The organism is Acinetobacter sp. 12966, from assembly GCF_031196995.1.
GTDB classification, from domain to species: domain Bacteria; phylum Pseudomonadota; class Gammaproteobacteria; order Pseudomonadales; family Moraxellaceae; genus Acinetobacter; species Acinetobacter geminorum.
This window is the reverse complement of sequence record NZ_JAVIMC010000007.1, coordinates 1-40641: the sequence shown is the minus strand read 5'-3', so window position 1 is coordinate 40641 and position 40641 is coordinate 1. Positions and strand designations below refer to the sequence as shown.

Genomic DNA, 40641 nt, shown 5'->3' with positions numbered 1-40641 from the left:
CACAAAATAATTTACAGGCTCAAAGAATTGTGTGTTTCAATCAATCGTCTACCTAGCCATTCCTTTGACCAACAGGAAATATAAAAATCAAAACTTCGGGCGACATTCTTATTTTTATAACCAAGCACACCACGGCGCACATAGGTAAGCCGAACAGCTCCACTTCCAGCTTCACCCATACCACTATTATACCTGCACCTCTCTATCTAGGGTTGAGGCAATGCACCAATCGCCACACATCGCCATATTCCAATATGCATGCCTAGGCACTTATGTAGAAATATAGAAATCTATCTACACAGCTATATAAATGGATTTTTAGTTTTCTAGCTTTGTTTCCTGCTCTATCTCTATACACTGTTATGCATCTAAGTACACATAGAGTTTTACAGTCATGCCTATAAAACAAAACGAGCTAATGAGCGAGATGGTTAATGCAATCACTACACGCCTTAACGACCTCTATATTCAGTATTACAACGACTTTTTAAGCGTTGATGCATTTGCACGTTATCACGGTCTATCTATAGAGGATATGCAAAAGCTGATTGATTTGGGCAGACATGTGAATCACAACAGTCTTTGGAAAGAGGATAAGTAATCATGTTATTTATTCATCCTGAATTACGCGCTAATGATTGAAATTAGCGGTATTGGTGTTCGAAAATTTAAAGTTATTCCATTGCCAGCGTAAAGTTGGCTTTTTGACGCTGTACCACGGCATACCAAGGCATAAAATGGATAAATCAGGCATGCCTAGGGGGTTTACAATCTAGTGAGCGCTTACTATACTTCTGACAAATGGGTTTCGGGTTGAGATTTTCTCCCCGACGCGATTTGCTTGATGGGGGTCGTGGCTTATACCGTGTCAGTGGTTTGCACTGTAAAGAAAAGTTCCTTTTCTTGTGGTGGAAATTGGCTAGGTTAGGTTACGTCTCCCCAAACTCTCTCCAAGATTTATGAGGCAAAATTCTATGGGGGGGTTTGGGGGGGCGTTCCTTAACGTTAGTGGTTTCCGCTGTAAGAAAAGGGCATACCAAAATATAGAATATGGAATTTGAAAAATTAAAAACATTTCCTTAGAATTCCAAATCTATCGAATTAACATAACTTACAACAACTCTGCGTCTGAAAACCTCCTTTGCCCGACTATCCTCTAGGTCGGGCTTTTTTTATGCTGGGTATAAAAATTCGCGGGCGCGCATATTGAAAATTAAATTTCCCCTCCTAAATACATGAATTAGTGAAATGCAAACTTACATTAACTAAATTTTGTTACACCTATTTCTTCTTGCTAATATTTTCTTCAACTAAATAAACAAGGAGTAATTATGCTGGTTAAGCGGAAAATGCTTAAAATTCGTCGCCTTGCAAGTAAAGGTAAATTAGCTCAATGGGGCTTTATATCAGCGAACCAAGCGCAAAAGATTGGGCTAGACAACGGTTTTGTCGTGATTCTTTCATTATTGCAGGGCAAACAGGTAGAACCGAAATTTACCCGCTATAAACTCAGTGATGATATCGGCAGCGAATATGGGATTGAAACGGATGCCGACCTTTCATCCATAGATCAAAGCATCATTGATGCCATTGGTGTAGCGGTCGGTGATATTTATGATGCTGCGGTAAATTATGATGAGAAAACCGCCTATGAAGATGAGCGGGAAGATTTCGAGCGTACCAATCTCATGTTTATAGATATTGAGACTGGTCATGCCTATGACTCAAATCTTAATGAAGCGGTAGGATGGGCATAGGCTCATCCTAATATTCCAAAACAGCCCACCAAAAAAAATCAAAACTTTGGCCGACATCCTATTTTTATAACCAAGCGCCACGCATCTATATAACCAAAGAGCGCCTAGCAGCTCCTTGGAATGCCACCTTCTTATCTTTAACAACCAAGGCAGACCTAGGACTCTAATCACTACCGGGTGCGCGCCTGAACCTCAAGAAAAACCGCCAGCAAACAACCCAATGCATGCCTAGAGAATGTCTGTATAAAGCATATAGATGAAACGCGCACGCACGCGAATAGCGGAGTTTATTTATTAGTGCAAGTTTTTTATTAATGAAAATTTCGATTGAATTTTTATTCCACTAAAAAACAAACAATCAAATAAAAACTTGCATCAAATTTTTATTTGCACTAATATTTAATCAAGCAATAAAGCTTACTAACAAAAGGTCAAAAATCATGAATGCACAAGTTAAAAACACAGAAACTCTAAACATCTTTGCAGACGTTAATTTTTCAGCTCATGAAGCACGTAATGCAATAGTTATAGATCAAGAGACGATAAAAGCGTATGCAAGACAGCAGAAAGTAACGAGCAAAGCAGTAGCAGTACAGCTTGATATAGCAAACGCGATCATAAACCGTATGAATAACAAGCTTGAGACAGAACAAAAAATATCAAGCACGTTATTCAGTGACTTAAGAGAAGCATGCTCACGCTCTATGCTTACAAAAATAGACACGCTTCAAAAAGCTAAGTTTGATTTATCAGATCTAGCAACAATCATCGCTCACACTGATAAATCACACATTGACTTTGTACAAGTGAAAGTCATTAGAAAAATCTTTCAAGCGATTACAGCTATCGCTGAAAACGACAGACGCAAGCTAGACGGTTACACAATGTCAATCTTGCTAAACTTATTACAGTACGGTTCACTTACGGTTAATGAATGTCGTTTATGCTGCACTACTGAAATACGCGCACAGTCGCATGAAAAGAAAGTAAGACAGTATTATTTATCTGCGCACAGTACAGCATCATCACAAGCGTCTAGCTCACGTATGACACTGAGAGCGCTTAATATCTGTAACGTTGTGAAGTCTGTAAAAGACAGTGAAATAACGTTCAATGAAAATTCTCAGTTTATTGAAGCAGTATTGTCATTCTTGCAAATGAAAGAGAATACACAACAAGAATTAGAGCGCGTACAGCATGACATTAAGAAAGAGTTAAGCGAAAAACAAGCAAGCGCATAATTTAGTAATCAGTGATATTAGTAAGCACTTACTAATATCACTCTAATAGAGAGTAAGAACATGATTAGCAACGAACATAAACTATTAATCGCTGTGTTAATTATGAGACAAGATAACAAGCGTAATAAGTGAACATGCAAAGATAAAGAAATATAGTAAGTGATTACTATATTTCTTTATATATTAATATCGAAGTCCTAGAAAAAATGCGAATGTGTCGGGTGCATAGCCTGTGTCAATCGCGACCATTTTCCAAACACCCTTTCACCACCAGGCCTATATAACAAATACTTTACCCTTGCGCCGCTTAAATCCATACACTTATCCTTGTCCCAGTACGCCATGTCCATTATTCTTTTCAGGACGACTTTCTAATAATATTTAAGGATCAATATGAAAAGATTTTTTTTGGCTACTTTGATTTTAGTTTGTTCAAATGCAATGGCAGAAGGGGAGGGCCTGTTCGCCGAGTACACCGTGAAACCGAGCGAATCATTAAATGATATAGCCAAGCGTAACGGGACCACGTGGGCAAAGCTGGCAGAAGACAATGATCTCCCTGATCCACCAACTGTTTATGTTGGGCAAAAGCTGGCAATCATGAAAAAGATGAATAAGGACGAATATCTGGCTGCGATTGCAAAGACCCGACCAACGTGCTCAAGCAAAGAAGAATGTGACAAGAAAATGGAAGCTGCTCATTTGTGGGTGAGTAAATACGCTGATTACAAGATCAGAAGTTCAAATAACGTATTAATCGAAACATACGCTCCGCGCGAGTTCACTGGCGAGATCATCGTAAAGGTTTCTAAGGAGCCTTATGGGAAGGGAACCTATGCGATCGTGGCCAACATGTCATGCAATAATCCGAATATGACCAAGCCTTATGACCCGATGGCCAGTTGCAAGAGAAACGTTTATAAGGAAATTATTAAGTTCAACGATTTCGTTAGTTCTTATTAGCTTTAAGCTATTTGACCAAGTAAAGAGGGAAAAGATGGCTTCAAAGGATGATTTAAATTATGTTGCTTACCACATTATCGAAATTCTGGAAGAACAGGGTTTAGATAATTCTTATATTAACGAAAAAATAGATCGTCTTTACGAATTCGGCGAAAATAAAGCCGCTACATTGCTTTGGGCTTCAAACCAGCTCGATAGTAGAAATTTTAGATTACTTTTGGGCAAACTTAATTTAACTCCCGATCAAGTAAAGATATTTTGTCGCGTATTGAACAAGCTGAAAAAATATTTGGGCTACAATTTATTGAGCTAAGCTTTTTAATTACCTATGATATTCCGAATAAATTAATGCCCCATATATCACTTGAGGCATTTCTTACTGCACTTGGCCAGATTTAATTAACTCTAGCGCTTTTTTCTTCAATTCCTTCCTACGCTCTTTTTCAGCAATCTTTTCTTCGCGAATGGCTTCAATATGCACACCGAAAAGCTGATCAGACAGATTGCCACTTTCAAGCAAACGTGCAAAAGCGTCAACAATCTCGCCTTGAGTGAGTTTATGCTGTTTTGCCATATTTTCTAAGGTCTGGATTGTCTCTGGACGCAAAGTGATGGATGTTCGAACTAAACCTTTTTCTTTATAAAATTTGGAAGAGTTAGTAGCTGCCATTATTTGCTCCAATTAAAATTTGATGAAAATTAAAACTTGCATATTATAGTTATTATTGCATTGATCACGCTGAAATACCACAAAATAAAACGGGCTTGCCCAAAACATTGAACAAGCCCAGAACACTATGCAGCTTTTTTGAAACCGAGCTTTTCAAACTCGAAATTCGCAACGATATTCTCGCCAAAGCCGGGTGTTTCTCTGATGATCTGTAAACGCTGTCTAGCGTGAGATTTGAGCGTTGAATTGTGCTGGTCTGTGAAATCAACAATAAACGCAACGTTTGGACCGAATTTCTTAGCACGTAACCCGCGCCCAATACGCTGGCGTAAGGCAACTTCCGCTTTCCCACCACCGGCAAGAATAATCAACCCGACAGCAGGGACATCCACACCCACATCAAGAATTGTTGTTCCAATCAGTACATCAATATCCTTATTGGCAAGTTCGGTGAGCGCAGATTTACGTTCTCCCTGATCATCTTCACCGCGAATATATCTCGCTCTGATACCTATATCGTCAAACAGCTTCAATAGGGTGTCGCCATGCGAGGTATGCTGGACGAGAACCATCGCCGTCATGCCATATTCACGGGCTTTGAGAATTTCCATACAGATGGCATTGTTCCGCTCTTCGTTTTGCACGATTCCCAAGCGATAGGCAGCTTGCCAAGGGGTAATAGAGTGTAATTTGGCTGGCTTTTTCTTCAATTCGACGATTTTGAAGTAAGGCTTAGCAAGGATTCCGCGATCAATCAGCATTTTTTCCGTAACCTTGATGGCAATCGGTCCGGAACAAGCCATCAAACGCATATTTGACTCTTGGCTTTCACGCATGAACGGCGTTCCGGTCAATGCCAAGCGGTAATAGGCGTTTTTACAGTGGCGCATGATCTCGTAATACGAATTTCCACCTGCCTCATGTGCTTCTTCGAGAATTACGAACTCAAAAAGCTCCAAAAGCTTGATGGTTTGCTGTCTAACGAGTGATTTTTCCTTGAATTTTGCTTCTGCCTTGGCTTGCATCGCAGGTGCCTTGTCCTGAAGCTCCTTTTCATGTTGCAGTGCAAGGTTATGAAGCACTTTTTTGATTTCGGACTCGACTTTACCGACCTTAATTAGCTGTTTTTTAGTGTCCGAAATCTCTTTTTCGTGTTTTTTGACTACGTTGTCATAAAGGATCTGAAATTCCTTCTCTAAAGTCGTCTCTTCCAGCTTGGCGGCGAGGGTTTGAACCATTCCGACCGTCATTTTCTTGATGGAGAGCTGACCTTTTTCATTCACCTGTCCAAAACTGCCATCACCAATGACCGAACATGCAACGCCATTTGCTTCGAATGCATCTTTCATCTGATACATCAGAATCGAACGGGTTGTTAAAAACAAGGTAGGGCGGTTAATTCGGGCCTGACACAACATGGCAATGCGTGATTTACCGCCACCAGTAGCGACTTGAGCGATAATCTGGCCATGACGTACAAGACGATCCATAACTTCCGGCTGGTAATCGTAACGAGGGTCATATCCGTAACTATCTACCACTGGTCGGGCAGGTCCAAGTGGAGCGGGGAGGGGTTTTCGTGCGAGTTTTACTTCAAAACCTGCCTTCTTGAGTCGATCCGTAACATGGACTACAAATCCTGCTGGAAAAGAGCACTTGGCAAAGTCAAAAAATGACGATCTGCCATCCCAACGGTGCTGTCTAAACGCTAGAGTTTCTTCGGCGCCATCCACCAAATAACTAAGCGCCGACTGTACTTCAAGTTTCGCCTCAACAGGAGGCTTGTGTAGGATGGCATTTACGGCGTCATAAGCGATTGTTACAACTTTTCCCATTTCAATACCTTTTGCATTTGCTTAATATTTGGCTTAAATTATAAGTAAGCACTTACTAATATTTCAAAGTAGTTTCCTATGTCAGTTGAATATTTAGAAATCGACCCAGGAGAGCTTTGGCCTAATCCTTGGAATTCAAACGTCGTATCACCTGAAAACGAGCGAAAAATCGAAGAAGGTATTAAACGTCACGGTATGTTTAAGCCAATTATCGTTCGTACCCTTCTTGATGGCCGCTTACAGATCATTGGCGGTCAGCACCGAGCAATGATTGCTAAACGTCTTGGTCTACTCACTGTGCCGGTAATGAACCTTGGGCGCATTGACGAAGCCAGAGCAAAAGAGATCGGTCTAATCGACAACGGTCGTTATGGCGAAGATGACATCGTTAAGCTCAACGAAATTCTTCATGATCTTGGCGGTATCGATGAATTGATCGATGTAATGCCTTGGTCAAGTGAAGAAATCGACATCTTCTCTAGCACTAATATAGCGCTGGACGCTCTAAGCGATCTCGATTCGCCATCAGAGGAAGTTGAATTACCCAAGACAACCAAAGTTCAAACTCACCAAATCATGCGTTTCAAGGTTCCGATCGAGGACGTAGACGCAATTACCAAACTCATCGAGAAGACCATTAAGGCACAGGGCTTTACCGAATCCGACAGCTTGACGAATGCAGGGGATGCCTTGGTTTATCTCTTGGGAAGCAAGTAATGAAACCATATGAAGGATGGGATGGCTAATGACCGATTTATCTCAAAAAGGGCAGGTTCGAATGTACCGACGGGGTGGCCAATACCCTTGGATATGCAATCGAGCACCAATTCCCACTTCGTAAGATTGAAATTAAAGGCGTTTCAATTTAACCTATATTATTAGTAAGCGCTTACTAATATTTTGAAGGCGATAAGATGACAACCGAACTATCCTCATACGACCGACATGCAATAAGTTCGACCGCTTCCTCAGAAGAAGCGAATGACCCTCTTGTACGTTTAGTATCACGTCGTCATCCACTATATGAAGCCATGTCCAAACACTGGATGTTTATGGATGACACCTATAGCGGTGGCAGAGAATGGTTTAATCATCATATCTTCAAATACATCAAAGAGGGTGATGCCGAATTCAAGGATCGTATCTCACGCGCTTATCGTTTCAACCATACCCGCGAAGTTGTAGATTTAATTAATAAATATTTATTCAAGCAGGAAATCACCCGCAATAAGGTAGATGCTCCTGCCGACGTGGTGAAGTTTTGGAAAAACTGCACCAAGAGCGGCTTAACGATTAATGATTTCGTTCGCCAGATCAGTAAGAAAACCTCAATTTACGGTCGTATTGGGGTAGTTATTGATATGGATGCGGTACCAGAAGATCAAAGACCCTTAAACAAACGGGAAGAAAAGGAAGCTGGGCTATCTGCTTACGCCTACATCATCACTCCGCTTCAAATGCTGGATTATTCGTTTGATGATCACGGCAAATTAAACTGGATGCTGATTCATGAAGTGGTTCGCGACGATGAGGACCCACTAAATTCAACAGGCAAGGCGATTCACCGCTTCCGCTTATGGACGAAAACGGAATGGAAACTGTTCGAAAAGCAGAATGATGATCAGAACGGCAAGATTACGATTAAAGAGATTGATCGAGGTAGCAATACCATTGGTGAAGTCCCAATCATTCTGGCTGACAACATCATTTCAGACGAAGAATATTCTGCACCATCCCTGATCGATGACATCGCCTATCTGGACAGGGCGGTTGCCAATTATCTATCAAACCTTGACGCCATCATTCAGGACCAAACCTTCAGCCAGTTAGCCATGCCAGTACAAGGCATGCTGCCGGGCGATGAAAGCGAGAAAAAGCTCATTGAAATGGGCACCAAACGTCTCTTTACCTATGATGGGTCTGATGGCGCAAAACCTTACTACCTATCGCCTGATGTAAAGCAGGCTGACCTGATCATTCAAGTGGTCACCAAAATCATTAACGAAATCTATCACACCGTTGGATTGGCCGGCGAAAGAACCAAACAGGATAACGCCGTAGGTATCGACAATAGTTCTGGTGTAGCTAAAGCCTATGACTTTGAACGGGTAAACGCATTGTTAGCAGCGAAGGCAGATAGCCTTGAAGCGATTGAAAACAAAATCGTTGATCTGGTTTGCAAACGTCATGGGGTCAAATTGAAGGAAGACAGCACTCCTTTGGTTTCATATCCAGATAACTTCGATACACGCGGCTTATACGACGAATTTGATATTGCTGCACGCCTGATGCTGATTGATGCACCAGAAACCATTCGCAGACATCAAATGAAGTCCATTGTTGAAAAGCTCTTTCCTCAATTAAGCAAGGCGTTGAAAGACGAAATGCTACGCGACCTAAAGAACTGGCCGACAGACCCTTTGGAAGAGTTGACCAACAGAACTACCGATACGACGGGAGAGGGGAATCTAAAGCGTAACATTACACGCTCCTCTTCCGGCACACCAACCAAACCATCGTCCAATAGCTCAACAAAGGCGAACAAAAAAACTCGCCAAGGGCAAGTGACAGAATCAACAAGCTAAGAGAACAGCGAGATTTTAGCTAAGAGAACAGCGGAGACACATTATGCCTTTATGGATGCAATTACTTATTAACGGCGGCGTTTTACGAAACCCAGCAGACGGCGAGGGAAATGACCTCGGCGGTGGCGGTGAGGGCGGCGGTAACAATGACGATGTTACTGACGATGACGATCAGGGCAAAGAGGCTGATTCGGAAAAAGATAAAGATGATGCCGATGAGCAAAAAGACAAACAGCCTAATGGTGGTAAAAACAAGCTTACCGACAAAGAAGCTGAATTAATCAAGGAAGTAATGAAACGCAAGGATCGTGAAAAGAAGCTTCTTCAAGAATTTGACGAATTCAAACGCCAGTTTGCAGACATCGATCCAGAATTGGCACGTAAGGCAATTGCCGCTCAAAAAGAAAAGGAAACTCGTGAGCTGGAAGAAAAAGGGGAATACGAACGCGTTAAGCAAAGTATGGCTCAACAGCATCAGGCAGAAGTTAATCGTCTGCAACAACAAATTAAAGACTTGCAACAACAGTTGGGAAGCAAGGATAGCCAGATCAATGAATTAACTATCGGCTCTAACTTCTCACGTTCCGCATACATTGCAGAGGAATTGACCTTAACCCCAAATAAGGCGCGTGCTTTATATGGCGCACACTTTGAAATCGAAAATGGAGAAGTGATTGGCTATGACAAACCTCGCGGCGCTGCAAATCGTACTGCATTGGTTGATAGTTATGGCAATCCGTTATCTTTCGACAAAGCGATGCAAAAAATCATCGAAGCAGATCCAGAGCGAGACACCTTGATCCGCTCTAAAGTTAATCCTGGAGCTGGCTCAAAAACCAAGCAAGAAAATAAAGGTTTGCAGAAAGAGCAACCTAAGACTTCCTTGGAAAAAATCATGGCTGGCTTAAGGGGTGAAAGTTAATATTTTCACTAAAAATTATTAGTAATCGCTTATTGATAATCAAATAGGCGTTTGCTAATATTTGACCAGTAACCATCGGCGCTAGAGAGAGTTAGTTCGTCCGAAGAAAGCTAATCAGTAAATGGAGCATTATTAATGCCTTTATTGCGCGAAGAAGCGGAAAAACTCTCGAACAACCAACTTGTTCAAGGCGTTGTTGAAGAAATCATTGACCGCGATGACCTTTTTGCCATTTTGCCTTTTACACAAGTAAATGGTAAGGCATATGTTTACAACCGTGAAAAAACCCTTGGTGGTGCCAACTGGCTTGATCCTAATGAAGTGATCGAAGAAGAAGGCTCAACATTCGACGAAGTGACAGCGCATTTACGCATCTTAGCTGGTGACGTTGATGTTGATAAATTCTTAGACTCTACAATGGGTGATACGAACGCTCAAAAGGCGATTCAAATCAAGCAAAAGGCCAAAGGTGTTGCTCGCGAATTCCACCGTACTTTGGCTCGTGGTGATTCGAAAACTAACGCGAAAGAGTTTGACGGCTTTGACAAGCTTGTAACCTCTACTCAAATCGTTGACGCTGGTGCTGACGGCAATCCATTAACTCTTACCATGTTGGACGAATTGTGTGACGCTGTGCCGAATGGCGCAGACGTGATCGTAATGCGTCGTGGTACGATCCGTGCCTACCGTGCATTGCTTCGTGCAACCTATGGTACTGATGCCGTAATGCAACAGTTATCTAACTTTGGTCGCCCAATGCTTACTCACAACGGTATTCCTATCATCATGAATGATTGGATTGCCGGCGATGAAGTGAAAGGCACGAACTCAAAAACCACTTCGATTTATGCTGTACGCTTAAATGAAGTTGACGGTTTACACGGCCTTTATGGTGGTGGAAATGCAGGTATCGTTGTTGAAGACATCGGTACAGTGCAAAACAAAGATGCTACTCGTACACGTATCAAGTGGTACTGTGGTTTAGCTCTTAAATCCACTCGCTCAATTGCGGCAATTCGTGGCGTGACTAATATTTAACTATAAATATTAGTTAGCACTTATTGATAAAAAAGAGACTAGAAATAGTCTCTTTTTTATTGAAAGCATTATTTATATTGATTGTTTAAATATTAGTTATAACTTATTATTAAACTAAAATGGCAGGTTGGATTAAGCATGAAATTAAAATTAACCGGAGCTGGATTCGAAAATTATACAGGTCAAATGGGCGTGGTATTTTTTGAAAATGGCTTATCGAAATATGACGTGATGCCTAATGATGCAATTCGCATTGCAAGTACCATTGGCGCAGTATGGGAAAACGGCGATCCCGCGAATTTAGGTGCAATTCATACACAGAACCTTATGACTCCCGCACCTGATATTCGCCAACAGTCGGGACTTGAATTGCTGCACTCGATTACTGGTCATGCTCACTTAAATGCAGATCAGGTTCAGCAGCATTCCGATCAGGTTGCCAGTTTAACGACTGGGGTAGAAAAGCAGGAAAGTACAGCCAAGAAAGCGGAACCTAAATACACTCAGGAAGCTTTGGAAAAGATTGCTGATGAAAGTGGCATTGCGGGATTACGCGAGATTGCAGCCGAATTTAATGTCAAAGGCAATTCAATTGCCACATTAATCAAAGCCATCATGAATGCACAGGAATAATACCTGATGAATTACTACCTTGCCGGAACGTCAGTATCTCTTCCTATCAACTTTGTCGATGACGACGGAAATCCCCTTGAAGTGACCCAAGGAAGCTACCGTATTGTCGATCAAAACGGTGTAGAGATTAAGCCAAAGGCCGAATTCGATGTCACCCAAACCAAGGTAACTGTAGAGGCTGAATATAACCAGATTCCCGCTCTCAACCCTATGGAAATCAAGGTTGAGGACATGGACTCAATTGAGATCGATCATTTGCGTATTCTCCAATTTGATCTAATCAATCGGGATGGGAATACCTATGCGTTTGACGTCAGCTACCTCATTTCACCAAGAGAACGGTTGATTGTAGGTTTAAACAGTTTTCAGACATTAAATCAGGCAAAGCTGACAGCATTGACGATGCCGGAAACGGAAGTTTTCCTCACAGAAGGCGAAGTTCGTAAGGTAGCGGCTTTGATTGAGGCGAGACAGCGGATTTGCACGCTCAATATTCCAAGTGTCAATTTACGAGCCACGACACCATCCGCCTACCAGAAGCTATCAGAGCAATTTAAGGCTGCCTTGAGAAAGGCGCAAGTTGCGGAAGCGAATGCAATTCTTGGCGGTGGTGATCCCATCGAATTAGCTCTTGCACAGGGCCTTAAATCCAAAACCATTGGCGAAACCCATGAGAGCTATATCGGTGGGCGACAACTCAGGTTAGCGGTTAGCAAGGCAACTCTAAGATATTTGAGTGGCTTTGTATCGACAAGCAAGGTTATTGCGAGGGTTTAAAATGGACGAACAAAAGCGCTATTTGTTGGATTATTTCTCAATGAGATTCACGAGTCTCATGGATAATTATGTTATGGCAATAAATGGCGCTTTTTTCACTACAAGGCGCGCAGGCTATACGCCTTCGCAGTATCAGATTGAAAACGACAAGAATTTTGTGGCTAACGCACATTATTTATTCCTTGAAGCTGCTGGCAACACTCTTGAGCAGATTGCATCAAATTTGGACGCTCAAGAGGTGGCTTACAACATGTTCGAACTTGAACATGTCAAAAATCAACTTGTATCTATTTCCATTGATATGTTGCGCCAAGCGAACCGCGCAATTTCTACAGGAATCCAAAACAAGGCGATTGAACTGCTTGGAAAGAATAATGCTCACGGCGCAATGGGCTTGTTAGTACAAAAGAAAATGGCTGAACTGGAAATTACCGCAACAGATAGTGCAGGGCGTAAATGGAGAGAGCCATCTAGTCTTGTAAAAACCATCGTTCGGGATTTCATTTATCAATCACTTGTAGATCACCAGATTAAGGCATTGCATGAATCTGGCATTGACCTGATTGCTGTACCTGACATTGATAAGCCTGTGTCCATTCAAGGGCAGGCAGGTTATGTGGCTTTAAAAGACGTAAGACATCACTTCCATCCGAATGGATATGACTTACCTGTAGGCTACACAGATGTTCACACCTAATCAGTTCTGCTTCGTTCGGGCAAGGAATGGCTATGATCACTTCGGTTTAGCCAAATTTGGGCTAAGACGAAAGGAACGTTGCGCCATCGTCAAGATGATTCAGCAAAGCAACAAGACCTCAGTTCGTGCGGACTCGTCTGCTTCGCGCGGCAACGCAAGGGAAGTGGTTGCAGATCTGGTCATTTTGCTTGAACCCAAAACCACGGCAACCATTGACTCAATCATTGAGTTTGGTGGGGACATGTATGTGGTGAAATCAGTCCATAAACGGTTTGATATTCGCGGCAAGCATGATCACACCGAAGCGGCATGTACCTACTGGAGTGATAACGAATGAATCCACTAATTCCTATCGCTCAAATGCTCAATGATGCAGGGGTCGCCACTTTAGGGCAAAACCTGTTTATCAACATGATGCCAATTTCCGTAACAAACGGAATCCTGCTAAGGAATCCAATCAACGGAACCAAAATTGATCATGAGTTAAAGGGTCATTACAACACCGAATTCAAGGTCATTGTAAGGACCACCAATTATGAGACGGGTTATAAATTGATGAAGAAGGTATTCAAGCTTCTTACACTGGATAACCATTTTGTTGAAGGTATGCACATTAAACAATGTTATCCGGACAATGAGCCAATCGAATATCCGATCTCAGAAGGGAACACTCTCGAACTGGCATCAGACTTCAAGATTGCCTTTAGCGAGATTACCTAATGGCCCGAAAGAACCTTCAGACCACAGGACTCAATGAGCTTCGCAAGAAACTCACCAAGTTAAGTGAAATGCCAAATGTTCTGGATTCCGAGCTAGGCAGTATTGCCAAACAGATGCGCGATACTGCCAAGGCTATGGCACCCATTGAATATGGTGGATTACGCGAATCGATCAAATATCGTCGGGTCGGTTATGAACGTAACAAGCTAGGACAGTTCTTTAAGGGAGGCTTGGGTCAGCATACCGTTTACGTTAATTTGAATCAGCCGAGTCGCGGAGCAACGGTTGCAAAGTATTTCTTCTTTGTACACGAGCACATGAGCGTCGGTCGTACTGGAGGAGAGTTCCAGCCTTCCGAATATTCCGTGATGAATAGCGCACTACTTGGCGAAGTTGCGGGCGGTCGATTCATGGAACGGGCCAGAGTCAAATACGAAGTGCAAATTACCAAACTTTTGCAGCACAGAGCGGACGAGTTTATTAAAACTTTGTTCTAGTGAAAGTGTTTAAATTCCAAACATTATGGTATTCTTGGCAATGCAATTATTAGTAAGCGCTTATTAATAGTATTGGAGTAATGTATGGCTAACAACGATACCTCAAACGTTAAGCTTGGTGTATGTAAAGTCTTCTTTGGCGGTGTTGATCTTGGCTTCACCAAAGGTGGCGTTGAAGTGACGGTAGAAACTGAAACCCACGAAGTTCAAGTAGACCAATACGGTAATACCCCAATTTCTGAATATGTAATGGGTCGTACCATTACCGTAGCCGTTCCTTTGGCTGAAACCACGTTAGATAACCTTGTTGCCACTATGCCGGGTGCAAAACTGGTAACAGATTCAACAGCCGGAACTTCAAAAGCCATTGTACCTACAGGCGTTGGCGTGAACTTGCTTGATTTCGCTGACGAGTTGGTATTGGTTCCTAAAAGCGTAAACGGCTCATTGAACTACAACGATGCAGTACGCGTTCCTAAAGCGGCAACTCCGGGTGCCATGACCTTTGCTTATAAGCTTGATGAAGAACGAATCTTCAACTGTAACTTCAAAGGCTACCCAGTCATTGAAGGCAATGATGAAGTGCTTTATCAGGTCGGCACAGTTACACCACCAGCAGCTAAAGCTTAATTTTCTCACAATATATTAGTAATCACTTACTAATATATTTATGCAGCCTCATACCCGTGAGGCTGCTTTATAAGATTTTTCAGGAAGTTCGCTTATGAAATTACTCAACCTAGATCCATTAGTTAAATCAGTAGAAAAACGTGTAGTCGTCGTAAATGGAAAAAATCACGAAATCCGCACATTGAATGTGGAGCAGTTTCTCCAAATCGTCGATGAGTCCAAGTCGATTGTGGAACGCGCAGAAAAGGGCGAATTCACATTGGCAGATGAAGTTCGCTTAACGAGAAAAGTCGTCGGCTTGGCTATTCCAACCATGACGGAAGAAGAAATCAACAAGCTTGACGTAAGCCAGATTCAAGCCATTGCTGAATTTGCAAAAGGCAACGACGTCGAAGGGGTAGAGGAAGTCTCATCCGAAGAGACTCAGGAAGACCCAGAGGGAAAGTAGAAGTATTGGCAATCGATTTTGGCTTCATCTTTTGCCAAATCATGCACTTCTATTCAATGAGCTATGAATGCGTATTGAAACTACCAATACGCATTTTCTGGCTTCTTAGCAAAAACATTCAACGCATTCAGGCCAGAAACGACTTACGCCATCTAAACGTTTCTACAGCAGCCACGTTTGGTGCGGCAGCGTTCATGAGCGGTAACAGTAAATCTACCTTGACCAAAGACGTTACCGACCAATTACTCGCGGAACGGGGGGATGTCGTAAAAGTTAAATCAAATCCATTAGAAGCCAAATTGGACAGAGACGGTCTTGAAATGCTGCGAAGACTTAGCGCACCGAGGCAGTAAATATGGCTGGCGAAATTAACAATACGCTCAAACTTGATGTCAATCAATTTGACCAAGCTATTCAAAAGGCATCAGATCGCCTAGATAAGCTAGACAGCAATCTGGGGAAAACCAACGCTTCCGTCGAAAGCTTGGAGAAGATTCTTAGTGGTTTGGGCGGAGATATTCGCCAGCTCTCTTCCTCATTCAAAACGCTTGATGACAATCTGGCAGCTTCCTTGAAAATGTTAAGTGGGGTTCAGAAAAATACTGACTCACTTTCACGCTCATTGGATAGCGTAGACAAATCGGCATCAAAAACTGCCAAAACCACAGCGCAAGCAGCCAAAAGTATTGAAAATTTGGCTGACTTTACGCAAGCCTACGAGAAAAAGCTCAAAAATTTAAACCCACTTTTGAATAGAGTTTCAAAGGGTCAGCAGATTCTTGAGGCACACGCAAAAGCGACTGGTGACGAACTAGAGAAGCAATCTAAACGAACACTTGCAAATAATGCTAGAGCTTTACAGGCTGAGATTAAGAATAACGAGAAGCTGCTCGCTGAACGCCGTGAAATGGCTTATAAGGCCGCACAGATTCAGAAACGTGCGGAAGTTAATTTAGCAGTACAGCAAAAACTTTATAATGGCACATTCTTCGGCAAGAACAAGAATTCCACTTCTGAAAAAGCAGTGGAAATGCGCGCAAATATTGAATTGTGGCGTAAAGAGGCAGATGCGGCCAAGCTTGTTAAGGAGCAAATCAAGTCTGTCATTCGTGATATTGAATATCAAAATGGCGAGCTGCAAAAAGGTGTAAACCTGCTCAATCAGCAGATTGAACGCACCCGCGCACTTAAAAACCAGCAATCGGTAGAACAAGCAAAATCCCGTCAGGAACAAAAGAGCCTAGACACAGCACGTAAACGCCAAGAGCTTGAAAAGAGAACAGAAGCATGGTGGAAAGAAGCGCTTTATAACCGCGAACGCAGAGAGGAAGAGGCTGAGCGCAGACGCATTGAAAAACGCCGTCAATTAGAACAGGAATATTCAAACTGGTTTAATCGCGAACTCGACAAACGGGAACGCCGAGAAGCCGATGCACGCCTGAAACAGCGCCCTTTAATTCGAAACATCGATGAAGAACGCCAAGCTCAGACAAGAACTGCGGATGCCCGTCGCAAGCTGGAGCTGGACTATACAGGTTGGTGGACAAGAACGCTTAACAACCGAGATCAAGCTGCTCAACGTGCCGCTGAACAGGCAGAACGTGACGCACATCGGGTCAGAATGCAACAGCTTAATGAAGAGCGTAAGGCTCAAGAGCTATTGCATCGTGAGCAAATGTCTGTTGCCAAAGACCTTGCTGCAATGTACGCAAGTATCAAGATCAATCAAGGTCTAGGCGGCGCTGTACACAAAAATATGGAATTAGAGCAATCTAAATTCCGTCTATCATTGTGGAATCTTCCAAAAGAAGAACAAGAACGATTCCTTCAAAAATCCAGAGATTTAACCAAGACTGAGAAATATCTCACCAATACAGAAGCCATTGATGCCCGTCTTGACGCTATGGCTGCAATGGGTGGCAACCACGAAAAGACCATTGATGCCACATTAGCAACTGCTACCCGTGTGGCTCACATCTTACGTGCAACGGGTAATGAAACAGGTTCAAACAGCGACCTAGTGAAAAACTTGTACGGATTCGCCGAATCCCGCCAAGTCATGAACAATGTCGATGAAATTAACAAATCATTCGAGACGCTGTTAAAAATCTCCAATATTTCAAACGGCAAAATCAAAATTGCCGACGTTGAAACCATTGCGCGTAACATGGGCGGTATGCGAGCTGACGTCTCAGCCGATGGCTGGTTAAAAATCGCAGCGCTTGGTGAGCAGTTCAAGACCGCTGGTGGTGGTAACGGTGGTGGCGGGGGTATCGCAACCGTAGGTACGATGCTCAAGATGATGGGTTTATACGGTTCGGGTAAGACAATTACCAATCGTGCCGTAACCGATCTGATGGGCGCCGATATCCTCAACGAATTCAAGGACGGCGATGCTGAGAAGGCGTTCAGAGAAAACGCTAAAAATATCAAAGAATTTACCAAAATGATGAAGAACGCGGGCTTCAAGGACTTGAAGTCGATGGGCGAAGATCCGGTTAAGTTCTTCTCATCTTTACGCGGTCAGATTCTTGATTACATGATGCGTGAAGATAACTTCACCCGCTTCTTTGGTGAAGGGACCAAGCGTTGGACCTACAACCAGAAAGGTCAGATGATCAACAGCGAAGGCAAAGTTGTTGATCCGAATGAACAAAACAAAATTGAGCGCACGGGCTTTACTCGTTGGGCTTCTGGCATGGGCTGGTCAAATAAAACCGTAGACGGTTTGACCACCATGTTAGATAAACGCTTCATTGACCGCGCAAATGAAGTGGCAGAAAGCGCTAAACGTTCAGCAGAAAGTCAGCAGGCCCTAAAAGAAGCTCAAGACACATTAAAGGGTAGCACAGACAACCTAATGGCTTCATTGGGACGTTTGGCTGAATCATTTGCTCCGCTTCTACCTTTTTTAACGGGCTTCGTTAATGGTCTAACCAAAGCGGTAGACGGCATTGCAAACTTGATGAATTTGCATCCCGCAATTGCCATTGTGACAGGTCTTGGAGCTGGTTTTGGCGCCCTAACCTTAGCGACAAGTTTATTTTTTGGGAAATTAAGCCTAGTTAGTCGCCTAGTTACAACACTCCTTCCTGCATTGGGTGGCTTGGGTAAGACTGCTCAAACCTCTTCCGGTCAATTGGCTACCGCAACAAGCACTGCAAATAACTTAGGGCAGGCGGTATCAAAAATGGGCGATGGCACAAAAAATGTTGTGCCTAAAGTTTCCAATATGAGTACACGCGTCCTTGGCATTTTGGGCGGCATGTTACGCTGGGCAGGCTGGGTCGGGTTAGGACTTCTTGTAGGTCAAATGTTCATTTCTTGGCTTGATAGCGTCAACAAGAATGAAACCCCGTTAAGATCATCCTTCCAACGGTTAGTGCAAGGCTTACGGGATGACCTGATCGCAGGGTTAAAAGGTCTACATACCATCTGGAACAATGCTTTAATCCAGTTAGGCATTGATACAGAAAACGCACGCCGTAATCTCCGTGATTTGGCAAACTACAAAGGCGAAGTTTTAAAAATCCCAGTTAAAGGTGTAACGGCTGAAGAGGGCGGTGGCTTTACCTCAACACCTGCAACCCGTGAACTTGGCAAGAAAATCACCAAATTGCTTGAGAAGCGGGAGCTTGTACAAAAGGGGAAAGGCTTCTTAACGAATGCGCTTGACGGTGGCAAACAGCAATTAAAAGAAATTGACGATATGCTTGCCGGGTACAGACGCGGCATGAAATTAGGCGGGCTGGTTTATATCGAGAAAGGCCCATACGCTGGACAAGTCGTTCTTAAAAAGGACATTGAAAAGAACGCCAAGCTTCTCAAAAATAAGCAGAAGCAAGCTGCTGCCGCTAAAACTTCGTCTGCAACCTCTACAGGAAGTGTATTACCTACACCGTCAAATCTTGCCGATTATTCTGCACCGGCAATTGGTTCTGGTGGAGGCTCAACGCCTAAAGAGAAAACTGGACGAGGTTACGATCGCCAATGGAACAACCTATATCGTGCTGATGTTGAGAAAGCCTTGTTGGGCGCTCAAGACCGCGAGACTGATATTAGTGAAATTCTCGGTCAGCCTGTTGACTACCTCAAGAGAGCGAAGAACGACTTTATCGAGCGTTGGATGAGCGGAAAATGGGATGACAATAATGACCCACGCTCACGTCCATTCACGAAGGGTACATACAATCCTGATACAGGTTGGACTAAGGATCAAATTGACTGGGACGGCATGTACAAAGGTCAACATGTCAATGAGTTCCTTAACGCCCAAATGAAGAAGTTGATGGCCGATGACTACAAGGCATCAATTCAGTTTGCCGCTGAAAGATCGGCTTCAACAGATGAGGACTTTAAGAACGTCCTTGATCAATTTGTCGAGAATGACACCAAGAAATCTGATGCCTTAATGGCTTTAGAACGTCAGTTCGCCCGTTATGAAGTGCGTAATCCAATGGCACTTCAAGCAGGCGGTTATAACGACTTCAAGGACTTTGCGCTTAACCATCAGGTGGCCAAGGACACTTTATCCAAAGCTTATGAGTCTAAAAACATCAATAAACAACTCTCCATTGACCTAATGGATAGTGAAGTTGATCGACGTCAATCTTCTGCCGACTATGCGTATGATGAAGTTGCCAAGGAGATCAATGAGCAGCGTAAGGCGCTAGAAAAGCGGATTCAGATTACCAAAACCATGATGGAAAACGATGAGGCTGCCAAGAAGGAATATGCAGAACTCATCAAAGCCAAAGAGCTGGCTGAAGAGGAATTCACCAAGCGCTTAATGCTTGAAAATGAAAAGCGTGTTCGCGCCTCTGAATCCGCAACACAGCAGATGCTACGCCAATACCGTGATCTGAAAGTCGGTATTGAAAGCATTAACCAGAAGTGGACAGAAAGTGCTATCGACTCAGTTGCCGACCTCATTACAGGACGGATGAGTTTCAAGGACTTCGACTGGCGTCAAATTGGATCTGATATTTTTGCCGATTATGCAAAAGTCTTTGTAAAAGATTCAGCAAGTAAGCTAATTACCAACGTAATGGGTAACCAATCCATTTTTGATCTTGGTAAATCCTTATTGAGCGGTAAAGCTGCTGGCGGAATGGGCTGGGCATCAGACTTGCTAAATAGATGGCGCGGTTTAGGTCCTTATGCTCCGGCTGTTGACCCAAATACAGGCGAATCTACAAGTGCTGCGGTCAATACTGAAATTACTGACACTATACCGCTATTTGACAAACTACGCGCTACCTTAAATCCACTGACTCAAGGATTAAGTTCATTATGGGAAAATGTCAGCAGCGCATCACAGGGTCTTTGGACTTTTGCGTCAGATGCTATCAGCAAGGCAATTAATGCTTTGTTCCAATGGGCAACAAGCCTGTTAGCATCAAGCACAGCTTCCAGCGGCTCATCGGGCGGTAACTGGTTAGGTACATTGTTCCAAGTCGGAATGGCCGCTTATGGAGCTTACAGCGGTGCAGGAGCAGGTATTGGAGACATTAGTAGCGGTGCTTCATATCAAGTCGGCGGTGGCTTCAACAGCGCTGTAGGTTGGAGTGGTACATCACAGTTCGCCAAGGGTGGAATTTTTACCAACTCTATCGTGAATGAACCTACACCGTTTATGTTTGCCAAGGGTGGAAGTTTTGCAAACGGTCTGATGGGAGAAGCAGGGCCAGAAGCAATCATGCCGCTTACTCGCGATTCATCGGGCAGACTCGGTGTTTCCATGTTGGGAGCGGGTGACGCTTCAAACGTCATGCAAAATCACGTTCAAATCCAAATCACCGTAAACAACGATGGAAGCTCTTCTACAAGCGCATCTGGCGGTGATGCTCAAGAATATAAACAAATGGCGAAGCAGGTCGAAGCCATTGTCATGAGCACCTTGGACAAACAAAGCAGACCGGGAGGAAGATTATATAAGAAATAATATAATTACCCCCTTTAATATTAGTAAGCGCTTACTTATAATTAGGTAGGCGCTTAATTTCATTCTGAGTCTTATGGAATTTATTTGGAAGCCCGATTTGGGCGCTGAAAAGTCGAAAAAACCTTCCGTCTCTACGGTCAAGTTTAATGATGGCTACGAAGCTCGTATTCCAAATTCTATTAACCCAAGTTTGCGGGTATGGAACTGCACCTTTACCAACAACCTGCAAACGGCAAATGAAATTGACGAGTTTCTTAACAAAGCCAATGGCACAACCGCGTTTGATTGGATTGACCCACAAGGCAAAAAAGGCAAGTTCGTCTGCCGCGAATGGAAGATGAATCAAATCAAATTTGGTGTTTTTCAGATTACCGCAGTGCTTGAAGAGGTTTATGAATAATGGGCGAGAAAATCGCTGTAGCTGAAATTCAATCGTTGTCACCAACAGCAGAAGTCGAACTGTTTGTTATTGATACAACTAAATTTGGCGGCGATGTTATTCGTTTTTGTTCTGGCGTAAATGCGTTTCACCAACCGATCTACTGGCAGGGAGAACGCTATGACCCTTTGCCTATTGAAGCAAGTGACTTTGATGTAAGCAGTCAGGGCACTTTGCCTACGCCTAAGCTAATTCTGGCAAACGTAAGTGGCTTATTTTCGTCACTTGCGGCGGAGCTGGACAACCTTATTGGATGCAAGGTTATCCGTAAACGTACATTTGGCCGCTTCCTTGACGAAGTGAACTTTCCTAATGGAAATCCCGAAGCCGACCCAACGCAACATTTGCCAGATCAAATTTGGTTTATTGATCGAAAGGTTAATGAAAGCCGCGTTTCAATTGAATGGGAATTGGCATCAGCCTTTGATTTCCAAGGCGTTCAACTACCTTTCAGTCAGGTGACCAAGAATGCATGTCGCTGGCAGTACCGTTCGCCAGACTGCGGTTGGACAGGCGGTTATTTCACAAAGGATGATAAGCCGACAGATGACCCGAATCTTGATGCCTGCGGGAAACGGGTTAGCTCTTGTACTTGCCGATTTGGTGAAAATGCCGTTCTTCCATACGGCGCATTCCCAGGGGTGCAGCGCGTATGATCGACACACGCCTACTTAATGAAATTAAACAACATGCGATGGATTGTTATCCAAATGAAGCTTGTGGCTTTATTGTTGTCAATAAATATAAGTTAGCGCTTACTATTAAATGTCGTAACGATTCGCCGTTCCCGAAAACTCAGTTTCTTATTAATCCCGATGAGTATCTTCGCGCAGAACAGGAAGGTGAAATTGTTGGTGTATGGCATACGCATACCAATGGCAGAACTAAACCGTCCGAATCTGACTTGGCTGGCTGCGAATCTACTGGATTGCCTTGGTACATACTCGCGGTTGATAAAAATGGCGAGGAATTCCACTTTAAAGACCTCTATATTTGGAATAAAGTAGCAAAGGATAGAGGCTCTAGCACAGCCGCAGTCGGAAATGCCACTTGTATTGCTATGGCAATTGACGTCACTAATATGTAATAAAAAGGCTTCCAGTTGGAAGCCTTTTTAATGAAGTCGAATGGTTACGCAGTACCGCCATTTTCTTCAGTGGTAGTGGTTTCATCTACATAAACCAGTCCGACCGAAGCTAGACCAGGAGTCTTCCGATCGTAAATCAAGGTCAAGTTTTCAACCGGCTTTCCATTTTGACCTTCGAGCAAGTTGACTTGCCCTAAAAGAACGTTCAAAAGGTTAGCTTCATCTTTCGTGATCTGCTTTAATGCCATAGTAAACATCCTAAAAATTGAACAACGATAATTTTTACACACTCATAAATTATTAGTAAGTGCTTATTTATAAAATATAGTAAAAATGTTATATTTTCTCAACTAATCTAAGGCGAGAAAATCATGACCGAACCAGTATCAACTACTATCGGTGGATTCGCTGCTTGGAAGGCATTTGGCATGACTATCGTAGTCGCAATCTGTGTGATGGCAGTTGCGGCTGTAGTGCTCATGATGCGGATGCCGAGATCTCCGAGAGAGTGGGGAGTTGGCTTGATTACCACAGTAATTTCAAGCTTGGCTGGCGGCTCTTTCATCATCATCAAATTTAACCTTCATGCTTGGGCAACAGACGTATGGGGAATGATCGCGCTTGGCGGTTTCTTCTTCACATGTGGTTTGCCGGGGTGGGCTATTGTCCGTTGGATTTTCAACTATATCGAAAAGAAGGAGGATTCCGACATTTTCGAAGTTGCAACTGATATTAAAAACGACCTGAAGGAGTTTAAAGATTAATGAGTAGCATGGTATCCGCACTTGCATCAGTGCAAATGGCTCAGATTGCGCAAACTTATTCTTGGCTTCGGGCGATGTCAGGAGGCAGATTAACTCAGGAACAAGTAACTGCTGGTGACGAGATTATCGAGAAGGCGGGATTAGAAACTTTCGCCAAACTCATTGGTTACAAACTTGAATCTGGCGTTACAGGGCAATGGGATATTTCCGAAAAAGGATATGAACTTATACGTGGATTTGAAGGTTTCAGGAATACGGCATATCTGGATACTGGTAGCGTCCCGACTATTGGCTTCGGCACAATCAAATATCCAAACGGCCAACCTGTAAAAATGGGTGATACTTGTACTCGTGTTCAAGCAGAAGAATGGCTTAAAAACGATTGTAAGTGGGTTGATGCTTGTCTTGATAAGTATGTGAAGGTCAAGGTAACTCAAAATCAATTTGATGCGCTTGCTTCGTTTGTTTACAACGTAGGTGAAACTGCATTTGTCAAAAGTACAATGTTGGCTGTCCTTAACCAAGGGAACTATATTGCTGCTGCAAATCAGTTTGATCGTTGGATTTTTGACAATGGCAAACGTATTAATGGATTAGTTAACCGCCGTGCTGCTGAAAAGAAATTATTCTTATCATGAAGCATTTCGGTACATTAATGCTGTGCATCCTGTTTTCAGGATGTACAGCTTCAACAATTCAAAACAATATCCATGTCACTGTCTGTTTACAGTGTGCACCTATGATGAGCCGATAGAACAATGATTTCATTTCTTTGGCATCTGGTAGGGGGAATAATGTTTTTAACAACATGCATTATCCTTATGTACTCTTATCTTCAAAACAAATCTTAATTTGAATTTAAAACTAAACCCAATTTTACTTCTTCCTGTGAACTCTTTTTTTTAAAAACGCTCTATGCTTTGAATTACAAGAGTTCTAATAATAACAGTACAAAAATTCCGTTGTGGATAACTTAAAACCTATTTGAATTTAAAATCTTTTCTTTTTTTCTTTTAGAAGCTCTGAAACGATTGCTATCAAATACTTTCAAAGCCTATTAAGGTACAAAAACTCCGTTTGAGCGGTACAAATACTCCGTTTTAACGGTACAAAAAGTTTTAATTACGGTACAAATATTCCTTTTTAACGGTACAAAAATTCTGTCCTGTATTTTCAATAGTTTAAAAGGTACAAAAACTCCGTTAAATCGCCTTTAACGGTACATTTTCTCCGTTAGAAGTCCTATAAAGGTACAAAAACTCCGAATAAGTACCTTTTAAAGCCATTTTTCCATTAACTTAAAGAATACATAAAAGGATTTCGGTACATTTTCTCCGTTTACACCCCTATAAAGGTACATTTTCTCCGCTAAACTAATAGCCAAAATCATCATAACGGTACAAAAACTCCGATAGGGGAGTGATAACGGTACATTTTTTCCGTTCAAAACAGGCGATAACGGTACAAAAATTCCGAAGGAATGCCTATAAAGGTACAAAAACTCCGGTAATGTCATTACATTGTCATGTTTTGGTCAAAATCCTTAAATATAAATCCGCTCAATTCTGACTGATTAACTAGATTTACAAACATTATCTAATCATGTACCTTTTACGAAAACCAATAAAACCTTTCTGAAACGGAATATATGGCAGAACTTATTAGGAATTCAGATGTTTATAAAGCGAATGCATTGATTAATGCAAGCTACGCTTTGGACACTGCTGAGCAAAGAATAATTCTACTCGCCATTTTAGTTTCCAGAAACAAGAATGCAGATCTGACTGCCGAAACGATTATCGAGATTCCGGCTTCCTTATATGCCCAAAAATTTAATACAACAGTGAGCGCGGCATATAAAACACTGAAGGAAGCCGAAGATACCTTATTTGAAAGACGTTTTTCTTACACCACAATGCGAAATGGCAAGATTGAGGTGGTTCGGTCACGTTGGGTATCACGAGTTTCATACGTTAAGGATGATGCATTATTAACGATCACCCTAGCTCCTGATGTGATTCCTCTAGTAACCAAGCTAGAAGGAACCTTTACCAAATATGCCATCGACAATTTACGCGATGTGACCAGTAAATATGGCATCCGTCTGTATGAGTTGGTCGCTAGTTGGAAAAATTCGGATATACGAAAAACTCCTGTTTATGACTTTGAGGACTTCCGTGCCAAGATGGGCCTTCTTCCTCATGAGTATAGAGACAAGAAAAATCCCGAAAGTACGGATATGACCAACTTCAATAAACGTGTATTGAAGCCGGCAATTGATCAGATTAATAGTTTTACTGACCTGTTTATTACTGAAAAGAAAATCAAGACAGGACGTAATATCACGGGCATTTATTTTGAAGTAAGTTTAAAAACCGATAACTTCATTGAAGGCGAAGCGAAAGAAATCCATGACAGCAAGCCTTCTTCCGATTCAGCTAAAAAGACAGGCGCTCCTTTAGAAAACATTAGGCTTCCAAAAGTATCGACCCAAGAGTTTTTGGGTAGTGATCTCAGCGAAGAGGACCTTAACAAAGAGAACCCATTAAAAGAATTTATCGTTGAATCTGGCGTTTATAAGTCTGCTATTGAAAAGCCAGTAGAAGAAAAGGATGAATTTGAATTAAATGGCATAAAACGACTGTATGAGGCACTATTAAAGCTGGATGAGGGCGTAACCAAGGAATACGTCCGCGAATATGCCCAGATTAAAGGCGTAACTCTACAACACGCATTAATTGAACTTTATAACTCTAAAAGACCGGCTTAAACATTCCGGTACTTGGGTCTTTTCCGAAAACTTGGGTTTTTGAAGTGCTAACGAATAATTAAATAATACTTTCTATAATATTTAAGTTTTTATATTAATTATTCGGAAACGATCGGATGTCCCAAGTTGAAAAACAAATACCCAAGTATTTAGATTGGGCGGGTCACTTTTATGGCAATGACCTTGATTTAGAACATTACGAAATTCTCACCATTCAGTACATTCCCAAGAAAGAGCGGAAGCTAGAAACGCAGTTAATGACAACCAAGTGGTTTGACTATAGGCTGATGCATCCCATGCAAGCCACTTATTACTTCTTTCGGCTTTTCAAAAATGAATATCGAAACTTTTATAGAAAAGCTATTGATCATAAGGCGGCCGAATTCGTTAAACCCATTAAGGAGCGAGATTTCTTACTCAGTCGTGAGGCCTTGTCATTTTGGCGACTCAGACAGGCGGTTGATGCTTTGGGAATGCGTTATGACTTCTATTTAAAAACCGCATTTGATAAATGCTTTAAGGTGATTGCGAATGGTAGACCTTTGCCACCTAGACCTGCTCAACTAAAAAAAGAAGAACTGTTAATTGAAGTCTTCCATGAGTGGGAGTCTTATTGTGAAGCTTCGCTCCAGATCGCTAAAAGTCCATATTTTACCGCTACACTTTTTCATAACAGTCCAATGCAAGTTGATTATGAAGATTTTATTGTTAAGCAGGTGCGGATGCGTCAAGTGCAGCATTACGCATTAGGGACATGCATTTATCGCTATGATGCGCTTCGAATTGAAAAAGCTTTAGAGTCTTTTGATATTTCAATCATCAACCAAGCTATTAAATCCAGTATTTAATGCTTTTTTCTCTTAAAATATTAATAAGCGCTTACTATAATTTGATAATATCGTTTTTATAGTAATTACTAATGTTTCGAGGTTTTAATGAGCGAATGGCAGAAAGAACTTGCGATACAAAACAAGTTCGGCAATAGCGCTCCAATTTCAAAGGAGTCTATTTACTTAAATACGGAAGAAAAGCAAAAACTTCAATTTCAGCCGCGTAAAACGTATGGGCGTAGGCTGCCAGCGAACGAATGCGAAATTGAAGAAATGGGCTACATGAAGTTTGTTCGTAAGCTGCAAGAGCAAGAACAGGAAATTGTAGTCATTAAAACAGACGGCGAAGTTGTACGTGGATACATCCGTGCTGCGGATGCAGAAACGATCTCGCTTCGTTGTTATTTGAATGGTGATAAAAACGGTCGTTATCGTGCGCGTGTTCTTTTTAAACACCAAATTTCCGAGTTCTCACCAACTAAGGGGATTGAAGACCTAGTTGATGAGCTAGAGAGAAAGTCGAAATCTAAATCTTAAACGTAAGCCATCTATTTTCTATAAGGATTATCTTATATGTCTACTGCTGTGGCCGAAATTCATGAAGAAGAGGTCGTTGATAAAGAACTCGAAGGCTTCACCGAAGAAAAGTTTGATTACGACGATGAGTTTCAATCAAAAATTGCGGCTTTAACTTTACGTGATGATGAGTTTCTTAGAAGAGCCGCCCATATTCTGAAGCCAGAATTTTTCGAAAATCAGGGTGAAGCATGTCTGGTCGATATTGCGCTCCAACACTTCAATAAATATGGATGTTCTCCTGATCCCGCTTCTGTTGTCCAAATTATCAAGGATAAAGCTGCTTCTAAAGTTTATAAGCGAGAAACATTAGCGGCAATTGTGGAAGCAAGGAAGAAATTAATTGGCATCTATGTCACTGACAAGGCTTTCGTTGAAGAAAAGGTTGTTGAGTTCGCGCGAAAACAGGCGGTATCCAATGCGATTGTTAATTCTGTTCCTGATCTTGAGGCAGGTAATTACGCCAAGATTGAAGCGCGTATCAAGGAAGCTATTGCGGTCGGATTGAATGAAGAGGGTGTTGGTTATGACTTCTTCGCTCAGGCGTTGAATCGTAAGCTGGCACGTATCGAGAAGCTGACAGGCAAAGTACCTCCGACAGGCATTACTACTGGCTGTAAAGAACTTGATGATCTGCTCTATCACAGAGGTTGGGGACGCAAGGAGCTGTCTCTATTAATGGGCGGTGCAAAAGCAGGTAAGACGCAAGCGCTTATTCACTTTGGCCGTATCGCAAGCTTTGCTAAATACAACGTTCTATATGTAACGCTAGAAGTTGGTAAAGACATTATTGCAGACCGTTTAGATGCCTCTATTTCAAAAGTGATCATGAAAGAATTGGCGTCGAAGGCTGCAAGTGTTGCAACTGCGGTCGAGACGGTAGCCAAGACGGCGGGCAAATTTATTATTCATGAATTTGGTTCCGGTACATTTTCTCCGTCACAGCTAAGAGCGTTAATTGATAGGTATAAGAATCCTGGGCGGAACCCTGATGGAACGATAAGACCGCCAATCAAGTTCGATATGATCATTGTGGACTATGCAGATTTGATGCGTCCAGATATTCGTACAAATGACCCAAAAGAGAACTCAAGAGCTATCTATGTTGATTTACGCGCGATTGCTTTTGAAGAGAATGTGGCGTTACTGACAGCTACTCAGACCAACCGTGAGGGCTTTAAGTCAACGGTAGCCAAGGCAGAGCACGTAGCTGAGGACTTTAACAAAATCAGGACCGCTGACGTTGCAATCTCCATCAACATTACAGAGGAAGAGAGAGCGAAAGGTCAGGCTCGATTGTACTTTGCAGCTTCTCGTAACCAAGAGATGGGGGTTACTGTGGTGATTAAGCAGAATGTGTCCATGATGAGGTTCTTGGAAGAAGTGATTAGCGTCGAATAAATTTAACCCATTATTATAGTAAGCGCTTATTTATAACTTTGTGCTAGTATAAATAAGCGCTAATTTTATCTAATGCGATTTTGCAATATGAGAGATCAAGAAAGTTTAGCGGAGATATTAGACCGCATTGATATGGAGTATTGGCTTAACCGCGAAGGGTTTGAATACAAAGTAACTCGCGGAAAAAACGGAATCCAGTTGAATGTTAAGGAATGTCCGGTATGTGGTAACTCAAGCTGGAAAGTCTATCTGAATCAGGATACGGGTTTGGGTAACTGCTTTCATGGTGATTGCGAAACCAAATTCTCGAAATGGAAGTTTATTAAGGCTGGTATAGGTGGTAATAGCCTAAGCAATAAAGAGATTGTCGAGCATGTTAAAGCAATTGCTCAGGAGCAGGGCTGGCAGCCAAAGCGCAAAAGTGAACCCACACAAACCAAAATTGGCGATCTAAAGCTTCCAAAAGCCTATGACTTGCCGATCATGGGTCAGAACCTAAAGTACCTGAAAGATCGAAATATAACGCTCGATACGTGTCGTGAATTTGGACTGAAATTCTGTCAAAAGGGTTGGTTTGCATACATAGGTCCAACGGGTGAAAAGCAATACCAAAACTACAGCATGAGAATCATCATTCCTGTCAGGGACCTTGAAGGCAAGCTTGTGTCTTTTCAGGGTCGGGATATTACAGGAAAGGCTGAAAAGAAGTATCTATTTCCTCCTGGTTTCGCGTCTACGGGCACTTACCTATATAACGGCCATAATGCCCTAGGTTACGTTGAAATCGTCATGGGAGAGGGCGCTTTTGACGCTATGGCGATATATCAAGCCTTCAAGGAAGACGAGTTCCTTTGCAATGTTGGAGTTGTCGCGTCATTTGGTAAGCATCTTTCGGTAGGTGGTGATGAATCGCAAATGGCTGAATTACTAAAGCTCAAAGATGAGGGATTGGAGTGCGTGACAATTATGTGGGATGGAGAGCCTGCCGCAATTCTGTCTGCGATCGATGCATGTTTAAAGATAAATAGCTTTGGCATAAAGGCAAGGTTGGCCACGTTGCCTGCTGGATGTGACCCCAATGAAGTCGACCCTGAAATCGTTCGCACAGCGTATCGAAAAGCGATACCAATTACGCCAATTAGCGCAGTAAGTTTACGCATTAAGTATATGGGTAAAGTCTGAATCGTATTTGATTCCAAATCATTGTTTTTAAAATATTGTTGAAGTTTTCAAGGTGCTTTTACTATGAGTTTAAAAATTGTGGTCAGAAGTGCCTACTCATTGCATACGAGTGGGACAAAATATTATTCGATGTTCTTGTTATCTGTACAGGACGGAGCTAAACGCAACACGCAATTATTCAAAATTTATGGCTCAGCGGTAAATCAAACGGCTCAAGTCAAACACCATTCAGAAGGTAAGGGTGAAACACTTGATACCGAATTTAATAAAACACTAAAAGCGAAAGGTAAAGCAGGTGAATATAGCGATTTACGTGAAAGCGAAATCCTGCATGAATTTGATAATTTCCATGATTTTATTACTTACTTGACTCTCGACTCTCCGATTAATGCCATTAGAGCGCCTTTCGCATCAGCGATTACCGAAAAGGGTTTTGAACAATATTTAGAAACCTTGTCCCAAACGTTCGGGATTCCAGTTGATGACATGTACAAATTTACATTCAGATATGAAACAGAGGAAGAACGGCAACGAAAACAAGAAGAGGAAGAGCGTAAAGCGGCTCAGCTCATGGCACAACGACAAGAATTTTATGGTGAAGTTTTGGGGTCATGGTAATGAACAGAGTAATTATTGGGGTTCCACATTGTCGGTTTATGGTGACAAAGACCACAACGAATGAAAAGGTTTTGGAGCTGACAGAATATTTTGCTGTCCACAAGCATACTCAAGATGAAGTATTAGGCTTGGCGATCAAGGCTGTTGATTACCATGATAACAAGGGCGGTTATCACCGAACGGTCGAAATTCTTGAAAAATACGGAGGACTTTCTTACTCAACAGTAGCAGAAAGGGTAAAGAATTTAAGTAAGGCTGCTGTACGTAATCTAGTTGATGAATTGTCTACCAATTCGGATTCGATTAATCCAATTGAATATGCTCAATCAATTTTCGGTCGCGAAGCATCCAATATTTTTGACAAAGGGCGAGAAGCTGAGATCAAGTCAATTTTTCAAAATTATTTTGGACCTATCAGAAGCGAACTGAGCGAATTAATTCTTGATACAGATGAGTATGCTGCCTATAAAGGAGTACAAGGATCATGGTAACTAAAACTCTTCCTGAACTCGATTTGGAATTATCCAGAAGCGGAACAAATGCCTATTACTGCGATTTTTGCCCTCATACTGGCAACCGTCCTAATTATGCCGCATGCCTAAAGCGCATCCATAATGTTCAGGAGGGAAATGAACGCGAGGTGGATGCAGTTTGTGTAGTCGCTATCCATAGACATCACTGTGAAGCTGCCGAAATGCGTGAACGTGAAATTGAGGCAGGTAAGCCTCTCTATTACATTGATCGTTCAGAAATGCGAAAACAAGTTGGGAAGCGGCTGGCTAAACAAGGAATTTCTATTTCTTCTAAATTTGATTATAAGTTAGAACTTACTAATATTAATGGTGAAAAACCAGAAAAAGAAATTCCAGTTAATTCAAAGGGTAATTATTCATTAAGTGATGCAATCAATACTAAACTAAAGAAAAATAGTTTGAATACCAAAGATGTTCATGTAGAATCGCAACAAGAAAATAAAGTAAGCGCTAACTTATATATCGAGAGTGAGAGCTTAACTGTACCAAGTATCGAGAGCGGATTATCGCTTTTAGAAATTGCTAACCGTTTCAAAGCAAACACACAGGAAAAATTATGAGCAACGCAGAAGATTTATTAGAAGCTTTAATCAAGGCATTAAAAGACTCGAATGTAGATGCCGAGGAATTACGCTTCATGACCTTGCTTCCTGATCACATGCGCAAGATTCAGGATTTAACCGAAGAGTTTGTAAAAGCTCACGTTAATGGTCCACAACAGCTTGAAGTTTACATGAGAGCCATTATGGGTGTGGTTGCACAGGTTCAAGCAGCATTAGTCGTGAATACCGGCACAGAATCAATTCAGGAATATGCACAATTATTGGCTCAAAAATCAGAAGATGAATATTTGCTTGATCTAGGTCACATGCTTCGTGATTTTACCAATCATTGGCTAGCGGTCTTTCTGCAAGCTGCAAAAGAGCATTTCGGCGAAGAAGTATTTAAAGCTCATCAAGCCCATGTTAGAGAAGTGATTAAAAACGCTAAAAGCGAAATGCTGAAATCCAAAGAAGGCGATTCCCCATTTAAAGATTCATTTATTCCTTCATTTGCAAAGCAGTAATAAGGTGTAGCAATGAATAGCGATCAGTTACTAGAGGCTTTAAACCAAATTGCATCTGAAAGCTCAAAAAATGAAAAACTAGCTTTACTCATGGATTTTGAAGCAGAAAAGGGGTTGTTCAGAGAAGTTCTGCGTTTGGCATATGACCCGTTTATTGTCTTTGGAATTTTGCCAAAAGCAGAAGATGCAGGAACAGGGGAATTAATGTTTGATGAGGTTGATACCCTTGAGTTCCTATCTAAGCTTAATAACCGTGAACTAACAGGCAATGCAGCGCGCGAAGCGCTGCGTAGCCAACTGGCTCAATTATCAGAGAAGTCAGGCGAGCTTCTAATTCGAATTTTAAGAAAAGATTTACGTGCAGGTTTTAGTGATGCAACGATCAACAAAGTCGTGCCTGATTTGATTCCTGTATTTCCATACCAACGCTGTTCATTGCCTAGTGAAGTAAAGCTGAAGGCATGGCCGTGGAAAGATGGCATTTATTTGCAAGAAAAAGCTGATGGCATGTTTGCCAACGGGACCAATTTAGAAGATAAGTTCTTCTTGTCCTCACGTCAGGGCACGCCGTTACCTATGGAGCATTTTTCCGACCTTACTGCGGAAATGGATATGCTGATCAAAGATGTCCAATATCATGGCGAACTACTTGTCGAGCGTGATGGTGTCGTCCTGCCACGCAAGGTTGGAAATGGCATCTTGAATTCGGTCACTAAGGGTGGCTCATTCGCTGAAAATGAAAAACCGATCTATATGATTTGGGACTTCATTCCACTTAGTTCTGTTAAGTCAAAAGGAAAATTTGAAGCAGCATATAAACGTCGTATTGCACTGATTAAATCGATGCTGGCCAAGTTTAAGCCTAAGTATGTGCGGCTTATTGATACGCATGTTGTTCACTCATTGGGCGAGACTTACGATCACTTTTTTAATGTACTTATGCAGGGCAAAGAGGGACTGGTAATCAAGCATCCAGAAGGTCACTGGAGAGACGGTACAAGTAAACACCAAGTTAAATTAAAACTTGATGCGGATTGTGAGCTGGAGGTTGTGAGCATTAATCCGGGTAAGGTGGGTTCAAAGAACCAAGGGCGAGCAGGAGCTTTGCATTGTAAATCTGCATGTGGTCAAGTCATTGTGGATGTCGCCATTAAGAATGAAAAAATGCGTGGCGAAGTTGATGCAAACCCTAGTGACTGGATTGGTCGAATTATCACTGTACGTTCAAATGCCATTATGCGCCCATCCAACAGTAACCAGAATTACTCGTTGTATTTGCCACGTATGGTTGAGGACTGCTATCGAATCGATAAAACGGAAGCTGATGATTTAAAACGTATTGAAGAGCAATTCAAAAACGCTATCGAAGCTGCCAAGAAGCTGGCAGAAAGTGAAGCGGTGGTGATTGACAATACAGCGACAGCATAAATATGGAGTATATATTGATGTTATCTAAAGCTAAAAAACTACATCGTCAAAAAGCTTTACGTCCTTCTACTGAACAATGGGAAATTATCGCAACTATTGGATTTGCCATTATTCTTACAGTTATCGGGTATTTTTGCATTGGCGGAGCTAAAGCGAATGCAGCGGTGGTAGCGAGAGCAGCGTCTGTATCCTCAGCTCGTCCTTCGACATCTTTTGCGCGGTCTTACAGCAGCTCGTCCACACGCGCTCCGACCACTACAAGTTTTCGTTCTAGTCCAGTTAAGACTGTGACAAAACCTAGTACGATTCGTTCTGTGAAGCCTGTTACAACGCCTGCTAAACCGATGCCTGTTTCTTCTTCATCTACACAGAAGAAATCGCGTAAGATTGGTTTCCAATATGATTACTATGCATTTACAGATTGCATCCCTTATTCAAGCGGAAGTTTCCAAGGTTGGAAGTGTATTGATCGGGATTAATTGGGGCGGTTCTACCGCCTCTTCTTATGAGGTATGACGATGTTTGTATTGTTATCTGGAACAACGTGCAGCGGCAAAACAACCATTGCTGACGCGCTGACCGAGAAATATGGGTTTAATCGTATTGTTACCACAACATCACGGCCGAAACGGGAAGGTGAGGTTGATGGTTTGCACTACCACTTTATTACTCAAACAGAGTTTGATGCACTGAAAAAGGCTGATCAGTTCCTTGAGACAAATAAACATGGTAATTATGAATATGGCGTAACGATTGATAATTTCAAAACCTTGCCAGATGATCGAAATGCCATAATTATTGTCGACCCAAATGGATATAAGAAGATTAAGCGTTATCTGAAAGCAAATGAAATTAAATATCTTGGGGTTTTTGTCGACGCTGATATTAAAAGCCGTCTACAACGTTTAATTGTTCGAGCAGATCAGAAACTTGCGGAACGTTTAGAAGTCATGATTCAGGTCGAATCTCATTGGATAAACGAAATCAACCAGTACGATATGTTGATCCAGAATGATGAAACGATTGAAGATGCCTTAGAGCCGATTTTAGATCATGTGCGCCGTGCAGGACATTTAGATAAAATAGCCTAAGCATTTTGATGAACAATTAAAATTTCCTAAAATAGAATGCTCCGATAATTTCAATAATTTCGGAGTTTTTTTATGCTACTAAAATCTGTTCCTGGTGTTTTGCCTGCACTTAAAAATAGCGATTTGGCAACTACGAAATTATGGACCACTCACATTGAAAGAATTACAAATTATCAATTAAACGCCGTAATTGCTAAATTCAAGTTTAAAAATGAAGAAAGTCAAATTGATAAGGAAATTGAATACGCGGTTAGTCAGATCAACGACGCTATTTATAACCGCCAAATCAACTCGGTAAAAATTGCTCGATTTAAATTAAAAAAAGATCATTCCATTACGGTGAGCAACCTAATTGCTGGTTTATTGAAGCTGAAGGAAGTTGAAAGAAAGGCTGTGTTGTTCTCATTAGAATCAGGATTAAGCCTTGATGAAGTGACAAACTTGGAAGTTAGACAAGCCAATGTGGCAGCTAGAAACTCAAAACTAGCGAGAGAAATTATTAAAAATTGCCCTGTGAGTATCAAAACAAACTATTTATTTTGGGAATCAAATGAGGAAAAGGAGCATGAAAAGCTCAAAAATTTAGAGCAAGCTGTGTTTGAAGCCTTTGGTTTTGACTTCAAACTGCTTGCCCTAAAATACGAGAATATTATTTATGACGAATGGTTTGAATTTCTTGGTCAGACGTCATAATTGTCGCCGAGTTTTTTGATTCGACGAGCCGTATATTCTTCTAAAGCTTCATTGAGCATGGTTGTAAAAGTGGTCTTGTTAGAACCCATGCCAATGGAGCTGATAGATTTAAGCCAGTTCAAACGAAGGTACATTTCTTGGCTAATATTGTTGTTAAAAGGACGTTGAATTAATTTCAAGTCTTCAGGAGCAATATTAATGCCCTGACGCCAAGGCGCTTCACGGTCCTTTTTCTCTTTAGGTTTGCTTAATCCTGATAGTTCATCAAGCTTATCAAGGTCTACAGGTTTTTCATTAGCTTCTGGCGTTGCTGTGGCAGTTTGTACTGGAGCACTCTTTGTAAAATCGGATGCATTTGAATTTTCAGCTTGTACTTTTGCAGCTTTGCCTAATGATAATCCACCACGTCCACTCATTTGAACAACTCCTCAGCCAATGCATTTACTTCTTCTGCTGCCTTAGAGGCACCAATATTTAACTCAATAACACCCAGACCCATGCCATAAGCTCTTGAATATGCAATACGGTCGTAATTTACGGAATCGAGAACTTTTGCAAAATCTTCAACTTCTTTAAACGCATTACGCGCATCGTCTAAAGCTGTGATACGTGCATTTGTCGGGACTTGAGTGATATAGATGTAGACATGAAGTGGATCGAGGTCCCTTTCATTTACACGGATATTATTTGCTTCTTCAATTAATTCCAAAATTTCCCCAGTTGATTCTACGTCAGCTTGGTTAGGGCGAGTTGGAATAAGAATGGCATCGGAACAAAGCAGCGCTTCACGGAAGCCAGAAGAGTCATAACCACCGCAATCGAGAATTACGTTAGGTGTTTCACTTTCAATTTTTGGAATGACTTTGTCAATTTCTGGTTGACCAAACAAATGATAAGTTTTGATTGAGCCGGTCTTTTCTATGAAAGTTTGGGCTTGACGATAAATACCCCATTTAACCGAATTTTTATTGGCGTCAAGGTCGACAAGAGCTACGTCTTGTTTTTCATTATTGGCAATCCATGCAGCCAAATTGGTAGCCGTAGTTGTTTTGCCGACGCCACCTTTTGAATTGGCGATCAATAATTTCATTAAATCCTCAACATAAACGTTGGCGAAAATCGTAGTGTAATAGTAAATGCGCTAGATAACAATGTATAAACTTGTATTCATTGCTATGTAGAAATCTATATAGAAATCTATATAGATTATTAATTTAAAAATTAGATTGTATTTAACTAAAACAAAATGTTTAATAGTTCTAATTGCTTACATATAAATTCATAGGCTTAAAATGCAGAATCAAATCAGACAATTAGAAGATGGAACTTTTGAAATAGGTACTTGGATTCAGAATGCAAATGGTGAAGTTGTGTTCTTTGATGCAACGAGTGCCAAAACATTAGAAGAAGCAAACAAGATTGCTGATGAGTTGGATGATCAGGAATTTAAATTAGCAAAGAGTGAAATTGATATGCTTGGCGGCATTCAAGGTGCCAATAAGGTTCTGGAGCTCATGAATGAAAACGAAGCCGTTGCCGTTGAATTTGATAAAAACCACTTTGATATTAATGAATTAAAATTCTATAACCAAAAAGATTTTGAGCAGCGAATGGATGACTACCTAGATAATGGTGAGACTGCAACCTATCTATATGCAGACTTTGAAATCCAAAGCCTGCTGCACAAAACTAGATTTTTGAAATTTTAATTTAACTTTTCAGCAACTTGGCGGAGCAATTCCGGATCCGATGCAAAATATTTTTGCGTGGTCAGGATTGAGCTATGCCCCATCAATTGTTGAATTGAATAAATATCACCGCCCTTTCTTATTAGCCTTGTGGCAAAGGAACGTCGACCGGAATGGCTGGTTGCTTGAATACCAGCCTTCTTATAACAGTTATTAATCATGGTCACCATGCTATTTGGTGAGAATGGACCGCCCTTCTGCGATAAAAATAAAGGTGCGTCGGGATCCTTTGGTCTTTCTTTTGTTATGTATTCTTCTACCAGTGATCTAGCGATTGGATTGACTAGGAATACCTCACGGTAGCGGTTGCCTTTAGTAATATTACCGAGCAATCGAATAATATCCTTCAGCTTGCCCTTCTTCACGTCGTAAACATCGCCGACCTTTAACATTGATAATTCTTTAGCGCGAAGCCCAAGGAAGTGTGAGAAATACAAAACACATTTGTTCCGTAATGCATTTACGCCCGTTTGAGTGGCTAAAGTAATCTCAAGATCATCTTCTGACACATATGGGGCTTTTCCAGTTGTTGTTCTTGCCATAAATCGACCAAATAATTTTTTATTACATTTTTCCAAAAACGGAAAGGATATAAAAACAGTCTACCACATGTCGAAAAATAAAAAATGTAATAAAAGATACATTTTATTATATTTTTTGGGGGTGCAAAAAGGCAGGGCGTCATATCCTGTCGTATACGTACTTTTCTATTAAGAGTGGTATTTCAAAGTTTGATTTAAATTGGTAATCTATACCAATCTTGATTTTGTAACGTTTTCAAGTTTAGGAGGAGCTATGAAAGAAAAATTTAAAAACAGTAATTTAAAGGGTATGAATAGCAAAAAGCCCGAACTTGATCGGGCAGTAAGAATAAAAACAGATTAGTTGACTTTAAGTGTTTCTAGGAAAGCATCAAAAGCTTCTTTCTGTCTAGGGTTAGTGAAAAACTCAAAATTATGGCCATCATTTGCTTCGCGAATTTGTTTAATTAAATTCGATTCTGCATCAGTAATAAGAGGTTGCTCAATCATGGCTTCCATTTCTTCAAGCAGATGAGGCATGTATTCCTCTAGGCAGCGCATGAAGAGGTCTTTAGCATCGATTTTTAAAGCTTCAGCCATAGCGCGCACACGTTCAAGAGGCAATTTGCTTTTACCACGAACAATGAAGCTAACCATGTTTTGATTGATACCCATAATCTCTGCCAATTGCGACTGATTCAGATCCGATGCATTTAGTTGAGCGTCGAGATATTGGGCGACAGTTAGTTTGCGTTTGGTGTTAGTAGCTGCTGATTTCATAGTAACGTTTTCCTTAGAATATTCTTAATAGATATAAAGTCATAATGTCGGAATGTATCCTCGATACAACATTATAGACTTAAAATATTTGCGGTTTAGGTAAAGTATATCAGTAAGTGCTGATTTACCCAAGTTCAAGAAAAGTACAGATTTGTATAGGATTGGATAACATGACATCGGTCACAATTAACGGAAAAATTTAGTAAGTAAGCATTGATTAATATTTTCTTATTTTTGGGTTAAACTAATGGTCAGACTATAGGTGAGTAGATGCTCATTTTAAGTACAGGCAATTTGTTAGCTGATGCAGACAATCATACTATAATGACAACGTATCGACTGATACCAATAGGAAGTATAAGCCTCATTCAAGCCAATTATTTGTCAAAAAAGTATGATAGTTAGAGTATAGGAGTAAAAAATGTCGAAAAGTGTTGAAGTTATTACGCCTGAAACCGTAGCAGATTTCTTGGCAGAGCAGGGTTCTGAACTGATCTTTGAGGGAAATCAAATTAATGTAATTAAAGGAAAAAATGAGGAATGCGGTGATTTCCTTGTGATTAACAATGCACTTGGCGAAAATTTGTTTATTAAACTTAGCTATATAGTCTTATGAGTCTACCTAAATAATTAAAAATCCCTCACTTGACCCTTCTCTGTGGTTAGTGTCCAAGGTTTGATGCTGGCCACGGTCAAAATAAACCCTCTATTAAAACTCAAAATCTCCCCAATTTCACTCTTTATTTTTCAATAAATATTTTTATAATGCTTTTTAATATTAGTAAGCACTTGTTAATATACTGTCAGGTCTGTATATAGACATCCAATAATGACTTTTTCAGATTGAGATTTTTCAATGAATGAGCGCATACATATTTTAAGACAAGCAATTGTTGTCGTTACCCAAGCACTGACTAACTCTGATATTGCAGTAACACAAGAAGGCATTGAGGCAGGTGTGCATAAGGATCCAAAGACAGGCAAACCTGTGCGAATTAACCTTCCATATCTTCCGGACAATTCACCAGATTCGCTGATTGATGCGGTTCAAGGTTTTCTTGATCAAGAGGTAGCGAAGTATCTTTTTACCGATTTTTCTCTCAAGCTAAAAGGATCTGAAGAGGTAAAGACTTTAACTTCATTGTTAGAAGAAGCGCGTGTAGAACGTTGCATGGCTGAAAAATATCGCGGTTCAAATATCAATATGAAAAATGCGAGCCAATTTTTCATTGATGAATTGATTGACGATAAATACCAAAAACTTGTAAAGGAAAAAGCTTCTGATGAAGAAATTACGCAACATTTAATGTTGCCAATGTTACGTGCGTTAAGTGGTCCAATTGGGGCGTTTGCAAGCATTGAACCTAGTGAGCCTTCAGCGAAAGACCTCTCACGACGAAAGGATCAAATGAGGCTATTACCAGGATTAATTATTGATTCTGTAAAAGCAGATAGATACACAGATACCTCAGAGCCATTCCTGCGAGCTTCGTTGGTCGAGCATATGCGCGATTGCAAGCAATGTAACGGTTGCGACCTTGCTGGACAGGTTCATCCAGATATTCGTTTGGGTAAAAAGATGCGATTTATGGTCGTGGCTGACTGCCCAACTTGGGAAGAGGAAAAGAAAGGAAAACTTCTTGAAGGCGAGACGGCCCAATATGTGAAAGCTGCAATTAAAGATAATGAATTAGCAGTAGCGGACGGTTATTACACAACGCTCGTCAAAGCCAAAAAAGGGACTGTTCTAAATTTTG

49 protein-coding genes are annotated in these 40641 nt (G+C 41.4%); 40 read left to right on the top strand and 9 right to left on the bottom strand.

Annotated elements, in window-relative coordinates:
* Window positions 1-11 precede the first annotated feature (11 nt).
* Complete coding sequence (locus RFW85_RS01430; protein WP_153310031.1) at window positions 12-179, bottom strand: hypothetical protein; 168 nt, start codon at window positions 177-179, stop codon at window positions 12-14.
* A 239-nt stretch (window positions 180-418) separates the two neighbouring features.
* On the opposite strand from RFW85_RS01430, the gene RFW85_RS01425 reads away from it, so the two are divergent.
* The 5 genes from RFW85_RS01425 to RFW85_RS01405 all read left to right on the top strand — a co-directional run bounded on the left by RFW85_RS01425 (window position 419) and on the right by RFW85_RS01405 (window position 4274).
* Window positions 419-601, top strand: a complete 183-nt coding sequence (locus RFW85_RS01425) for a hypothetical protein (RefSeq protein ID WP_223235332.1) — start codon at window positions 419-421, stop codon at window positions 599-601.
* 730 nt (window positions 602-1331) lie between these two features.
* Entirely contained in the window at window positions 1332-1757 is a 426-nt protein-coding gene (locus tag RFW85_RS01420; protein WP_000960557.1) for a hypothetical protein, read from the top strand.
* A gap of 440 nt (window positions 1758-2197) precedes the next feature.
* On the top strand, window positions 2198-2998 hold the full coding sequence (locus RFW85_RS01415; RefSeq protein WP_002125709.1) for a hypothetical protein: 801 nt from the start codon (window positions 2198-2200) through the stop codon (window positions 2996-2998).
* A gap of 393 nt (window positions 2999-3391) precedes the next feature.
* The gene (locus RFW85_RS01410) at window positions 3392-3961 is read left to right on the top strand and encodes a LysM domain-containing protein (RefSeq protein WP_000819254.1); all 570 of its coding nucleotides are present in this window, start codon (window positions 3392-3394) and stop codon (window positions 3959-3961) included.
* A 34-nt stretch (window positions 3962-3995) separates the two neighbouring features.
* Window positions 3996-4274, top strand: coding sequence for a hypothetical protein (locus RFW85_RS01405; protein ID WP_000146944.1), 279 nt, complete (start codon window positions 3996-3998; stop codon window positions 4272-4274).
* A 63-nt stretch (window positions 4275-4337) separates the two neighbouring features.
* On the opposite strand, the gene RFW85_RS01400 is transcribed toward RFW85_RS01405, so the two are convergent.
* Entirely contained in the window at window positions 4338-4631 is a 294-nt protein-coding gene (locus tag RFW85_RS01400) for a hypothetical protein (RefSeq protein ID WP_000741665.1), read from the bottom strand.
* Window positions 4632-4756: 125 nt separating this feature from the next.
* Complete coding sequence (locus RFW85_RS01395) at window positions 4757-6466, bottom strand: DEAD/DEAH box helicase (RefSeq protein WP_000521251.1); 1710 nt, start codon at window positions 6464-6466, stop codon at window positions 4757-4759.
* Between the two features lie 78 nt (window positions 6467-6544).
* Here RFW85_RS01395 and RFW85_RS01390 point away from each other — a divergent pair, with 78 nt between their 5' ends.
* From RFW85_RS01390 to RFW85_RS01310, 17 genes are all read left to right on the top strand, one after another.
* Entirely contained in the window at window positions 6545-7183 is a 639-nt protein-coding gene (locus RFW85_RS01390; protein ID WP_000110211.1) for a ParB/RepB/Spo0J family partition protein, read from the top strand.
* Between the two features lie 197 nt (window positions 7184-7380).
* Window positions 7381-9051 carry a hypothetical protein gene (locus RFW85_RS01385; RefSeq protein WP_309171072.1) on the top strand — a complete coding sequence of 557 codons (1671 nt, stop codon included), beginning with the start codon at window positions 7381-7383 and terminating at the stop codon, window positions 9049-9051.
* A gap of 43 nt (window positions 9052-9094) precedes the next feature.
* Window positions 9095-9973 (top strand): DUF6651 domain-containing protein, encoded by an 879-nt coding sequence (locus RFW85_RS01380; protein ID WP_001131896.1) that lies wholly within the window; start codon window positions 9095-9097, stop codon window positions 9971-9973.
* 135 nt (window positions 9974-10108) lie between these two features.
* Window positions 10109-11011: a major capsid protein gene (locus RFW85_RS01375; protein ID WP_001130341.1), complete on the top strand. Its 903-nt coding sequence runs from the start codon at window positions 10109-10111 to the stop codon at window positions 11009-11011.
* A gap of 138 nt (window positions 11012-11149) precedes the next feature.
* Window positions 11150-11644 (top strand): hypothetical protein, encoded by a 495-nt coding sequence (locus RFW85_RS01370; RefSeq protein ID WP_000769019.1) that lies wholly within the window; start codon window positions 11150-11152, stop codon window positions 11642-11644.
* Window positions 11645-11650: 6 nt separating this feature from the next.
* Entirely contained in the window at window positions 11651-12421 is a 771-nt protein-coding gene (locus tag RFW85_RS01365; protein WP_001110365.1) for a hypothetical protein, read from the top strand.
* 58 nt (window positions 12422-12479) lie between these two features.
* Window positions 12480-13118, top strand: coding sequence for a hypothetical protein (locus RFW85_RS01360; RefSeq protein ID WP_140953929.1), 639 nt, complete (start codon window positions 12480-12482; stop codon window positions 13116-13118).
* Window positions 13105-13455 (top strand): hypothetical protein, encoded by a 351-nt coding sequence (locus RFW85_RS01355; RefSeq protein ID WP_000494965.1) that lies wholly within the window; start codon window positions 13105-13107, stop codon window positions 13453-13455. Before RFW85_RS01360 ends, RFW85_RS01355 begins: the two co-directional genes overlap by 14 nt.
* Window positions 13452-13838, top strand: a complete 387-nt coding sequence (locus RFW85_RS01350) for a minor capsid protein (RefSeq protein ID WP_001068664.1) — start codon at window positions 13452-13454, stop codon at window positions 13836-13838. The genes RFW85_RS01355 and RFW85_RS01350 overlap by 4 nt, the downstream gene beginning before the upstream one ends.
* Complete coding sequence (locus RFW85_RS01345; protein ID WP_000101578.1) at window positions 13838-14335, top strand: HK97 gp10 family phage protein; 498 nt, start codon at window positions 13838-13840, stop codon at window positions 14333-14335. The genes RFW85_RS01350 and RFW85_RS01345 overlap by 1 nt, the downstream gene beginning before the upstream one ends.
* Before the next feature lie 84 nt (window positions 14336-14419).
* Complete coding sequence (locus RFW85_RS01340) at window positions 14420-14965, top strand: hypothetical protein (RefSeq protein ID WP_032007467.1); 546 nt, start codon at window positions 14420-14422, stop codon at window positions 14963-14965.
* A gap of 94 nt (window positions 14966-15059) precedes the next feature.
* Window positions 15060-15413, top strand: a complete 354-nt coding sequence (locus RFW85_RS01335; RefSeq protein WP_000771531.1) for a hypothetical protein — start codon at window positions 15060-15062, stop codon at window positions 15411-15413.
* A gap of 5 nt (window positions 15414-15418) precedes the next feature.
* Complete coding sequence (locus tag RFW85_RS01330) at window positions 15419-15766, top strand: hypothetical protein (protein WP_001982243.1); 348 nt, start codon at window positions 15419-15421, stop codon at window positions 15764-15766.
* A 2-nt stretch (window positions 15767-15768) separates the two neighbouring features.
* Window positions 15769-21357 carry a tail length tape measure protein gene (locus tag RFW85_RS01325; protein ID WP_045124727.1) on the top strand — a complete coding sequence of 1863 codons (5589 nt, stop codon included), beginning with the start codon at window positions 15769-15771 and terminating at the stop codon, window positions 21355-21357.
* A 73-nt stretch (window positions 21358-21430) separates the two neighbouring features.
* A complete protein-coding gene (locus tag RFW85_RS01320; RefSeq protein ID WP_000394499.1) occupies window positions 21431-21757 on the top strand; it encodes a phage tail protein in 327 nt (108 codons plus the stop codon).
* Complete coding sequence (locus RFW85_RS01315; protein ID WP_005130223.1) at window positions 21757-22452, top strand: phage minor tail protein L; 696 nt, start codon at window positions 21757-21759, stop codon at window positions 22450-22452. The genes RFW85_RS01320 and RFW85_RS01315 overlap by 1 nt, the downstream gene beginning before the upstream one ends.
* Window positions 22449-22883, top strand: coding sequence for a C40 family peptidase (locus RFW85_RS01310; protein ID WP_005130224.1), 435 nt, complete (start codon window positions 22449-22451; stop codon window positions 22881-22883). Before RFW85_RS01315 ends, RFW85_RS01310 begins: the two co-directional genes overlap by 4 nt.
* 44 nt (window positions 22884-22927) lie before the next feature.
* On the opposite strand, the gene RFW85_RS01305 is transcribed toward RFW85_RS01310, so the two are convergent.
* Together RFW85_RS01305 and RFW85_RS01300 are read right to left on the bottom strand one after the other, a co-directional pair.
* Window positions 22928-23131: a hypothetical protein gene (locus tag RFW85_RS01305; protein ID WP_005130226.1), complete on the bottom strand. Its 204-nt coding sequence runs from the start codon at window positions 23129-23131 to the stop codon at window positions 22928-22930.
* A gap of 107 nt (window positions 23132-23238) precedes the next feature.
* On the bottom strand, window positions 23239-23364 hold the full coding sequence (locus RFW85_RS01300) for a hypothetical protein (RefSeq protein ID WP_254975789.1): 126 nt from the start codon (window positions 23362-23364) through the stop codon (window positions 23239-23241).
* Here RFW85_RS01300 and RFW85_RS01295 point away from each other — a divergent pair.
* From RFW85_RS01295 to RFW85_RS01225, 15 genes are all read left to right on the top strand, one after another.
* Window positions 23312-23647, top strand: coding sequence for a hypothetical protein (locus RFW85_RS01295; RefSeq protein WP_227518865.1), 336 nt, complete (start codon window positions 23312-23314; stop codon window positions 23645-23647). The two genes, RFW85_RS01300 and RFW85_RS01295, sit on opposite strands and share 53 nt — an antisense overlap.
* Window positions 23647-24285, top strand: coding sequence for a lysozyme (locus tag RFW85_RS01290; RefSeq protein ID WP_004832954.1), 639 nt, complete (start codon window positions 23647-23649; stop codon window positions 24283-24285). The genes RFW85_RS01295 and RFW85_RS01290 overlap by 1 nt, the downstream gene beginning before the upstream one ends.
* Before the next feature lie 1010 nt (window positions 24286-25295).
* Window positions 25296-26417: a replication initiation protein RepM gene (gene repM, locus RFW85_RS01285; protein WP_000818856.1), complete on the top strand. Its 1122-nt coding sequence runs from the start codon at window positions 25296-25298 to the stop codon at window positions 26415-26417.
* A gap of 116 nt (window positions 26418-26533) precedes the next feature.
* Window positions 26534-27265 carry a hypothetical protein gene (locus RFW85_RS01280; protein WP_000084438.1) on the top strand — a complete coding sequence of 244 codons (732 nt, stop codon included), beginning with the start codon at window positions 26534-26536 and terminating at the stop codon, window positions 27263-27265.
* An 87-nt stretch (window positions 27266-27352) separates the two neighbouring features.
* Entirely contained in the window at window positions 27353-27784 is a 432-nt protein-coding gene (locus RFW85_RS01275; protein ID WP_000005905.1) for a hypothetical protein, read from the top strand.
* Window positions 27785-27820: 36 nt separating this feature from the next.
* Complete coding sequence (locus tag RFW85_RS01270) at window positions 27821-29224, top strand: DnaB-like helicase C-terminal domain-containing protein (RefSeq protein ID WP_000102026.1); 1404 nt, start codon at window positions 27821-27823, stop codon at window positions 29222-29224.
* Between the two features lie 87 nt (window positions 29225-29311).
* Window positions 29312-30406, top strand: a complete 1095-nt coding sequence (locus tag RFW85_RS01265; protein WP_004832942.1) for a hypothetical protein — start codon at window positions 29312-29314, stop codon at window positions 30404-30406.
* A gap of 78 nt (window positions 30407-30484) precedes the next feature.
* Window positions 30485-31024, top strand: coding sequence for a hypothetical protein (locus RFW85_RS01260; protein ID WP_228141956.1), 540 nt, complete (start codon window positions 30485-30487; stop codon window positions 31022-31024).
* Entirely contained in the window at window positions 31024-31515 is a 492-nt protein-coding gene (locus tag RFW85_RS01255; RefSeq protein ID WP_004832937.1) for a hypothetical protein, read from the top strand. The genes RFW85_RS01260 and RFW85_RS01255 overlap by 1 nt, the downstream gene beginning before the upstream one ends.
* A complete protein-coding gene (locus RFW85_RS01250) occupies window positions 31509-32117 on the top strand; it encodes an Asp23/Gls24 family envelope stress response protein (RefSeq protein WP_002124005.1) in 609 nt (202 codons plus the stop codon). The genes RFW85_RS01255 and RFW85_RS01250 overlap by 7 nt, the downstream gene beginning before the upstream one ends.
* The gene (locus RFW85_RS01245) at window positions 32114-32623 is read left to right on the top strand and encodes a hypothetical protein (protein WP_004832935.1); all 510 of its coding nucleotides are present in this window, start codon (window positions 32114-32116) and stop codon (window positions 32621-32623) included. The genes RFW85_RS01250 and RFW85_RS01245 overlap by 4 nt, the downstream gene beginning before the upstream one ends.
* A 12-nt stretch (window positions 32624-32635) precedes the next feature.
* The gene (locus RFW85_RS01240) at window positions 32636-34051 is read left to right on the top strand and encodes a hypothetical protein (protein ID WP_004832933.1); all 1416 of its coding nucleotides are present in this window, start codon (window positions 32636-32638) and stop codon (window positions 34049-34051) included.
* Window positions 34052-34068: 17 nt separating this feature from the next.
* The gene (locus tag RFW85_RS01235) at window positions 34069-34530 is read left to right on the top strand and encodes a hypothetical protein (protein ID WP_000949172.1); all 462 of its coding nucleotides are present in this window, start codon (window positions 34069-34071) and stop codon (window positions 34528-34530) included.
* Between the two features lie 39 nt (window positions 34531-34569).
* Entirely contained in the window at window positions 34570-35142 is a 573-nt protein-coding gene (locus RFW85_RS01230; protein WP_002125274.1) for a guanylate kinase, read from the top strand.
* 72 nt (window positions 35143-35214) lie between these two features.
* The gene (locus RFW85_RS01225) at window positions 35215-35835 is read left to right on the top strand and encodes a hypothetical protein (RefSeq protein ID WP_002125265.1); all 621 of its coding nucleotides are present in this window, start codon (window positions 35215-35217) and stop codon (window positions 35833-35835) included.
* On the opposite strand, the gene RFW85_RS01220 is transcribed toward RFW85_RS01225, so the two are convergent.
* A complete protein-coding gene (locus tag RFW85_RS01220) occupies window positions 35823-36251 on the bottom strand; it encodes a hypothetical protein (protein WP_002125269.1) in 429 nt (142 codons plus the stop codon). The two genes, RFW85_RS01225 and RFW85_RS01220, sit on opposite strands and share 13 nt — an antisense overlap.
* Window positions 36248-36925, bottom strand: a complete 678-nt coding sequence (locus RFW85_RS01215) for an AAA family ATPase (protein WP_002125263.1) — start codon at window positions 36923-36925, stop codon at window positions 36248-36250. Before RFW85_RS01215 ends, RFW85_RS01220 begins: the two co-directional genes overlap by 4 nt.
* A gap of 202 nt (window positions 36926-37127) precedes the next feature.
* On the opposite strand from RFW85_RS01215, the gene RFW85_RS01210 reads away from it, so the two are divergent.
* Complete coding sequence (locus tag RFW85_RS01210) at window positions 37128-37544, top strand: hypothetical protein (protein ID WP_001180909.1); 417 nt, start codon at window positions 37128-37130, stop codon at window positions 37542-37544.
* Here the strand turns inward: RFW85_RS01210 and RFW85_RS01205 are convergent.
* Together RFW85_RS01205 and RFW85_RS01200 are read right to left on the bottom strand one after the other, a co-directional pair.
* Window positions 37541-38125 carry a site-specific integrase gene (locus RFW85_RS01205; protein ID WP_000124734.1) on the bottom strand — a complete coding sequence of 195 codons (585 nt, stop codon included), beginning with the start codon at window positions 38123-38125 and terminating at the stop codon, window positions 37541-37543. The two genes, RFW85_RS01210 and RFW85_RS01205, sit on opposite strands and share 4 nt — an antisense overlap.
* A 339-nt stretch (window positions 38126-38464) precedes the next feature.
* Window positions 38465-38884: a helix-turn-helix domain-containing protein gene (locus RFW85_RS01200; protein WP_000833467.1), complete on the bottom strand. Its 420-nt coding sequence runs from the start codon at window positions 38882-38884 to the stop codon at window positions 38465-38467.
* A 421-nt stretch (window positions 38885-39305) separates the two neighbouring features.
* Here RFW85_RS01200 and RFW85_RS01195 point away from each other — a divergent pair, with 421 nt between their 5' ends.
* Entirely contained in the window at window positions 39306-39500 is a 195-nt protein-coding gene (locus RFW85_RS01195) for a hypothetical protein (RefSeq protein ID WP_000047261.1), read from the top strand.
* A gap of 240 nt (window positions 39501-39740) precedes the next feature.
* A partial coding sequence (locus RFW85_RS01190; RefSeq protein ID WP_077164450.1) for a cobalamin biosynthesis protein CobT occupies window positions 39741-40641 on the top strand: 901 nt, incomplete at its 3' end.

Bases quoted from the DNA above. Each gene is read 5' to 3' on its own strand.
- RFW85_RS01205 (WP_000124734.1), bottom strand. From the start codon at position 38,125: ATGGCAAGAACAACAACTGGAAAAGCCCCATATGTGTCAGAAGATGAT.
- RFW85_RS01270 (WP_000102026.1), top strand. From the start codon at position 27,821: ATGTCTACTGCTGTGGCCGAAATTCATGAAGAAGAGGTCGTTGATAAA.
- RFW85_RS01225 (WP_002125265.1), top strand. From the start codon at position 35,215: ATGCTACTAAAATCTGTTCCTGGTGTTTTGCCTGCACTTAAAAATAGC.
- RFW85_RS01265 (WP_004832942.1), top strand. From the start codon at position 29,312: ATGAGAGATCAAGAAAGTTTAGCGGAGATATTAGACCGCATTGATATG.
- RFW85_RS01275 (WP_000005905.1), top strand. From the start codon at position 27,353: ATGAGCGAATGGCAGAAAGAACTTGCGATACAAAACAAGTTCGGCAAT.
- RFW85_RS01280 (WP_000084438.1), top strand. From the start codon at position 26,534: ATGTCCCAAGTTGAAAAACAAATACCCAAGTATTTAGATTGGGCGGGT.
- RFW85_RS01230 (WP_002125274.1), top strand. From the start codon at position 34,570: ATGTTTGTATTGTTATCTGGAACAACGTGCAGCGGCAAAACAACCATT.
- RFW85_RS01390 (WP_000110211.1), top strand. From the start codon at position 6,545: ATGTCAGTTGAATATTTAGAAATCGACCCAGGAGAGCTTTGGCCTAAT.
- RFW85_RS01335 (WP_000771531.1), top strand. From the start codon at position 15,060: ATGAAATTACTCAACCTAGATCCATTAGTTAAATCAGTAGAAAAACGT.
- RFW85_RS01235 (WP_000949172.1), top strand. From the start codon at position 34,069: ATGTTATCTAAAGCTAAAAAACTACATCGTCAAAAAGCTTTACGTCCT.
- RFW85_RS01240 (WP_004832933.1), top strand. From the start codon at position 32,636: ATGAATAGCGATCAGTTACTAGAGGCTTTAAACCAAATTGCATCTGAA.
- RFW85_RS01365 (WP_001110365.1), top strand. From the start codon at position 11,651: ATGAATTACTACCTTGCCGGAACGTCAGTATCTCTTCCTATCAACTTT.
- RFW85_RS01250 (WP_002124005.1), top strand. From the start codon at position 31,509: ATGGTAACTAAAACTCTTCCTGAACTCGATTTGGAATTATCCAGAAGC.
- RFW85_RS01425 (WP_223235332.1), top strand. From the start codon at position 419: ATGAGCGAGATGGTTAATGCAATCACTACACGCCTTAACGACCTCTAT.
- RFW85_RS01380 (WP_001131896.1), top strand. From the start codon at position 9,095: ATGCCTTTATGGATGCAATTACTTATTAACGGCGGCGTTTTACGAAAC.
- RFW85_RS01395 (WP_000521251.1), bottom strand. From the start codon at position 6,466: ATGGGAAAAGTTGTAACAATCGCTTATGACGCCGTAAATGCCATCCTA.
- RFW85_RS01215 (WP_002125263.1), bottom strand. From the start codon at position 36,925: ATGAAATTATTGATCGCCAATTCAAAAGGTGGCGTCGGCAAAACAACT.
- RFW85_RS01255 (WP_004832937.1), top strand. From the start codon at position 31,024: ATGAACAGAGTAATTATTGGGGTTCCACATTGTCGGTTTATGGTGACA.
- RFW85_RS01415 (WP_002125709.1), top strand. From the start codon at position 2,198: ATGAATGCACAAGTTAAAAACACAGAAACTCTAAACATCTTTGCAGAC.
- RFW85_RS01370 (WP_000769019.1), top strand. From the start codon at position 11,150: ATGAAATTAAAATTAACCGGAGCTGGATTCGAAAATTATACAGGTCAA.
- RFW85_RS01355 (WP_000494965.1), top strand. From the start codon at position 13,105: ATGTTCACACCTAATCAGTTCTGCTTCGTTCGGGCAAGGAATGGCTAT.
- RFW85_RS01405 (WP_000146944.1), top strand. From the start codon at position 3,996: ATGGCTTCAAAGGATGATTTAAATTATGTTGCTTACCACATTATCGAA.
- RFW85_RS01350 (WP_001068664.1), top strand. From the start codon at position 13,452: ATGAATCCACTAATTCCTATCGCTCAAATGCTCAATGATGCAGGGGTC.
- RFW85_RS01195 (WP_000047261.1), top strand. From the start codon at position 39,306: ATGTCGAAAAGTGTTGAAGTTATTACGCCTGAAACCGTAGCAGATTTC.
- RFW85_RS01245 (WP_004832935.1), top strand. From the start codon at position 32,114: ATGAGCAACGCAGAAGATTTATTAGAAGCTTTAATCAAGGCATTAAAA.
- RFW85_RS01295 (WP_227518865.1), top strand. From the start codon at position 23,312: ATGACTATCGTAGTCGCAATCTGTGTGATGGCAGTTGCGGCTGTAGTG.
- RFW85_RS01220 (WP_002125269.1), bottom strand. From the start codon at position 36,251: ATGAGTGGACGTGGTGGATTATCATTAGGCAAAGCTGCAAAAGTACAA.
- RFW85_RS01385 (WP_309171072.1), top strand. From the start codon at position 7,381: ATGACAACCGAACTATCCTCATACGACCGACATGCAATAAGTTCGACC.
- RFW85_RS01345 (WP_000101578.1), top strand. From the start codon at position 13,838: ATGGCCCGAAAGAACCTTCAGACCACAGGACTCAATGAGCTTCGCAAG.
- RFW85_RS01325 (WP_045124727.1), top strand. From the start codon at position 15,769: ATGGCTGGCGAAATTAACAATACGCTCAAACTTGATGTCAATCAATTT.
- RFW85_RS01420 (WP_000960557.1), top strand. From the start codon at position 1,332: ATGCTGGTTAAGCGGAAAATGCTTAAAATTCGTCGCCTTGCAAGTAAA.
- RFW85_RS01305 (WP_005130226.1), bottom strand. From the start codon at position 23,131: ATGGCATTAAAGCAGATCACGAAAGATGAAGCTAACCTTTTGAACGTT.
- repM (WP_000818856.1), top strand. From the start codon at position 25,296: ATGGCAGAACTTATTAGGAATTCAGATGTTTATAAAGCGAATGCATTG.
- RFW85_RS01410 (WP_000819254.1), top strand. From the start codon at position 3,392: ATGAAAAGATTTTTTTTGGCTACTTTGATTTTAGTTTGTTCAAATGCA.
- RFW85_RS01320 (WP_000394499.1), top strand. From the start codon at position 21,431: ATGGAATTTATTTGGAAGCCCGATTTGGGCGCTGAAAAGTCGAAAAAA.
- RFW85_RS01310 (WP_005130224.1), top strand. From the start codon at position 22,449: ATGATCGACACACGCCTACTTAATGAAATTAAACAACATGCGATGGAT.
- RFW85_RS01290 (WP_004832954.1), top strand. From the start codon at position 23,647: ATGAGTAGCATGGTATCCGCACTTGCATCAGTGCAAATGGCTCAGATT.
- RFW85_RS01210 (WP_001180909.1), top strand. From the start codon at position 37,128: ATGCAGAATCAAATCAGACAATTAGAAGATGGAACTTTTGAAATAGGT.
- RFW85_RS01360 (WP_140953929.1), top strand. From the start codon at position 12,480: ATGGATAATTATGTTATGGCAATAAATGGCGCTTTTTTCACTACAAGG.
- RFW85_RS01315 (WP_005130223.1), top strand. From the start codon at position 21,757: ATGGGCGAGAAAATCGCTGTAGCTGAAATTCAATCGTTGTCACCAACA.
- RFW85_RS01200 (WP_000833467.1), bottom strand. From the start codon at position 38,884: ATGAAATCAGCAGCTACTAACACCAAACGCAAACTAACTGTCGCCCAA.
- RFW85_RS01430 (WP_153310031.1), bottom strand. From the start codon at position 179: ATGGGTGAAGCTGGAAGTGGAGCTGTTCGGCTTACCTATGTGCGCCGT.
- RFW85_RS01375 (WP_001130341.1), top strand. From the start codon at position 10,109: ATGCCTTTATTGCGCGAAGAAGCGGAAAAACTCTCGAACAACCAACTT.
- RFW85_RS01340 (WP_032007467.1), top strand. From the start codon at position 14,420: ATGGCTAACAACGATACCTCAAACGTTAAGCTTGGTGTATGTAAAGTC.
- RFW85_RS01400 (WP_000741665.1), bottom strand. From the start codon at position 4,631: ATGGCAGCTACTAACTCTTCCAAATTTTATAAAGAAAAAGGTTTAGTT.
- RFW85_RS01300 (WP_254975789.1), bottom strand. From the start codon at position 23,364: ATGAGCACTACAGCCGCAACTGCCATCACACAGATTGCGACTACGATA.